General features: G+C 49.2%; 40 protein-coding genes (1 of these 40 only partly in view). 15 read left to right on the top strand and 25 right to left on the bottom strand.

Features of this window, described 5'->3' with window-relative positions; genetic code table 11:
- Positions 1-186 precede the first annotated feature (186 nt).
- The 6 genes from J3B89_RS17680 to J3B89_RS17655 form a co-directional block, all read right to left on the bottom strand.
- Complete coding sequence (locus J3B89_RS17680; RefSeq protein WP_215398811.1) at positions 187-957, bottom strand: hypothetical protein; 771 nt, start codon at positions 955-957, stop codon at positions 187-189.
- Between the two features lie 125 nt (positions 958-1082).
- A complete protein-coding gene (locus J3B89_RS17675) occupies positions 1083-3194 on the bottom strand; it encodes a tRNA(Met) cytidine acetyltransferase TmcA (protein ID WP_215398812.1) in 2112 nt (703 codons plus the stop codon).
- Entirely contained in the window at positions 3195-5366 is a 2172-nt protein-coding gene (gene uvrD / locus J3B89_RS17670; RefSeq protein ID WP_215398813.1) for a DNA helicase II, read from the bottom strand.
- 83 nt (positions 5367-5449) lie between these two features.
- Positions 5450-6685, bottom strand: coding sequence for a multidrug effflux MFS transporter (locus J3B89_RS17665; RefSeq protein WP_215398814.1), 1236 nt, complete (start codon positions 6683-6685; stop codon positions 5450-5452).
- A gap of 204 nt (positions 6686-6889) precedes the next feature.
- Positions 6890-7588: an HAD-IA family hydrolase gene (locus J3B89_RS17660; RefSeq protein ID WP_215398816.1), complete on the bottom strand. Its 699-nt coding sequence runs from the start codon at positions 7586-7588 to the stop codon at positions 6890-6892.
- 5 nt (positions 7589-7593) lie between these two features.
- Positions 7594-8508: a LysR family transcriptional regulator gene (locus tag J3B89_RS17655; protein ID WP_215398818.1), complete on the bottom strand. Its 915-nt coding sequence runs from the start codon at positions 8506-8508 to the stop codon at positions 7594-7596.
- 159 nt (positions 8509-8667) lie between these two features.
- On the opposite strand from J3B89_RS17655, the gene J3B89_RS17650 reads away from it, so the two are divergent.
- Positions 8668-9114: a DoxX family protein gene (locus J3B89_RS17650; RefSeq protein ID WP_215398820.1), complete on the top strand. Its 447-nt coding sequence runs from the start codon at positions 8668-8670 to the stop codon at positions 9112-9114.
- 265 nt (positions 9115-9379) lie between these two features.
- Here the strand turns inward: J3B89_RS17650 and xerC are convergent, their stop codons facing one another.
- Genes xerC through lptM form a run of 5 tightly spaced genes read right to left on the bottom strand, consistent with a single transcriptional unit; the run spans position 9380 to position 13232 of the window.
- Entirely contained in the window at positions 9380-10318 is a 939-nt protein-coding gene (gene xerC, locus J3B89_RS17645) for a tyrosine recombinase XerC (protein ID WP_215398822.1), read from the bottom strand.
- Positions 10305-10961 carry a DUF484 family protein gene (locus tag J3B89_RS17640; RefSeq protein ID WP_215398824.1) on the bottom strand — a complete coding sequence of 219 codons (657 nt, stop codon included), beginning with the start codon at positions 10959-10961 and terminating at the stop codon, positions 10305-10307. Before J3B89_RS17640 ends, xerC begins: the two co-directional genes overlap by 14 nt.
- Positions 10958-11788, bottom strand: coding sequence for a diaminopimelate epimerase (gene dapF, locus J3B89_RS17635; protein WP_215398826.1), 831 nt, complete (start codon positions 11786-11788; stop codon positions 10958-10960). Before dapF ends, J3B89_RS17640 begins: the two co-directional genes overlap by 4 nt.
- 12 nt (positions 11789-11800) lie before the next feature.
- Complete coding sequence (gene lysA / locus J3B89_RS17630) at positions 11801-13057, bottom strand: diaminopimelate decarboxylase (protein ID WP_215398828.1); 1257 nt, start codon at positions 13055-13057, stop codon at positions 11801-11803.
- A complete protein-coding gene (gene lptM / locus J3B89_RS17625; protein ID WP_215398829.1) occupies positions 13044-13232 on the bottom strand; it encodes an LPS translocon maturation chaperone LptM in 189 nt (62 codons plus the stop codon). Before lptM ends, lysA begins: the two co-directional genes overlap by 14 nt.
- Positions 13233-13303: 71 nt before the next feature.
- On the opposite strand from lptM, the gene cyaY reads away from it, so the two are divergent.
- From cyaY to J3B89_RS17585, 8 genes are all read left to right on the top strand, one after another.
- Positions 13304-13621 (top strand): iron donor protein CyaY, encoded by a 318-nt coding sequence (gene cyaY / locus J3B89_RS17620; RefSeq protein ID WP_215398830.1) that lies wholly within the window; start codon positions 13304-13306, stop codon positions 13619-13621.
- A gap of 26 nt (positions 13622-13647) precedes the next feature.
- Positions 13648-14328 carry an alpha/beta hydrolase gene (locus tag J3B89_RS17615; RefSeq protein ID WP_215398831.1) on the top strand — a complete coding sequence of 227 codons (681 nt, stop codon included), beginning with the start codon at positions 13648-13650 and terminating at the stop codon, positions 14326-14328.
- A gap of 1 nt (position 14329) precedes the next feature.
- Positions 14330-15259 (top strand): hydroxymethylbilane synthase, encoded by a 930-nt coding sequence (hemC, locus tag J3B89_RS17610; RefSeq protein WP_215398832.1) that lies wholly within the window; start codon positions 14330-14332, stop codon positions 15257-15259.
- Complete coding sequence (locus J3B89_RS17605) at positions 15256-16023, top strand: uroporphyrinogen-III synthase (protein ID WP_215398833.1); 768 nt, start codon at positions 15256-15258, stop codon at positions 16021-16023. The genes hemC and J3B89_RS17605 overlap by 4 nt, the downstream gene beginning before the upstream one ends.
- Positions 16020-17156, top strand: a complete 1137-nt coding sequence (locus tag J3B89_RS17600; RefSeq protein WP_215398835.1) for a uroporphyrinogen-III C-methyltransferase — start codon at positions 16020-16022, stop codon at positions 17154-17156. Before J3B89_RS17605 ends, J3B89_RS17600 begins: the two co-directional genes overlap by 4 nt.
- Positions 17153-18232: a heme biosynthesis HemY N-terminal domain-containing protein gene (locus tag J3B89_RS17595; RefSeq protein ID WP_215398837.1), complete on the top strand. Its 1080-nt coding sequence runs from the start codon at positions 17153-17155 to the stop codon at positions 18230-18232. The genes J3B89_RS17600 and J3B89_RS17595 overlap by 4 nt, the downstream gene beginning before the upstream one ends.
- Before the next feature lie 6 nt (positions 18233-18238).
- Positions 18239-18757, top strand: coding sequence for a DNA-deoxyinosine glycosylase (locus tag J3B89_RS17590; RefSeq protein WP_215398839.1), 519 nt, complete (start codon positions 18239-18241; stop codon positions 18755-18757).
- Between the two features lie 76 nt (positions 18758-18833).
- Positions 18834-19568, top strand: a complete 735-nt coding sequence (locus J3B89_RS17585) for a hypothetical protein (RefSeq protein WP_215398840.1) — start codon at positions 18834-18836, stop codon at positions 19566-19568.
- On the opposite strand, the gene J3B89_RS17580 is transcribed toward J3B89_RS17585, so the two are convergent.
- On the bottom strand, positions 19569-19979 hold the full coding sequence (locus tag J3B89_RS17580) for an acyl-CoA thioesterase (RefSeq protein ID WP_215398842.1): 411 nt from the start codon (positions 19977-19979) through the stop codon (positions 19569-19571).
- A 159-nt stretch (positions 19980-20138) separates the two neighbouring features.
- On the opposite strand from J3B89_RS17580, the gene J3B89_RS17575 reads away from it, so the two are divergent.
- Positions 20139-21458 (top strand): TonB family protein, encoded by a 1320-nt coding sequence (locus tag J3B89_RS17575; protein WP_215398843.1) that lies wholly within the window; start codon positions 20139-20141, stop codon positions 21456-21458.
- 50 nt (positions 21459-21508) lie between these two features.
- Here J3B89_RS17575 and fre read toward each other — a convergent pair whose 3' ends face one another.
- The 3 genes from fre to ubiD are packed head-to-tail and all read right to left on the bottom strand — an operon-like array spanning position 21509 to position 24008.
- Entirely contained in the window at positions 21509-22216 is a 708-nt protein-coding gene (fre, locus tag J3B89_RS17570; protein ID WP_215398845.1) for an NAD(P)H-flavin reductase, read from the bottom strand.
- Between the two features lie 26 nt (positions 22217-22242).
- Complete coding sequence (locus tag J3B89_RS17565) at positions 22243-22521, bottom strand: 2Fe-2S iron-sulfur cluster-binding protein (RefSeq protein WP_215398846.1); 279 nt, start codon at positions 22519-22521, stop codon at positions 22243-22245.
- Positions 22518-24008 carry a 4-hydroxy-3-polyprenylbenzoate decarboxylase gene (gene ubiD / locus J3B89_RS17560; protein WP_215398847.1) on the bottom strand — a complete coding sequence of 497 codons (1491 nt, stop codon included), beginning with the start codon at positions 24006-24008 and terminating at the stop codon, positions 22518-22520. Before ubiD ends, J3B89_RS17565 begins: the two co-directional genes overlap by 4 nt.
- A 229-nt stretch (positions 24009-24237) precedes the next feature.
- Between ubiD and J3B89_RS17555 the strand changes: the two genes are divergently transcribed.
- Positions 24238-25008, top strand: a complete 771-nt coding sequence (locus J3B89_RS17555; RefSeq protein WP_215398848.1) for an EAL domain-containing protein — start codon at positions 24238-24240, stop codon at positions 25006-25008.
- 56 nt (positions 25009-25064) lie between these two features.
- On the opposite strand, the gene J3B89_RS17550 is transcribed toward J3B89_RS17555, so the two are convergent.
- Positions 25065-27560 (bottom strand): TonB-dependent receptor plug domain-containing protein, encoded by a 2496-nt coding sequence (locus tag J3B89_RS17550; protein ID WP_215398850.1) that lies wholly within the window; start codon positions 27558-27560, stop codon positions 25065-25067.
- Positions 27561-27775: 215 nt separating this feature from the next.
- Here J3B89_RS17550 and J3B89_RS17545 point away from each other — a divergent pair, with 215 nt between their 5' ends.
- Complete coding sequence (locus tag J3B89_RS17545; RefSeq protein WP_215398851.1) at positions 27776-28948, top strand: cystathionine beta-lyase; 1173 nt, start codon at positions 27776-27778, stop codon at positions 28946-28948.
- 70 nt (positions 28949-29018) lie between these two features.
- On the opposite strand, the gene J3B89_RS17540 is transcribed toward J3B89_RS17545, so the two are convergent.
- The 4 genes from J3B89_RS17540 to J3B89_RS17525 form a co-directional block, all read right to left on the bottom strand.
- Positions 29019-29258, bottom strand: a complete 240-nt coding sequence (locus J3B89_RS17540; RefSeq protein WP_215398854.1) for a hypothetical protein — start codon at positions 29256-29258, stop codon at positions 29019-29021.
- Positions 29259-29266: 8 nt separating this feature from the next.
- Positions 29267-29569 carry a hypothetical protein gene (locus tag J3B89_RS17535; RefSeq protein ID WP_215398855.1) on the bottom strand — a complete coding sequence of 101 codons (303 nt, stop codon included), beginning with the start codon at positions 29567-29569 and terminating at the stop codon, positions 29267-29269.
- A gap of 549 nt (positions 29570-30118) precedes the next feature.
- Entirely contained in the window at positions 30119-31051 is a 933-nt protein-coding gene (locus J3B89_RS17530) for a hypothetical protein (protein WP_215768303.1), read from the bottom strand.
- A gap of 246 nt (positions 31052-31297) precedes the next feature.
- Positions 31298-32746 (bottom strand): pectate lyase family protein, encoded by a 1449-nt coding sequence (locus J3B89_RS17525; protein ID WP_215398859.1) that lies wholly within the window; start codon positions 32744-32746, stop codon positions 31298-31300.
- A gap of 292 nt (positions 32747-33038) precedes the next feature.
- On the opposite strand from J3B89_RS17525, the gene J3B89_RS17520 reads away from it, so the two are divergent.
- Entirely contained in the window at positions 33039-33875 is an 837-nt protein-coding gene (locus J3B89_RS17520) for an ion transporter (RefSeq protein ID WP_215398861.1), read from the top strand.
- Here the strand turns inward: J3B89_RS17520 and J3B89_RS17515 are convergent.
- Positions 33862-34575 (bottom strand): VC0807 family protein, encoded by a 714-nt coding sequence (locus J3B89_RS17515; protein WP_215398863.1) that lies wholly within the window; start codon positions 34573-34575, stop codon positions 33862-33864. The genes J3B89_RS17520 and J3B89_RS17515 overlap by 14 nt on opposite strands.
- Positions 34576-34599: 24 nt before the next feature.
- Positions 34600-35388 carry a LytR/AlgR family response regulator transcription factor gene (locus tag J3B89_RS17510; RefSeq protein ID WP_215398865.1) on the bottom strand — a complete coding sequence of 263 codons (789 nt, stop codon included), beginning with the start codon at positions 35386-35388 and terminating at the stop codon, positions 34600-34602.
- Positions 35389-35725: 337 nt separating this feature from the next.
- Between J3B89_RS17510 and J3B89_RS17505 the strand changes: the two genes are divergently transcribed.
- Complete coding sequence (locus J3B89_RS17505; protein ID WP_215398866.1) at positions 35726-38380, top strand: TonB-dependent receptor; 2655 nt, start codon at positions 35726-35728, stop codon at positions 38378-38380.
- Positions 38381-38492: 112 nt separating this feature from the next.
- On the opposite strand, the gene J3B89_RS17500 is transcribed toward J3B89_RS17505, so the two are convergent.
- The gene (locus tag J3B89_RS17500) at positions 38493-39236 is read right to left on the bottom strand and encodes a LytR/AlgR family response regulator transcription factor (protein ID WP_215398867.1); all 744 of its coding nucleotides are present in this window, start codon (positions 39234-39236) and stop codon (positions 38493-38495) included.
- A 332-nt stretch (positions 39237-39568) separates the two neighbouring features.
- Between J3B89_RS17500 and J3B89_RS17495 the strand changes: the two genes are divergently transcribed.
- Positions 39569-42079: a TonB-dependent receptor plug domain-containing protein gene (locus J3B89_RS17495; protein WP_215398868.1), complete on the top strand. Its 2511-nt coding sequence runs from the start codon at positions 39569-39571 to the stop codon at positions 42077-42079.
- A gap of 108 nt (positions 42080-42187) precedes the next feature.
- Here the strand turns inward: J3B89_RS17495 and J3B89_RS17490 are convergent, their stop codons facing one another.
- Positions 42188-42685 (bottom strand): CC0125/CC1285 family lipoprotein, encoded by a 498-nt coding sequence (locus J3B89_RS17490; protein WP_215398869.1) that lies wholly within the window; start codon positions 42683-42685, stop codon positions 42188-42190.
- A gap of 19 nt (positions 42686-42704) precedes the next feature.
- Positions 42705-43256: the 3' portion of an anti-sigma factor family protein gene (locus J3B89_RS17485; protein ID WP_215398870.1), read on the bottom strand. 189 nt of this gene lie beyond the right edge of the window; 552 of the gene's 741 nt are visible here — the last part of the coding sequence; its start codon lies beyond the right edge, outside the window — the gene reads right to left on this strand; it ends in the stop codon at positions 42705-42707.

Raw genomic sequence — 43256 nt, 5'->3', positions numbered from 1 at the left:
AAACGCAGCTGCGACGATGGTAGTGTGGCATTCGCCATGCGAGAGTAGTTCACCGCCAGGCTCCCAATTCAAGCAAAAGGCCTATCCTAACCGGTAGGCCTTTTGCTTTGCGCTTATTGGAGTCCAAGTCACAACAAATGACGGAAAAGATACAAAAAAAGCCCGCTCAGCGGGCTTGTTATGGCATCAATTACGGTGCAGATTACCATGCACGTCATAGCGCCAATCGGCATTCTCTAAGACTTCCAGATGGGCAGAAGCTTGTTCTGCCTCTAATGCATTAATAAAGCGGCCATTTTTGTCTAAAAAGATCAGCCACTGCTTGGCCGTTTTCTCAATATCAGCATCGCTGACAGAAATATGCATGCCCAGATAGTTAGCAATATTACCACGCCACCCGTGCTGGACTTTAAAAACATAGCGACCTTGATAGTCCGGGTGCAGGTAGTTAGCTTGCTGTACTGCGCTTAATTGCTGCCTGTCTGCAATATTGACCCAGGCGATGGCTTGGCTGCTTTCTATCAAGGCCAGGATTTGCTGTTGTGCCTGTTTGGCTTGCGAAGCGCTAACCGAGCTTTTGTCGCTAAGAGGTTTGCTTAATGGTGTGGCTATTTCAAGTGAAAATAAGGCTAAGTCATAGCTATCCTGCAGCGCTTGAAATGCTGCTGTGTCAGTGCAATCTTCCAGCTTTAATATATTTTGCCTGAGATCTGTTGTCAGCTTTGGGTCTGCATCAAGTAAATATTGAATATCTGTACTACGTACTTTTTGCTGCAGTAGCTGCTGTAATTTTGAGCGCTCATTATCCGGGTTTGATATCACAGCTGTTAGATCCGCTTCATCTTGCTGACACTGCTGGTAGAAACGGTTAATTTCTTTCAGATAAAGTGCGCTGTTGACAGCGGATTGTAGCGTTCTGCGCTCTGAACCAGAAAAGCCTGATGCAGTTACTGGCATCAATAAAACACCCAGCAGCGGAATAACAGAGATCATATAGAATAAGTACCCATTACAGAATGTCTGCACCTTAGCCTGATTAGCTGGAAAAAGAAAGTAATGGCAGGGTAGATTAGCTGCCGTGGTTAGATGGTCGTAGATATCAGTTTTGAGATATGTTGGCGAAACAATGTGAATACGGCATTTTTATTGCAAAAACCATACTTTGTAAGCAAATCAGGCCAGCTGATATGTTGCCAGTAAAGGCTGCAAAGTGGTGCAGCTAACTCCGGCGGCAATGCATGGTAATGCTTGCAAAACCAGCGTTGCAGAATAGGCTCAATCAATTCGTACGGCCGTTGGTTACGACAAAAAAGAGCTAACTGCAGCAATTCAGCCTCTGTTAGATCCGGGACATCCGGCAAGGGTGTCGCCAGCTGCAGCACAAGTTTGGCATTTAGCCGAGGATACTGGCCTGATAATGTCAGAAACAGGTTATGGCCAAACTGCCGGTTAAGCTGTTGTACGATTTCGTTACCTGCATCACCACCTGCATCGCTATCTGCGGTTACACGTTTCAGCATCAGTATGGAGTATTCTGCGCTGGCTTTATCTGAGCTGACCCCAAGACGAATGGCCTGATAGCTATTACGTTGCCAGAACTGTAATAGCTCGCTGCTAAGGCCGAAGCTGGTGCCAAGATAGCGGATGTTTTGCTGTTTGGCCTGCTGGCTAACACACTCCAATAGTTGTGTTCCGAGGCCTTGCTTTTGTAATGTGGGCTGCACAGCAATACGCATGATGCGCCATAAGCTTAAGCTGGCAAGTTCGGGCTGAGCGAGGTGAAACGCCAGGCTTTGTGCCAATAAATGGCCTTGTACGCGGCGTTCACCAAGGTATATCTGATGCGCCAGTTCTGCCGGAATATCGCCCTCACTGCTGATTAACACACAAGCCAGTACCTGACTATTTTGCTCCATTGTAACGACCCGCAGCCGGGGGTTATCCAGCAGCGCAGCCAGATCTTTAATCTGAGTCTGGTAATGCGCCAGGCTTAACAAGCCAAATACCTGTTGCAGCTTGTTGGCATTATTCAGCCAATCTTTCGCCTGATAAGTCAGCATGCTGATTTCATCATGCGGCGAATATGCCGTTTCATTAATATTTTGCCGGAGCAGAAAACAATTAAAGATTAACTGCTCCAGCGGATCTGCCGGTTGATAGCGGATTGGCTGTTGTATTTGTAGTTTGCGCCAGCCGGGGCATTGTTGATCAAGATATTGCTGAAAACGCAGCTGAAAGCCGCGGCCGGTGCCTTCGTAGCCATGCTCTGTAGTAGCAAATACTATGCGGCTAAAGCGCTGCAATAAGTGTTGTAACACCGGTGTGGGTATAGCGGCCGCTTCATCGACTAATAACAGGTCGGCGGTTTTAGTGTTGCGTAACAGCTCGTCAAATGGAACAAACTGCAGATTATTGTGCTGTGATGGCGGAGCAAGCTGTGAGAAATGCATTAAGGCTGTAGCCGCAGCTTGCGGTGACGGTGCTGTAATAAGCAACTGCTTGTCCTGTGCCGCCAGTTGTGTCGCGGCAATGCCCAGTGCTGCTGATTTTCCGCGGCCACGATCCGCAGTTAACACCAGTGGGCGGCGACGGTGGCCACTGACAACATGTAAAATTGCCTCAACAGCTTCCTGCTGCTCAGCAGTAACGTAAGGCGCTGCAGCCTGATAGGGTTGCGCTGTTAATGGCCAGCTTAGCAGCTTTGCGATATGCAGCTCATTAATAAAAAATGCATTTTGCTGCTGTAACTGAGTAAGCCAGAACGATAAAAAGCAGCCCTGATGCCTGGTGGCATCCAGCGGGTAAGGTAACAGACTTTTGTGTGCCGGATTAGCTTGTTGTTGCCATGCTGCAAAGGGCGGGCAAAGCAGCAGCCAGATACCGCCGGCTTTAACGCAGCCAGCTGAAGCGGCCACCAGATCAGCATTAAAACCGCTGAACGCGTTGATCACCAAAATATCGCATTCGCTGCCCAGCAACTGATAATTTTGCTTGCCGGTGAAGTTAACGGCATCGGCAGGTGCGTCTGCGCCCAGCCAATATAGCTTATCGTAACGAATAGTATTGAGTAGTGCTGCAGTGTGCGATAGCAGGGCTTCCTCCGCCCCCTGCCAGATAACCGGCAAACGGATGTGCAGCTGCGTGGCTTGTTGCTGCCATTGCTGTAGCTGAGTCAGCAGCGCAGTTAGCGGCATTTAGCCAACTGCCTGTAGCCGGGCATAAGCCGTTACCAGCCATTTGCTGCCCAAATCATCAAAGTTAACCTGAATGCGCGACTGGCTGCCGGTGCCTTCATAGTTAAGTACGGTGCCTTCGCCGAACTTATCATGCAGTACACGCTGGCCCAGTTTAAAACCGGTATTTTCAAAGGCGACGTGCGAGGCAGCACTGCCAAAGCGGTTAAACTGGGTTGGCCGGCTAACCTGGGTAGTCAGGCGGATTTCTTCTACGTATTCAGCCGGAATTTCACGGATAAAACGCGACGGTTTATGGTACTGCTCCTGACCATATAAACGGCGGCTTTCGGCATGAGTTAAATACAGTTTTTTCATTGCCCGTGTCATACCGACATAACACAGCCGGCGTTCTTCTTCTAACCGGGTTGGGTCGTCGCCACTTTGCTGGCTGGGGAACATGCCTTCTTCCAGGCCGCAAATAAATACCAGCGGAAACTCCAGCCCCTTGGCACTGTGCAGCGTCATTAACTGCACCGCGTCGGAATGCTCTTCTGCCTGATACTCACCGGCCTCCAGTGCCGCCTGGGATAAGAACGCCGCCAGCGGCGTCATATCTTCGGCGCGGCGCTCATCAAAATTCTGACAGGCGGTAATAAGCTCGTTTAAGTTTTCAATCCGCGTTTGCGCTTTTTCGCCTTTTTCTGCCTGGTACATGGCATACAAACCGGATTGCTTAATGGCATGTTCGGCTTGCTCATGCAGTGGTAACTCTGCTACCTGGGTATCTAACTGCTCAATTAACTGCATAAAGTTATCAATGGCAGAGGCGGCGCGGCCGGTAAGCTGTTTTTGTGCCAGCATCTGCTGCAGGCTTTGCCACAGCGTTTGTTGCTGGGCACGCGAATGTTCGCGCACTTTATTTAAGGTGGTATCGCCAATGCCACGCACCGGCGTATTAATCACGCGCTCCAGTGCGGCGTCATCCTGGCGGTTATGCAACAAGCGCAGATAGGCCAGCGCATCTTTAATTTCCTGGCGCTCATAGAAGCGTAAGCCGCCGTAGATGCGATAATGTAAGCCTTCCTGAATTAATGCTTCTTCCAGTACCCGTGACTGGGCGTTGTTACGGTATAAAATAGCTGCTTCACTTAAACGGTCGCCCTGTTTGTGCCAGTCACGAATACGGCCGACAATAAAGCGTGCTTCGTCCAGTTCGTTAAAAGCAGTGTACTGCGATATTACTTCGCCCTGAGCGCCGTCGGTCCATAAGTCTTTGCCCAGACGATCGGTGTTATTGGCAATTACCGCATTGGCGGCTTTTAAAATCGTTTCCGTAGAACGGTAGTTTTGCTCCAGCCGCACGGTTTCTACGTCTGGGAAGTCTTTTAAGAAGGTTTGGATATTCTCTACCCGGGCGCCGCGCCAGCCATAAATTGACTGGTCATCGTCACCCACAATCATGACTTTAGCTGTGCTGCCGGCTAACAGCCGCAGCCACTGGTATTGAATGGCGTTGGTATCCTGAAACTCGTCCACCAGGATATGGCGAAAACGCTGCTGATAATGGCCGCGTACTTCGTTGTTTTGTTTTAACAGCTCAAAGCTGCGTAACAGTATTTCGGCAAAGTCGACTAAACCGGCACGGTCGCACATATCCTGATAAGCAGCATAAATTTTAACCATCTGCTGCAGGCTGAAATCGCCGGCGGCGTCTATCATGCCAGGGCGTTGGCCATCGTCTTTACGGGCGTTAATAAACCACTGAATTTGTTTAGGCGGCCAGTGTTTTTCATCCAGGTTAAGTGCTTTTAATACCCGTTTTACCAGCCGGTATTGATCGTCGCTGTCGATGATCTGAAAACTCTGTGGCAAGCCTGCTTCCTGATAGTGCGCGCGTAGCATACGGTGCGACAAGCCATGAAAGGTGCCCATCCATAAGTTGTTTAAACTCACGCCTATGGTGCTTTCAATCCGGCCGCGCATTTCCTGTGAGGCTTTATTGGTAAAGGTTACCGCCAGCAAGCTGTAAGGTGCTACCCGTTCTACCTGCATTAACCAGGCTAAGCGATGCACCAGTACGCGGGTTTTGCCGCTACCGGCCCCGGCCAGTACCAGCATATGTTGCGGTGGTGCTGCCACCGCGTCGCGTTGTTTATCGTTTAGCCCGTCCAGCAGGTAAGATACATCCATCAGAAAGTCTCGCTAAGCACAATGGCGGCCATTATAGCAGCCCTGCCGCGCAGGCCAAGCGTAGTTAGTGGATATATAACCAGTTAGTCAGGCGAGGCCGTTGCGCGCTGTTCCTGATAGGTATTAGCAAAAGTTAGAATTGCCATACTGATACAGCCAAAAATAAAGAAACCTGCAGTTACCGGAATAACAGTGCCGTTATACATCTGGCCTATAACTGTGCCTATACACATCGACATAATGGAAGAGGTAGAGCCGATAATAGCGGCAGCTATGCCTGCCACATGACCCATTGGCTCCATCGCCATGGCATTGATATTGCCAAACACCAGACCAAAACAAAAAAACAGCACTGCTGCATAGATTAAAAACATCCACAGTTGTATTTCAACGCCCAGGTGCAGCACTAAAAACAGCGCTGAGCTGGCGATAATACCCCATACCGCGCTGCCGGATAAACGCTGCATTCCCCACTTTTGTACCAGGCGCGAGTTAACCAATGAGGCTGCGCCAAACACAATAGCCAGCAAGCCAAAGTACAAGGTGAATAGCTCGCCCGTTTTAAATAAATCCTGGAAGATTTGTTGTGACGAATTCAGATAGCCAATAAAACTGCCGAAAAATAAGCCCATACAAATCATGTAACAGACAGTGGGTACATTGCTAATAACTTCTTTAAAGCCCTCGGCAAAGCCTTTTTTGCTCATCGGAATACGATGCGGTTTCGGCAGGGTTTCTTCCAGGCGCCAAAAAATCCACAGCACTATTAACAGTGCATAAAATACATAAAGCAGAAAAATATCACGCCATGAGCCAACCCATAGTACTACCTGTCCCAGGCTTGGCGCTAAAGCTGGCACCATGACGAAAATCATCATCACCAGCGACATAATACGCGCCATATCATTGCCGGAATATTTGTCGCGAACGATAGAAATAGCCGAAACATAAGGACCGGAAACCCCTAAACCCTGAATAAAACGGCCGAATAGCAAGGTGTTAATATCATTGGCAAAATAACAAATTACAGTACCCACTAAAAACAGCGCTATACCGCCATTTAACACTTTCTTGCGGCCGGTAGCGTCTGACAAAGGGCCGCAAATCAGCTGGCCTATAGCCATACCAAAAAATAGCGCACTAACGACCAACTGCGCCTGATTCGGATTATTCATCACAATGTCAGCACGGATAGCATCCAGCGCGGGCAGTAAGGCATCAATAGAGATGGCAACAACAGACATCATAAGCGCAACCAGTAAGGAAAACTCACCGGTAGAAATGCGCGATTGTGGCGCGTGGGTAGAATAGTCAGACATTCACTGTATTCCTTGTTTAAGCCTGCCGGGGATAAGGCGAGGGGAGCCTGGTGTTTTGGCAAGGCCAATAACGTTGAGTAATATAAACAAATTTAACGGTAGTCGGCTGGCGTTGCGGTAAATCGACAGCCGCTCCCGATGTTGCGCTCTGTCATAGACGTCTGCATACTGCTAGGTATCTGCCGGGCCGTTAAGATTGTTAGATCACAACAACGCAGATAATTGCAACACCTGTGTCAGGCGAATATGCGGTAAAACTGTTACAGCGCTTTGATAATGATCCAGCCATGCTGCCTGGCAGCCAGCATTTAGCGCGCCCATTACATCGGCGCGGTGGCTGTCGCCAATATGCAGTATTTTCCCAGGCGCTACCTGCAGGCGTTCAGCGGCGGTGATAAATAAATCAGCATAGGGTTTCATCCGGCCATCAGGCCCGGCCTGCAGGCTGAATTCGAACAGCTCACCAATACCCATTTTGTGAATACAGGCATTACCATTGGTAATGGCGATTAAACGATACTGTTTTGCCAGCGCAGAGAGTAGCAGTGTTACGTCGGGTGACACGGTGATCCTGGTGCGGGCATCAAGAAAAGCTGCATAACCATATTCGGCAACACGCCGCGCCTCAGCGCGGGGTAAACCCAATTCAAGCAGGCCGGCTTCAATGCCAAGTAAGCGCCAGCGTCCAATATCATGCCGGATCTCAGGTTCAATACTGGCCAGCTTTAAGCGCTGTTGCCACCAAAACGCACTGTCGGTGATTTTACAGGCCGGAGCCTGTTGTACCAAAGCGCTCAGCATAGCCTGTTCGGCTGCTTCGATGACCGGTTTGTTATCATACAACGTATCGTCTAAATCAAACGACAATACATTAACCGGGCTTAACGCTTTAAATAATTGCATATTCGCTACCATATTGCTGGCTGAAACACCTGCTGCCAGTTCACAGCAACCAAATGCTGACTGAACCAATTTAAAGCCTGGCCCTGACTTTGCTTTTGCCAGGCCAGATACACCGGAACTTTGTCTCTGGGTATACTGCAGGCTTTGGCAATCAGTTCACCGCGCGCCAGCTCTTCAGTGATTAGATGGCGCGGCACAAAGCCAATACCCAGGCCTTGCTTTTGCGCATCTATTTTTGCCTGCATATTACTGACAATAACGCGCTGGCGGGTGTCGAATAAGCCGGACGAGCGCTTGGGCGCGTCCAGCGCGGAGTCAGCTACAACAATAGCGGCATATTGCTGCACATCTTCAATACTGACGATGCGATCCAGTGCCGCTAGCTGATGAAGTGGCGCCACTGCAAATACAAACTCTGCTTCGCCCAGTGGTAGCAGGTTAAACTGGCCTTTGGGTAAATCGCCGGATACTCCCACTGCAATATCAGCACGGCCGGTTTGCAATGCCTCCCAGCCGCCAGCCATTACCTCTTCTTTTACTGATACCTGAGTAATTTTACCCAGTTGCAAAAACTGACTAATCACATTCAGCAACGGAGCATTCGGAATAATGCTGTCTTTGGCAATCATTAGCTGGGTTTCCCAGCCGGTATCCAGCTGTTTTACCGCATTTTGCAACTGGTTAGCAGCGTGCAACAAGGTGCGGCCCTGCTCCAGCAGTAATTGCCCGGCCGGGGTCAACTGTGCCCGCTGTTTGCTACGATCAAACAAAGCCACGCCTAAATCAGACTCCAGTTTGGCAATGGTGTAACTCAGTGCTGAAGGCACTTTATACAGCGCTTCAGCTGCAGCGGCAAAACTGCCTTTGCGCTCTATGGCGTCCAGTGCTCTTAAAGCGTCTAAACTCAGTACGTTATGCATAGCAGGCTCATTTAAAACTAAATTCAAATATTTTGAATAGTGTAGTCAAAACATTACGCTTTTGCCGCAAAAATTATTTGGCTATAGTGACTACATCGACGCAAAGTATGCTGTCGAGAGGCAGTAAACTTAACTTTAAACAATTTGACAGGTGATATTATGGCTACTTCAATCGTACAGAAAATTTTAAGTTCAAACGCTGGTGTTGCAGCTCTGGCGCTGCGGGTTCCGGTGGGTATTATTTTTGCCGCACACGGTGCACAAAAACTGTTTGGCTGGTTTGGCGGCTACGGCCTGGCAGGCACCGGTGGCTGGATGGACAGCATAGGTTTATCGCCAGGTATTGTGATGGCGTTTTTAGCCGGTGCTGCAGAGTTTTTCGGCGGTATCGCGCTGGTGCTGGGCCTGTTAACCCGGCCGGCCGCACTGGTAACCAGCATTGCCATGGTAGTGGCGATTGTTGCTGTGCACCTGCCCAATGGCCTGTTTATGAGCAACAACGGCTACGAATTCGGTTTAGCCCTGTTAGCCGCCAGTGTATCACTGCTGTTTAGCGGCGCCGGTAAAGCCTCACTGGATAACGTACTGTCCAAGCGTTTTAACTAAGGCTAAGTAACAAATAAAAACGCCCGGCTCTGCCGGGCGTTTTCTTGTTCACGTCATGAGCCCGGATGCGTAAGCCGAACCGGTTTGCTCACACCAACACGCCGTAAATACATCCCTGTAGGCTCGATTATAAACTTCATCCGTGAAGTTTATCCGGTGGACCAGCTTCGCTGTTCAAATTCGCTCCTGGCGAATTTGTCTGCATCCTGGTCTGCAACGGTTGGTTTAGAGCAAATCGATTCTGCTTCTGGTTATCTCAGTCAGATCAGCTGGATTTCTTCTTTGCCCTTGGATGGGCGCTATCGTACACCTTAGCCAGGTGGGCGAAATCCAGATGGGTATAGACCTGAGTGGTGCTCAGGTTGGCGTGGCCGAGCAGTTCCTGCACGGCGCGTAAATCCTGGCTGGATTCCAGCATATGGCTGGCGAAGGAGTGGCGCAGCATATGCGGGTGTACATGCTGGTTTAAACCCTGTTGCTTGGCCCATAACTGTAACCGTTCGCGCACATGGCGGGTGCTGATGCGTTTATGCTGTTTGCTGATAAACAGCGCATTGGCATCTTCTTCTGGCAGCTTTGCCGTAAACGCCGGCCGCTGTTTTAACCAGTCTTTTAATGCTGCCAGCGCAATTTTACCCACAGGTACAATCCGCTGTTTGCTGCCTTTACCGGTTACCCGCAGTAGCTGCTGCTGCCAGTCAATATCGCTGATATCGGCATTAACCAACTCTTCCAGCCGTAAACCGGATGAGTAGAACAGCTCCAGCATGGCTTTATCGCGGTAGGCGAGAATATCGTCATTGCTGTCGAAACTCAGCAGGTGGTTTAGCTGATCTACATTAAGGTTTTTTGGCAGGCTGCGTGCGGCTTTGGGTACTGATAAATACTGCGCCGGGTTATCGCTGCGTTTAGCCTGCGCCTGCAGATAGCGGAAAAAGCTGCGCAGTGCCGCCACCTTTAACGCTATGGTGCGGGGTTTGGCACCGCTGCGGCGCAGAGCAATAATATGTTGTTTTAACTGATCTTCTGTCAGGTTAAGCCAGTGTGTGTCTGTATCAGCGATAGTAAGCGCCAGTTGCTGTAACTGGCGCTGATAGCTGTCCAGCGTTTTACTGCTGTAGCCGCGTTCAAACTGTAAATACTGTAAAAACGCCTGCAGCGGCTGTTGCCACTGCGGCGCTAGCGGGGTGTCAGGCTGCGTCATAACCCGGTAACAGCTGGGCTAAAATGCTGGCCAGATGGCTGATAAACAGTTTGTCCATTGATGGCTGGAAGTGATCGTCCTGCTCGCTGCCAAAGGCCAGCAAAGCCAGTGGTTGCTGCTGGCTACTGACCAGGATCAATGCTACCGAGTGGATATGTGGTGCAAATAAACCCTGTTGCTCTTCTTTGTTTAACCGGCCTAAATAAATACCGTGCTGGTTTAGCCGGCGTGACAGCAATAACTGAAACGGACTGCGGCTTTGCTCGTCACTAAAACGCAGCAAACGGCATTCGTGCACATAAGGCATAGCGGCAGTAAATTGTTGCAGGCTGGTTTCGGCATCCTGCAGGCTGGTTGCACGGTGCAGCTGCGCCTGTAGCTGGTTAAACGCCAGAAATATCTGCTCATTTTGCCGTGCTACTGACATTAACCGGGTAATGTCGTCTTCCAGCGCCTGGATTTTTTCGCGCTGTAGCTCCAGTTGCCGCTCTACCAGCGACACACTACCACGTTGCTGATGCGGTAGGCGTAAACTGGCCAGCAGTTGCGGGTATTGCTGAAAAAATTCCGGGTGATCCTGCAGGTAGTCATACACCACATGGGCGGCCAGCAGGTCTTTGTCCTTGGTAAGGCTATCTGTCATAGCTGTATTTGTCCGTCATAAACATGTTCTGCCGGGCCGGTCATTTTTACCGGTTGGCCCGGGCCGTTCCAGCGAATTTGCAGGCTGCCGCCGGGTAAATCTACCCGTACCTGCTGCTGTAATTTTTTTTGTAACTGGCCTACCACCACGGCAGCACAGGCGCCTGTACCACAAGCCAGTGTTTCGCCGGCACCACGCTCCCATACCCGCAGTTTAATATGGCCAGGGGCGACTATTTGCATAAACCCGATATTAGCGCGCTCGGGGAAGCGTTCGTGGTGTTCAAACAATGGCCCCTGCTGGTGCACCAACGCTGTGCCGACATCCTCTACTTCGACCACCGCATGTGGGTTACCCATTGATACTACGCCACAAAGAATAGTGTGTTCTTCTGCGCGCAGTATGTAGGTTATTTCCTGCTTTTGCGCTTTAAACGGCACCCGTACCGGGTCCAGCTGCGGCACGCCCATATTTACTGTAACCTGGCCATCGGCCTCAACATACAGCATTATTTTGCCGGATTTGGTGCTAACGCCAATTTTATGCTTATTGGTTAAACCGCGGGCCCGGACAAACTTAGCAAAACAACGTGCGCCATTACCGCATTGTTCTACTTCCGAGCCGTCGGCGTTGAAAATACGGTAGTGGAAATCCAGCTCCGGATCATAGGGTGGCTCAACCATTAACAGTTGATCAAAACCAATGCCGGTATTGCGGTTCGCCAAGGCTTTAATCTGCTCTTTGGTCAGAAATACATTTTGGCTTACCGCATCGACCATCATAAAGTCGTTACCCAGGCCGTGCATTTTGGTGAAATGTAGCAACATCAGCGCCCTTAATTAGTCGGTAATGATCTGTTCGCCACGCCATAAATCCTGCCATTGTTCACGGGCACGGATTAAATGCACTTTTTCGCCGTCTACCAGTACCTCGGCGGCACGTGGGCGGCTGTTATAATTAGAGCTCATGGTAAAGCCGTAGGCACCGGCTGAGCGTACCGCCAGCAAATCGCCCTGGGCTATCGCCAGTTCGCGGTCTTTACCAAGAAAATCACCGGTTTCGCACACCGGGCCGACAATGTCGTACAACGCAGGTTTTGCTGAGGTGTTTATTTCCAGCGGCACTATCGCCTGCCAGGCACTGTACAGCGCCGGGCGGATTAAATCATTCATAGCGGCATCAACAATGGCGAAGTTTTTTTCCTGCCCCGGTTTTAAAAATTCTACTTTGGTTAGCAACACACCGGCATTGGCCATAATGGCGCGTCCTGGCTCCATTATCAGTTCCAGTTGCGGGTAGCTTTTCAACCGTTCTACCACTTTACCCAGGTAATCGGCTGGCGAAGGCGGGGTTTCTTTGTCGTAAGTCACGCCAAGGCCACCGCCGATATCAATATGTTTTAACGCTATGCCATCAGTGGCTAAATCATCAATTAATGTCAGCAGTTTTTCCAGTGCGTCTAAAAACGGTTGGGTTTCGGTTAACTGCGAGCCAATGTGGCAATCTACACCTACTACTTCAAGGTGGCTGTAACTGGCAGCTTTACGGTAAATATCACGCGCCAGCAGTATATCGATACCAAATTTATTGGCTTTTAAACCGGTAGAAATATAGGGGTGGGTTTTCGCGTCGATGTCCGGGTTAACCCGGATAGAAATGGCTGCTTTTTTATCAAGGCGGCTGGCGACCAGTTGCAGGCGGTCCAGCTCAGCAATAGATTCCACATTAAAGCACTTAATACCCAGCTCCAGCGCAAAACGCATTTCGTCTTCTGTTTTGGCTACACCGGAAAACACCACCTTTTTCGCATCGCCACCGGCAGCAATAACCCGGCGCAACTCTCCGCCGGATACAATGTCAAAACCGCTGCCCAGTTTGGCCAGCAGGTTTAAAATAGCCAGGTTGCTGTTGGCTTTTACCGCGTAGCATACCAGGCTGTGCGGATGCTTTGATGCTGCACTGGCAAAAGCCTGATAATGTTGGGCAATGGTAGCGCGTGAGTATACATAGCAGGGCGTGCCAAATTCGGCGGCAATGCTGCTTAAAGGTTGGTGTTCCGCAAACAGGCGGTTTTGCTGATAATTAAAATGGTCCACGTTGTTCATCCGTTTGTTGGGTTGGATTAGCGTTGTTTTGCTGCGGTTCTGCCACTTCAGGTGCCGGTTGTGGTAAGGTAAGCGGGCCTTTTTGACCACAAGCACTCAGCATGCTACACAGCATAATAGCGGCAGCAACAGTTAACAGCGGACCTTTGGTTGTAAAAGCGTGCATGATGTTATTTTTTTATGGTGGTTGCGCTCTATAATCGCATCCTTAGCGATAAAAGCAAACAGGTGAAGCAGATGAATGACCTAGAATATGATGAATTGGCCGACAATACGCTGTTGGCAGTAGAGCAGGCGGTAGAAGATGCCGATGCTGATCTGGATTATGAATCGCATGGCGGCTTGCTTAGTATCAGCTTTGCTGACCACAGCAAAATTATTATCAATAAGCAGCCGCCGTTGCACCAGTTGTGGGTAGCAACTAAATTTAACGGCCATCACTTTGAATGGCATGGCGATAAGTGGATTGATAACCGTACCGGTGCTGAGTTCTGGCAACTGCTGAATGAAGCCGCTGCTAAGCAGGCGGGTAAGCCTCTTGATCTGGCGCCTTAAGCGCGCCGACGTTTTGGAATGGTGTAATGGCGTTACTTCCTTTTGTTGATGTTAAAGCGCAGGGCGATACCCGCTCTGCTGTAGTATGGCTGCATGGCCTGGGCGATTCCGGCCATGGTTTTTCGCCTATAGTACCCGAGTTGCGTTTACCGGCAGATGCCGGTGTACGGTTTTTGTTTCCGCATGCACCAGAGCGCCCGGTTACTGTTAACGGCGGCATGCGAATGCGTGCCTGGTACGATATTAAAACCATGGATTTAACCAACCGTGCTGACGAAGACGGTGTGCGTGAGTCTGCCGCTGCAGTACAGCAATTGCTGGATAAACTGATTAGTGATGGCATTAGCAGCGAGCGTATTATACTGGCCGGCTTTAGCCAGGGCGGCGTTATTGCACTGCATTTATTACCGCGTTTGCCGTACAAGCTGGCTGGCGTAATGGCGTTGTCCACCTATATGTGCGCACCGCAAAAGTTAAAAGAAGAAGCCAACAGCATCAATAAAGCTACTCCGGTTTTAATAGCGCATGGCAGCCAGGACCCTGTAGTGCCAATGGCCGCCGGCCAGCAGGCATTTCATACGCTGAAAAACGCCGGTTTTAACGTCAACTGGCACGAATACCGCATGCCGCACAGCGTATGTCCGCAGGAAGTAGCTGATATCAGCAGCTTTATTCAGCGGCGTTTACTGAACCCGATAGCAGGTTAATATGAACAACATTCGTATCGCAACGCGCAAAAGTGCGCTGGCGCTGTGGCAAGCCGAGTATGTTAAAGCTGAGCTGCTACGCCATCATCCGCAGTTGACAGTAGAGCTGGTGCCCATGTCGACGCAGGGCGACAAAATTCTTGATACACCGCTGGCCAAAATTGGTGGCAAAGGCTTATTTGTTAAAGAGCTGGAGCAAGCCATGCTGGAGGGGCGTGCTGATATTGCCGTACACAGTATGAAAGATGTGCCGGTGGAGTTTCCTCCCGGCTTGATGCTGCACACTATTTGCCCGCGGGAAAACCCGCAGGACGCTTTTGTTTCTAATCAGTTTAAGAGCTTAGAGCAGTTGCCACAGGGCGCTGTGGTAGGTACATCCAGCCTGCGCAGGCAGTGCCAGATAAAAGCCCTGCGGCCCGATTTAACCGTGCGCGACCTGCGCGGCAATGTGAATACCCGGCTGACGAAGCTGGATAACGGTGAGTTTGCCGCTATTATTCTGGCCGCAGCAGGTTTGATCCGGCTGGGTTTTGAGCAGCGGATAGCCAGCTTAATGCCGGTAGAAACCAGCCTGCCAGCCAATGGTCAGGGTGCTGTCGGTATTGAATGCCGCAGCGACGATATTGCCGTACAGCAACTGCTGGCACCGCTGGAACACGCGCCAACCCGTAGTTGCGTGCTAGCCGAGCGGGCCATGAACCGCAAACTGCAGGGCGGATGTCAGGTACCTATTGGCGCTTTTGCCGTGATAGAGGGCGATAGCCTGTGGCTGCGTGGCCTGGTAGGCGCCGTGGATGGCAGCGAAATTATCCGCCATCAGTTGCGTGGCCCGGTCGCACAGGGTGAGCAAATAGGTGCCGAACTGGCAGAATACCTGCTGTCACAAGGTGCAGACCGTATTTTACAGGCGGTATATCAGGCTGCGCCATGACAGAGCGTACCGCAACAGAGGCCATACCATTTTTAATTACCCGCCCGGCCGGTAAGGCAGATAACCTGCTGGCCACGCTGGATGAAAGCGGTATTGCCTATTTGTATCAGCCATTAATCACCACTACGCAGGTGGCGCTGAAACCGCAGGATCAACAGTTTTTGCAACACGCCGATATACTGATCTTTGTCAGTGTCAGTGCAGTAAGTTGTCTGCAAAACCAAATTGATACCGCTTTACTTAAAGCACCGTTATTTGCCGTAGGCCAAACTACTGCGTCGGCTTTACAGCGCTGGTTGGCGCGTGAAGTAATAATACCTGAAGATCAGCGCAGTGAAGGCTTACTGCAATTACCGCAGTTGCAGCAAGTGGCGGGTAAACAAGTCGTGGTTGTGCGCGGTAATGCCGGGCGCGAACTGATTAAACAAGGCCTGGTAGCCCGTGGTGCAACAGTACGTTATGTGCAAAGCTATAAGCGTGTGCCGCTGCCGCTGGACGGTGCTTTACTGTGCCAGCAGTGGCAGCTGGCTGGCATTCGTTGTATTGTGGCTACCAGCAATGAGATTTTACAGCAGTTATTCAGCCTTATCAGCGCTGTGCATCATCACTGGTTGCAACAGTGTGACTGGGTGCTGGTTAGCCCACGCATGCAAGACAGTGCTTTAGCGCTTGGTATCGCCGCTGAGCGTATTACGCTTGCCGATAATGCCAATGATAGTGCTTTACTGGCTGCAATAAGCCAGCTTAAGAGGGAATATCAATGAGTGACACCTTAGAGCGTGCAACAGAAGAGCGCGCAACAGAAATGGACGCGCCATTGCAGCAGTTAAAGCAACAAATAGAAACAGAACCTACAGCGCGCAGCAAGGGGAGCTTTACCGGTGGGGTAAGTTTATTGCTGGTACTGGCGCTGGGGGGCAGCTTAGCCGCAGGCGGTTACTACTGGGCATGGCCACAATGGCAAAATTTGCAGCAGCAAACTCATATGTTGCAACAAAGTCAGCAGCGTTTAACCGAGCAAAGCCAGCAACAACAAGATATCAGCAAGCAATGGCAACAGCAGTTACAAACAGAACAACAGCAGCGTTTGGCCCAACTTGAGCAAAATCTGACACAACAACAGCAACAACTGGCCGCGCAAAGCCAGGCACAAATTCAGGCGTTGCGCCAGTTAGTGCAAGAACGCGACAGTGCACCACCAAGGCACTGGTTATTGGCAGAGGTAGAATATTTGCTGCAACTGGCGTCACAAAAAGTCTGGTTAGAGCAGGATTTTGCCACTGCCCGTGCATTATTAGCCAGCGCCGATGAAAAGCTGGCTAATCTGGACGACCCATCGCTGCTGCCTGTACGCCAGGCTATAGCGGCAGACAACGAGCAACTAAGCCATATTACGTTGCCGGATTTAACCAAAGTACATATTCAGCTGCAGCAAATGCGTAAAGCAACCATGGTATTGCCGTTAAAACAGCAGGATAAAGCCGCCCAGCCTGAGCTTAAACCAGACACCGACATTCAGAACTGGCGCCAGACGCTGAGCTACTACTGGCAGCAAAGCTGGAGCAAATTAATTCAGGTACGCTCTGCGGTACCTGAGGATTACTTTAGTTTAACCACCGAACAACAGCTGATGCTGCGTGTAAGTTTAAATCAGCAATTACTGCTGGCAGAGCTGGCGGCAATGCAAAAGCAGCAGCAGGTCTACGCTGCAGCATTGCAGCAAGCCAGTGATCAACTGCAGCGTTATTTTAGCAGCGAAGACGAAGTTGTTGTGCAGTTAAGCCGGCAACTGGCCTTGCTGGCTGCTGTAGACGTTGCTGTGCCGCAGGCATCGCCGTTAACCAGCCTGGCACAGTTGCAGCAATATCAGCAACAACTAACGGAGAGCGGCTTATGATCCGCTGGCTATTGCTTATTTTGGTGCTGGCCGCCGCAATGTTGCTGGGACCTGCGTTGGTAAACAACCCTGGCTATATCAAAGTGATTCTGGCCGGGCGGGTATTTGAAATGACTGCGCTGGGTTTAATTGTTGCGTTGTTACTGGCTGGCATAGCCGTGTGGTTGCTAAGCATGCTGCTGCGCAAGATATTACGCTTGCAGCATCTGTCGTTTAATTTTTTGCGCTGGCGCCGCCAACGCAAAGCCCAACAGGCGTTTGAACTGGGGTTGCAGGCCTATGCCAAGCAGCAGTGGCAACTGGCCAGCCAGCATTTAGGCAAAGCCTGTGCCGATGATTTTATGCATAGTGAAAAGCGCCTGATGGCCGCTTATGCTGCGTTTTATGCCGGTAATGTCGCTTTGGCCAACAGCCATATCGAAACCATGGATGAAGACAACAGTAGTACGGCTTTTATTCAGGCCGATTTATTGTTGCAGCAAGGCCAGGCCGCACAGGCATGTGTGCTACTGGCCGAAAAAGTAACGGCAGATACCGAAGATAAAGGCCTGGGCCAGCTGTATTTATATGCACTGCAGCAAGCCGGGCAGTGGCAGCAATTATTGCAGATGGTACCGGCGGCAATTAATCAACAATGGTTTGACAAAGATAAATGGCAGCAGCAGCGCTTTAATATTTATCCGGCGGCAATAAGCCAGCTAAGCCAGCAACAGCGTTTTGATGAAAGCGCAGAATACTGGCAAAATTTACCGGCCAAAGAACGCAAGTCTACCGCCGCGAACATCGGCCGTGCCTGGGCCCTGGCACAAAGTGGCCAGAATGACGCGGCCGAAAAGCTGCTGCTCAGCCACTTACAACTGGCAGAGCTGCCGCAGCTGCTGCCATATATCCGGCAAATCCCGCTGGGTAAGTCGGTGCTGAAATTACGTAAACAAACTCAAAGCTGGTTGCGTGATCATGGTAGCAATGGCTATTTATATGCGCTGCTGGCTTATCTGGCACAGCAGGAAGGTGAGCTGGAGCAGGCCGAACTGGCGCTGCAAAAAGCCAGACAGTATGAGCCAAAGCTTGGTTGATAGGCAATGGCTGACGGAGCTATCACCGGGCTGGCCGCGCTCAGCCCGCCACAGGCCAGGGTATTGCTGCTAGGCAGTATGCCCGGCGCCGCCTCGCTGGCGCTACAACAATACTATGCCCATCCGCGCAACCTGTTTTGGCCAATAATGGCAGAGCTGGCCGGGTTTTCTGCTAATTTGCCGTATCAGGAAAAAGTGCGTGCACTTAACGCCAGCGGCATTGCATTATGGGATGTGATCGCCAGTTGCCAGCGTGCAGGCAGTCTCGACAGCGCTATCCGTGATGAGCAGGTAAATGACTTTGCCGGTTTTTTTGCTAACCAACCCAATTTAGCGGCTATTGGTTTTAATGGCGGCAAAGCCTGGCAAAGTTTTAAGCGTCATGTTTTACCGTTACAGATTGTACCCACCGGTATTAAACTACTTACCCTGCCTTCAACCAGCCCGGCCCATGCGGCGCTGGGTTTTACTGAAAAACTACAACAATGGCACCAGCTTAGCCCTTTTTTGCTTAATGCAAATTAACACTTTGGCCGCGGAATTAATTAATAGCTACCGGGTCTGATATTAACTTAACCACTGCTGCATGGATGGCTGATTTTTGTCAGGTGTTACTTCTGCTATAAAACGTTGGGCTGCCGATTATGCCGGCGCTACACTGTTGGCTTTGCTGCTGCATGCATTGCTGCTGATCTATTTGTTGCAGCTTAAATTTACTCAAATGCCGCCGCCAAAACCTGTTGCGCCTGTAGTGTCGTATTTATATCAGCCACCACCAGTACCCGCTATTGCAGCGCAAGCCGAAAGTAATACCAGCGCGCCAGTGCCGGCGCCTGCAGCCTTGCCCACCGAGCCATCAGCAGAAGCAGAGCCGGAAGTTACTGCGTTAGCTGGCGCAGCTAACCCGGCAACGGAGGCGGATGTAGTGAACGAAAAACAGCCGTTAACGGTTGTAGCACCTTCTGCGGCCGAGCCGGAGCAGCACAACAGTGCCGGACTGGCTCAGCGTGCATTAAGCAGTGCTGCAGCGCCGTCTGCCCGTGCTATGGAAGATGCTGCAGCGGCCAGTTACCAGCAGTTTTTACAGGCACAGCAACAGCCGAAAATGACAGTAGAAAAGCGGCATCAGGAGTTGAGCGCCGATCCGGCGCAGCAGGTGGTGGTGCAAATGAATGACGGCAGACAGATTATCCGTACCAGGGACGGCTGTCGCATCGCCGACCCGACTAAAGATGGTTTTGACGGCCTGATGGCCGCAAGGATGGTGCCATGCGGCGATGAAGCAAATACCAGCGAGCTGTTAAAACAGGCGCTGGAAAAACATCTGAAGCGCTGATTATTGCTCTGCGATATGCTGTTCTAAGCGGGTTTTCAGCTCGCCTTCGATGGCCACTGCTTTACCGGTTTTCTGATCCAGGCAAACAAAAGTGACCTGAGCATCAGCGGCAATAGCATCTTTACCGGCAATCCGCACTTCCTGTGTTACTACCGCACTTTTGCCGCCAACCTTGCTAAAACGGGTGAATACTTCCAACTGATCGCCCATAGTGGCCGCCACTCGGTAGTTAATATTAATGTTTACAATTACCCAGGCCAGGCCATGTTTGGCAAACCAGTCGATATCACCGCTATCTTCTAAATAGCTCCAGCGGGCTTCCTCTAAAAACTCCAGATAACGCGCATTGTTTACATGCTGGTAAATATCTAAATGGTAACCACGTACTTTAATCAGGGTTTTATGTGTCATATCAAATAAACCATAAGGGCTAGAGATCTGTGATTGTTACATAGAAAAACTGGCCTTACCAGTTGTCAGGTATCATGGATTTGATTCTGAACAAAAATTTTACAATTGAATGGTATTTAGGTAATTTAGATGAAGCTGATTAGACACAAGGATTGAGTTATGCGTTACATGTTAAGTTTGTTATTTATGTTAGGTACCACTGTGCAAGCCGACATGCTCAGTGCGTTAAAAGCCTATGAGGAAAAAAACTACATCGAAGCACAGTTGCAGTTTGCTGAGCTGTTACCGCTGGCTAATGAACAGGCAATTTTTAATTTGGGGGTGATGGCATATCAGGGTGAAGGGCAGGAAAAAGATCTTACCAAAGCATTGGCGTATTTTATGCTGGCAGCAGAATTGAAGTATGAGCAGGCATCAACGTTGCTGGTAACTTTATCTGCTAAAGCATCAGAGCAACAGTTAGAGCAGGTAACGCAGCAGTTTGAGCAGCTAAAGCGCAACTTAGTGATTACCGCAACAGATTTAGATAAACGTCGTGATGCCAGCCTGCCGCAACCTATTAAGCGAGTGCCTCCTGAGTATCCGATAAGTGCAGCAAAAAATGGCCTGTTTGGTTATGTGAAAATGCGGTTTCTGGTGAATGAAGCTGGCTTAGTTACGGCAATTGATACCCTGGATACTTTTCCGGAAAATACCTTTGAGAAATCAGCGGTAAAAGCAGTTAAAAAATGGCGCTATGAACCCAGCGGACAACAGCATTTAATGGAAGTCAGGCTTGATTATTCGTTGGGTAGAGGTGTGAAGGTTTCGGCAGTAGAGAAAATAGCTTTGGGTAATAAACTTTGGGATTATGCAGTATTAGGGGCACCACAACACCAGTTGGCTTTAGGTACTTTACTGTCTCTTGTTGAGATACAAAGTGGTAATAGCTTTTGGTATGACCCTGAATTGCCATTAGTGGCACAAGCAGATTTTTCGTCATTTGAAAGTCTTGCGACATTAAAGCCTGCCTTCGATGGTTTTTGGGGGAGTGCGTTAGTGCGTGTAGCTAAGGATGGCACTATTACCGAGCAGATTGATGCTACGTTTGAAGCCAAAAGCGAATTAACCAGTTTGGTTGGTTTAACGCTCAAAGGTAAAGTTGAAACCGATGTATACCGGATTGTGCGCAATTCAGATGTTGTAGGCTCAAGAAGTATTAATGTCACGCCATACTTAAGATTATCCCGTTCAATGTCTGGTATGTTCTGGTGGGAGCAAGCGGCGAAAAACGGCAATATTGATGCTCAGCGGATTATGGCCGCTTATGACAAACAATGGGAAGACTATTTGCTTAGCAAAGATGATGCGGAAGTTATGGCATGGACCGGCACCAGACTCATCTTAGAGGGCCAGCGTGCGCAAGGCATGCAGTTACTGGAACAGGCAGTCGCGAAGAACTATGAACCTGCAACTGAGCTAAAAAAGCAGTTGATGTAGTCTTTGTTTGAATTAAGCAGAAAAAACGCCCGTTCAGGGCGTTTTTTATATCAGATATAGGCAAAGGCATCGGCAAACATATGTTCGCGCTGGGCGCCTTGTTCAATAAAAGCACTGCGTACTACACCCGCCATGGCAAAAGGTCCGGCGACGTATATATCGTAAGCCTCCAGTGAGACAAAATCATTTAACACGGCTTCGTGTACCATACCGCTGCGGCCCTGCCAGCTGTCATCCGGGTTTTGTATTACCGGAATAAAGCGGTATTTGCTGTTTTGTGCAGCCCAGGCCTGCATAATATCGGCATGATATAAGGCGCTGTGCTCACGCACGCCCCAGTACATAAATACCGGCCGGTCCAGCCTGGCGGCGGCAATAGCTTGCGCAATGCTGTAGATATAAGAAAAGCCGGTACCACCGGCCAGCAAAATAAGCGGCCGCTCGCTGTCGGCTCGAAACTGTGCATTACCTAAACCAATTTCAGCCTGCACCGGTTGTTGCAGCTGATGTTGTTGCATCAGATGCGCCAGTGCCTGGCTGGCGTAAGGATCGGCCACTGCACCACCAATATGCAGTTCCAGCTGGCTTTGGCCCGGTATACTGGCGATGGAAAAAGGCCTTTTGTCGCTCTCGCTTAAGCACAACTGTAAATACTGGCCACTGGCAAAACTTACTGGCTGTGCCGGCGTTAACAACACCCGGTTTACGGTTGGGGTGAGGGCTTCAATTAAATCTACGTTACAGGAAATTGTTGTCATAGTGCTCTTCGCAATGGCCTTACGGCTTAGCCACGGATAAAAGGGTGGTGTAAAACCAGATCAGTTTTCGGGTAGGCTAAACAACAGTAAGTAAACTGCTGTTGTTTGTCCAGTTCGGTAAGCGGTTGTGGTTCGTTGTAGCGCACCTCACCACTTTTTAGCTTACAGACACAGCTTGTGCATACGCCCTGACGGCAGCGGTTAGGAAAATCTATTCCATTACGTAGCGCGGCAGCAAGGATGGTTTCACCTTGCTGCACGGCAAAGCTTAGTTGCGCCGGTGTGATGGTAACCAGATAACTCACGGTAATGTGTCCTTTAGCGGCAATGTAATACCCAGTGTGTGCCAGATATCATCTATGCGTTGTTTTACGGCCGGGTCCATTACTATGGGTTCGCCCCATTCGCGCGTAGTTTCGCCAGGCCATTTATTGGTGGCATCCATACCCATTTTTGAACCTAAGCCCGATACCGGTGAGGCAAAATCCAGGTAGTCAATCGGCGTGTTTTCAACCAAAGTGGTGTCGCGTGCCGGGTCCATCCGGGTGGTAATGGCCCAGATCACGTCCTGCCAGTCGCGGGCATTAATGTCGTCATCACAGACAATAACAAACTTGGTATACATAAACTGGCGTAGGAACGACCAAACCCCCATCATCACACGCTTGGCGTGGCCGGGATATTGCTTTTTCATCGTCACAACAGCCAGCCGGTACGAGCAGCCTTCGGGCGGCAGATAAAAATCGGTAATTTCCGGAAACTGCTTTTGCAGTATTGGCACAAAGACTTCATTTAGCGCAACGCCCAGAATAGCTGGCTCATCTGGTGGCCGGCCGGTGTAGGTGCTGTGATAAATAGGATCTTTGCGCCGGGTTATATGGGTAACGGTAAATACCGGAAAGTTATCTACTTCATTGTAGTAACCGGTATGGTCGCCGTAGGGGCCCTCTGGCGCCATTTCGCCCGGTTCTATGTAGCCTTCCAGCACAAACTCAGCGCTGGCCGGTACCTGCAAATCGTTGCTGATACATTTAACTACTTCAGTATTATCGCCGCGCAGCAGGCCGGCAAAGCCGTACTCTGATAAGGTATCCGGCACCGGTGTTACCGCGCCCAAAATGGTGGCAGGATCCGCACCCAGCGCCACTGCTACCGGAAAGCGCTGGCCGGGGTTGGCTTTTTGAAACTCGTAAAAATCCAGTGCGCCGCCGCGGTGCGACAGCCAACGCATAATCAGTTTATTTTTACCCAGTAATTGCTGGCGGTAAATACCAAGGTTTTGCCGCTCTTTATGCGGCCCTTTGGTAACGGTTAAACCCCAGGTAATTAACGGCGCGGCATCGCCGGGCCAGCAGGTCATAATAGGCAGTTGAGTTAAATCAACCTCGTCGCCGGTTAGTACAACGTCCTGACAGGGGGCTTTTTTTACCTGTTTGGGCGACATATTCAGCACCTGCTTAAAAATAGGCAGCTTGCTAAAGGCGTCTTTTAGGCCTTTTGGTGGCTCGGGCTCTTTTAAAAAAGCCAGTAATTTGCCTACTTCACGCAGTGCAGAAACCTCTTCCTGGCCCATGCCCAATGCCACCCGTTGCGGGGTACCAAACAGGTTAGCCAGCACCGGAATGCTACTGCCTTTGGGGTTTTCAAATAAAATGGCCGGGCCACCGGCGCGCAGGGTGCGATCGGCAATTTCGGTCATTTCCAACACCGGATCTACTTGTGCTGTTACCCGTACCAGTTCGCCACGTTGTTCCAGCTGTGCAATAAAATCACGTAAATCTTTATACTTCATAGCGGCCTTTTAACAGCAAAAGGGCATAGTTACGCCACAAATGCCACTTAGATCAGAATGATGACATTATACAGCTCTGTGCTGCTCATGCCAGTTTTAGCCTGCTATGCGGCTATGATGTTTAGGTGGCGGCATTTGTAAAAATGCAGATCGGTACAATATCAGTGGCAAGATAACAGCAACAGCGTTAAAGTCATTTCATCAACTGGCTAAAGTTAACCAATAGTTTATGCAGTTTCCCGACAGTATTAAGCAGCAAACCTGCCGTGATTGTTTAAGCGGCAACGCGCTTGGCTTTCAAATTCGTATGGCGTTTCAACCGATTATCGACTGGCAAACTAAAGCTGTATTTGGCCATGAGGCGCTGGTACGGGGGCCTCAGGGTGAAGGCGCTGGCTGGGTATTCCAGCATGTTAATGACAACAACAAATATTACTTTGATCAGGCTTGTCGGGTAAAAGCTATAGAAACAGCAGCCCGTTTGGGCTGTAACACTGTTTTGCATATCAATTTTTTGCCCAACGCAGTATATAACCCCGACACCTGTATTAAAGCTACCATCGAGGCGGCCGATTTATACGGCTTTGACCTGCGTCGCCTGGTTTTTGAAGTAACTGAAGGTGAGCAAATTCCCGACAAAGAACATTTAAACCGTATTTTTCGCAGTTACGCTAAGCGCGGCTTTCAAACAGCCATCGATGATTACGGTTCAGGTTTTGCCACGCTTGATTGGTTAGTTGAACTAAAACCACATATTTTGAAGCTGGACATGCAGCTTATACGCAATATAGAACAAAACCCGGCCAAGCAATTTATTGTTGAGCAAACCATTGCGCAGTGCGGGTTGCAGGGCACTAAAGTGTTGGCAGAAGGTATTGAAAGCAAAGCCGAACTGGATTACCTGACCTCAGTGGGTATTCGTTATCTACAGGGGTATTATTTTGCCAAACCTCAGCTTGAGACGCTGCTTGAAAGCTGGCAGATTGATAGCCTGCAGTAAAAAGGCGCCTTAGTTTTATCAAAAAAGGCGCCTTGGTTTTGTCAGAACGTGTGTGATCAGAAGTTGTAGCTGATTTTGGCGTAAATTAACCGGCCGGAGCGGCCATAGGGCGAATAGTTAGAGTACGGTGTATTACCGGTGCTATTCAGCGCCACCGGGAAGGCTTCAGGGTATTGATCAAAGATATTATCCATACCCACCGCCAGCCGCCAGCTGTCAGTTACATCAAGCCGGCCTTCAATATCTACCAGTGTTCTGGCACCCAGCGTAAAGTCGGTTGCGGCTGTAGTACCCGGTGTTAACACTTCACCATAACGGGTGGCCCTTAAGGTAGCGCCAACCCGCTCGAGGCTCCAGTTTACAATGGCACCGAGTTTGTCTTTCGGGTTGCCTTTTTCAAAGGTAAGTACGTTTACGCGGCCGAATAACTCCGGTGCCGGGTCCAGCGCGGCCAGCTCGTCGGTTTGCGGTGTACGGGTAACTTTGGTTTCGTTGTAGTTAGCTACGAAAGTTAAATCAAAATCGCCCAGCGCAGCGGTAGGTAATGCCCAGTTTACAACCAGATCAATACCTTTGGTTTCAGTGTCTACGCCGTTAATAAAGAAGCGGCCGCCACCTATGCCAATAAAACCCTGATCAGTAAGATAATCGCGCACATTAGCTGCGGTAAGGTTTTCTGACAGCACGATACGATCGTCAATATCAATCTGGTAACCATCAATAGTGACCGATACATCGCCAACACGGAACACGGTACCTAACGACAGGTTAACTGACTTTTCGGCGTCCAGCTCCCGGGCGCCTAATGCTACAGCAACCGGGTCATTAACCGGAAAAGTCGTGATATCAAACGGCACGCCGTTGATAAAGTTGGTTGAGGTACTGGTAAAATATTGCTGTTGCAGCGAAGGTGCGCGAAAGCCATTTTGCAATGAACCACGTAATGCAAAACTGTCGGTAATATCGTAGCGCAACGCCAGTTTGCCGGTAAGATTGCTGCCAAAATCTGAGTAATCTTCAGCCCGCACGGCAACCGAACCTAACACGTTGTCAGTAAGGTTGGCTTCCAGATCGACAAAAACGCCAACCGATTCGCGGCTTTCGTTTACCTGATTAGCCGGCCTGAACCCCGGAAACACCTGCGCACCCGACTGGGTAGGGTTGCCGTTGGGTAGTAATACACCGCCATTGATGTAAGAGCCCGGTTCGCCGGCAAAAATGGTGTAGCTTTCACGGCGCAGTTCTATACCAGTTGCCAGGTTAACCGGTGAAGCAAAGGCTGGTACATCGAATGAGGTTACGGCTGAAAAGTTACCGACAACCTGATCATAGTTAAAGCCACCGGCGTCAAATTCAGTTGCACTGGTGGGGCCAATAGAGCGGTTAACGGTGTTCTCAATGGTAAACTCCATTTCGTTAAAACCGTATACTACAGAAGCATCAAAGCTCCAGTCACCCATGTCCCACTCGTAACCAATGGCTGAACTGGTATCGGTGACATCGGGGGCAATAATCGGCAGAAAGCCGTCGGGGTGTACTTCAATAACATTGCGATCGTCCAGCGCCCGGCGAAAGAAGCCGCCGGATTTTGCCGCTCTGTCCTGGTAACTCAGCCAGCTGTACAGTTTGCCGGGGCCTACATTAATTCCGGCGTTAACAAACAGGGTAAACTGTTTTACTTCAGGTTCACCGTACCAGGCGTTAAAACGCTCTATTGTTTGTTCACGTGGGTCAAACTCACCATTTACCAGCGGATATTGCTGGCGATGATCGTAGCCCCCGCGCTCGGTGCGATCAGCATCTTTATATTCAACCGCTACTGTAACAAAACCCTGATCGGCCAGGTTAAAGCCTTTCCAGCCGGATAAATTCACCGTTTCGCCATCACTGACACCACGTTCTATCCGATCCGGTGCACTCCAGGTGGCACCAGCCGGTGGCGGGGTAGTCGGGGTGGTGTAGTTACTTTCACGGTAACCGTAAGATGCGGTAAAATTACCGCCTTCACTGGCTTCACGCAGGCGTACGTTTAATACCCCGGCAATAGCATCAGAGCCATATTGGGCTGAGGCACCATCGCGTAATACTTCAATAGCACTTACTGCACCCATCGGAATAGTATTCAGATCTACCGCCGATGAACCGCGGCCGACAGTACCGTTTACGTTAACCAAAGATGCCGAGTGGCGCCGCTTTGAGTTAACCAGCACCAGCGACTGATCCGGGCCAAGGCCGCGTAGTGTTGCCGGGCGGATAGTGTCAGTGCCATCAGCAAGGCCGGGGCGGGGAAAGTTAAATGAAGGTAAGGCTACCGACAGTGCCTGATTCAGCTCTGTAGTGCCGGAGCGCTCCAGTGTCACCGCGCTGACAATATCAATAGGTACGGCAGTATCGGACACTGAGCGGCCGGCTACACGGGTACCGGTTACCACAATTTGCTCTATTTTTTCGTCTTCTGCACCGGCAGAGCCGGTTTGCTGCGCAGATAACCCCGGGGTAATCAAAACTGCAGCAATAGCCAGTGTTAATGGTGTAAGGGTAAAGTTGCGCATCTGTTTTTCTCCTAGTTATTTTCAAAACCCTAGATGTCGTTGTAACCTTTGTCAAACAAGGCTTGGTGAATTCCAGAGTGGGCTACGCGCTTCAGCAATTACTGCAGCAGACGACAAGCGTTTAACCTTATGGCAATATAGCAGCTATATTGCAGACATCCAGAAGTCTTTATACCTGGCTTAAATTGAAATGGTTTACTGACAAGGGCAGAAAAATGAAAAAAGATACCCGGCTTATTCATGCCGGCCGCAGCAAAAGCTATACCGGCAGCGTAGTAAATCCGCCAGTGGTGCGGGCCTCCACTATAGTGTTTGATACCTTTGCACAGTTAAAACACGCCACGCAAAACCGCGGTAACCGGGTGCCGTTTTATGGCCGCCGTGGCACCGACACCCATTTTGCCTTGCAAGAAGCCATCTGCGAGCTGGAAGGCGGTGCCGGTTGTGCGCTGTATCCGTGTGGTGCCGCAGCCATTAGCGGGGCACTGCTGGCTTTTTTAAAAAACGGCGATCACCTGTTAATGGTTGACAGCGCCTACGAGCCAACACGAAGCCTGTGCGACAAGCTTTTGGCCGGGCTGGGAATTGACATAACCTATTACGATCCGCAAATAGGTGCGGCGATTAGTAGCTTAATTAAACCCAATACCAAAGTGATTTTTCTCGAATCGCCAGGCTCGCTAACTTTTGAAATGCAGGATATTCCGGCTATTACCGCTGTGGCGCGCCAGCACAATATCATCACTATTTTAGACAATACCTGGGCCTCGCCCATTTTATGCAAGCCATTTGAGTTGGGGGTAGATGTGTCGGTACAGTCGGCCACCAAATATATTGTTGGCCATTCCGATGTGATGCTGGGCACCGCCAGTGCCAATGAAAAACACTGGCCGCAACTGCGTGAACACAGCTATTTAATGGGTTACTGTGCCTCAGCCGACGACGCCTACACTGCGCTACGTGGTTTGCGCACTTTGTCGGTGCGGTTGAAGCAGCACGAGCAAAGTGCACTTAAAGTAGCTAACTGGCTGGCGCAAAGGCCGGAGGTTGAAACCGTGCTACACCCGGCCCTACCAACACACCCGGGCCATAGCATTTTTCGGCGTGATTTTAGCGGCAGCAACGGCTTGTTTTCCTTTGTGTTAAAGCAGGGCAGCCAGCAGCAGGTAGAAGCCTTTGTTGAAGGTATGGCACATTTTAAAATGGGCTTTTCCTGGGGTGGTTATGAAAGCTTAATTACCGCCACGATGAAAGTGCAAAACCTGCGCAGCGCCACCACCTGGCCATACAGCGGGCCGTTAATCCGCCTGCATATCGGCCTGGAAGATGTAGAAGATTTACTGGCAGATTTGGAAGCAGCTTTTGGGCGGTTTAATCAGGCAAGCTGAGGCAGTACAGCTAATTCAAGCAGCAGCGGTGAATTAAGAAACCGCTGCTTTTACTTCGCCACGTTCTAAGCTATTTCACGACTTTGAATTTTGACAATCGCTGTTCTTTGTCAATAGTGATATCTTCAGCCACCGTTTTTTCTGGCATTAAGTCACTGGCTTTTTTCGGGCCGACAGATCTTCCAACACCAACATCGTGACATTCTTCAGGAATATCAGCGTTAAAAAGCTCTTCAGCTCTTTTTCTTAATTTTTCCAGCAGCCATTCGTCAAATTCAGGCGTACCTGCAGGCGGTTTTTCGATATGCATCAATTACCTCACAAATTACGCCACAAATAGGTTGGCACGTTGCTAGCCTTGCCTTGTCGCAACGTAAAGCCAAAACTTTCGTAATACTTTACAACATTAGCATTCACAGGCCGCATTATGCGAATTTGTTCAGCACCAATAAGAGATGCATATGCTTCACATGCTAAAACGGTAATTTCAACAACCTTGCGTTTTAACGGATGATTTTCAGGAGCACCCTCTAAAACGTCAAGCCGTATTTTAGAACCGTTGTACGTTGGTTTGCCGACAGATAAACCGCATAGCTGTGTATTGGCATACCAAATTGCCAAGTCGAATCGCTAGGGGTGGCGATAAGCATATTTTCTAAAACCTGTGTCTCCGCTCCAACTCCACACGGCATCATCGCTCCGATCCAGGCTAGCCTCCCACCTTTCAGCATGAGCAAGTGATAAAGAGTCTATTTGCCTTAGCGAGACTCTGTCAGCGTAGGTTGGTGAAATTACTTTCTGAGCCATTTCCAGGCTCTTTGCTCTAAATTCATCATAGTGTTTTTCAGTAAGTGCATGCGAGGCTTGCATATGTATTTATCCTTTGATTTAAAATTTATATGGTTTTAGTTTACATTTAAATTTCAAAAAATAAACCAATAAACAACTTTTGACTTTGGTTTGAGCTTATAGCAACGGAATGGCTGTTTCTATTGCATAACCGCGAAGGTTACGGTTTGATACTCATCGAGCAGGTACAGCAGGTGAGCGTTTGATGAGGCAGGCGACAGGCAGATAAAGCAGTTGATCTTGCTGATGGACAACAGACTGGCCGCCAACGCGGCCAGAAGAGCGGTTTTAACCTATTGACTCCGGGAAGGCTCATATGTGTTATGTTTTGTTGATGCCGAGATTAAGTTCATACCCTTTCTTATACTCAAAATGCAAAGCGGTTGTAATACTCTTTAGATATGAATATATGCACATTGCTTTATTAACGATTCCTTTATCTGCTGAAACCAGTGCGTTGCAATAGGAAGCCATACCGATATGCTGACCGTCAGACATAATGTTCTTTATTTTTTCTCGCTTAGCTAATCCCTTGTCAGGACTTATACCAATCATATTTAGAACTATATGTGCACCTGATATGGCCCCATGTTGAGTGTGCTGTACACCCTCAATTCCAGGAATTGGCTCAAATCCAAAAAACTGATTTTTTGTGACATTAGGAATTGATGGAGAAATTAAACCCCAAACTTCATCTATTGCAGAACTAGATTTCTCGATATTTTTTCGAGCTTCACTTGTGACGCCGAAGGCTTTTCTTGTTTTGTCTATTGGCATGCTCTCTTTCAGATGTTCTTCGATCGAAGCTTTCAACTCGTCCGAAACAACAGACGCCTTTTCAATTATCTGTTGACGCCGCTCATCGTCGATAATGCTTGTGATTCTTTCTATTTCTTCCCGCATTTGGTCTGGCGTTTCACTAAGCTCTTTGAAGTTATCCGCCCCAAAAGATCGAATAAGATGCTCTACCATATGGTCTGCAACATCCTCATACCCCGCTATAGCATCTAAGTGCTGCTCATACCTCGTATAAGGGTCGATGTAGTCGCGAAGAACGATATTGCCTACAGACTGGAACTCTTCATTCAGAACATCACTAATCTCTACAGCTCTCAGTAATCGCATACCCTCAAGAGCGTCAGTATTCCCATTCCTATGTATTTCATCTAAATGAACGTGGGAATAAACCCAAATAAACCGCTCCGGTTCACGAATAGAGATATCTCCGCATGCCAAGTATCTGTAGACGTTCATGTCAGCGTATATTATCGGAGTGTCCGACACCAAATACGAATTCATCCTAGTTCACTCACTCAATTTGCCGGAAACATAACAGCTTAATAGTTTGGACCACACACGCTTTCACGCAATGAAGGTTCCCTTCTATCTTTTGTAAATAAAATCAAGCTAACCAATAACACCCCATTAATCAACAGGATTTTAACGGCTAAGGTTGGAGTGGCGGTGATAAGCAGGCGGCATTGCCGCCTGCTGCTTTGGTTAGAAACTACATTTATTTACGCCGGCGTTGGCCAGTACGTGGGCTTTTACCTGGTTGGTGGGTAACAGGTTAAAGCTGTAGGGTAGGTTTAGCACCGCTGTGGGTTGTACATTTGGCCCGGCGATAATGCCGTCGCTGGGGTATTCCTGCCAGGTAATATTACTAAAGCTATTACCGCGGGTGTCCCAGTAGCCGTAGCCGCTGGAATAAAACGACACTATCGGGTTTTTCGCGTTTTCAAACACATTGTTTTCAATACGAATTACCGCACCCATCCGGCTGTTAATACCGGTGTCCTGAATGTCGTTGTAATAGTTATTGTAAATATGGCCCTGGCCAAAACGGAACAGCGGCAGGCGTGAATTTACCTTATGCCAGTGGTTATGGTGAAAGGTAATACGGCGGTTGTAGTTGTCGGAATCACTGCTGCCCCACAGCGAGGTTTTCCAGCTGTCGTGCAGGTAGTTGTAAGAGATAGTTACGTTATCCACGTCTTTTTTACCGCTTATAAGCTCGTCGTAAAAATCTTTACCCACATTCAGGCTGTTGTATATCTCGTTGTGGTCAATCCAGATATTACGCGCCGGGCCTTCAATGGTAATGGCGTCTTTATCGCCGGTGTTAACATAACGCATTGTAAGGTTACGGATAATAACGTTATTGGCCCGCCAGATTTTAATACCGATACCGTCAAACAACGCATTGTTGCCTACACCAATAATGCTGACATTATCCATATCTTTAATGTCAAACTTACTGACACCGCCAGAATTACCCGGTGTGATAGTGCCATTAACCCGGATAGTGAGCGGCCGGTTTAGATCGCGGTTTTGTAGCGCCGATACCATTTGAGCGCCGGTGCTTACTGTCACCGTTACCGCGTTGCTGCCACTGCCGCCGGTAGTGCCACCGTTAAGCGAAGCATAGCCCTGTGGTGAAGCGGCGCAAGAAGTTACCGGGCCTGGTTCCGGGTCAGTAGGATCTGGCGGGTTGCCGCCATTGGTATTTAAATAAACTTCAAACTCAGCAATGCGCGGCGCACCGCTGGCAGTCAGTATTTCCAGATTGAGTTTTTTCGTGCTTACAGTGCTGAAGTTAACCGTTCTGTTGCTGCCAATGCTGGTACCGGTTGCCAATACTGCGCCGTTGTCATTATTTACCAGCCGCCAGCTGGTTACATTACTACCCTGTTCACGCAATATCACCTGATTAACGCTGATAGCGCTGCTCCACTTAACCGACACCCTTTGGCCGTTATTAGCAGACGGTTGCCAGTAGCTTTGCAGATCGGCGTCTTTTACATCGCCGTAGCTGCTGCCACTGGCTTTGCTGGAGCCATCAGCCCCGGCTCCGGGGCCTGTAATTGCCAGGTTATTTGCCTGTGCCAGGGCGCTGAATGCCAGCGCTGTGGTCAGTGCCGACAAGCGTATTAATTTGCCATATTGCATTTGCCTTATCCTCTGTTGATTTGTTTTTGTAGCACTGCTGTTATCGCCAGTGCGGGTTAAGCCTGCAACAGGGGGGTAATACTGGCTATTCCATATCTGGAAGCTGTGGCCGATATCAGAATTTTTTTGCACTGATATAACCAAAGCCTTGATCATAAAAGGTAAATTAAAAGTAATTTTTGGCATGTAATAAATTTATCAGACAAGTTTTTCTGCTGATACAGGCTACTGGGTAATTGATCTGCCTGTTGGCTGACATACAATGGCGCAGCGATTAAATTTGAGGTGCAACATGAGCAGTGAAGTAGTAACAACAGCGCCGTCGGTACGCCAGCGGTGTAAGCATTTTATTGAAAACAATACCGTGCAGCGGTTGTTGCTGGCATTGATCCTGATCAACGCTGCTACATTGGGGCTGGAAACTATGCCGGGCGTAATGGCTGTGGCGGGGCCGGTAATTTACCTGCTGGATACCGCCATTCTGAGCATCTTTGTGCTGGAAATTGCGCTGCGGCTGTATGTGCACCGGCTGGCTTTCTTTAAAGATGCCTGGAGTCTGTTCGACTTTATCGTGGTGTCTATTGCGTTGCTGCCTGCCAGCGGGCCGTTTTCGGTATTGCGGGCACTGCGTGTGCTGCGGGTACTGAGGGTGTTAACTTTTGTGCCGTCGATGCGCAAAATTGTCGGCGCTTTGGTGCAGTCACTTAATGGCATGCTGTCAATTGCTATGGTGCTGGGGCTGGTGTACTACGTAGCAGCAGTTATGGTTACCAAGCTGTTTGGTGAGGCATTTCCTGACTGGTTCGGCAGTTTAGGGGCGTCACTTTATACGCTGTTTCAGATCATGACACTGGAAAGCTGGTCTATGGGAATTGCCCGGCCGGTGATGGAGCAATTCCCTTATGCCTGGCTGTTTTTTGTACCCTTTATTCTTATTGCTACTTTTACCATGCTTAATTTGTTTATCGCGGTAATTGTTAACGCTGTACAAAGCATGCATGACGAAGAACATAAAGCCGAACACGATGCCGATAAAGCGACCCAGCAGCAACTGCTGTTACAGATGCAACAGTTACAACAGGAACTGAGCGCACTGCGGTCGCAGTTAAAAGCGCCTACTGCAGAATAAAATCTTCCAGCGACTGGCCGGTTAATTTGCCGATTTGCCGGAAAATATACCAGATGGAGCCCAGCAGCATAATCATGCTGGGCACCACTATTACCGGGTAGCTAAGCCAGGTCATCCGGCCCAGCTCTTCAGCATAGGCTGTGGTGCCGGGCTGGCTTACTACTATGGCTTTGGCCAGCACATAATTCAGTAGCGATGACATAAAGAACGACGCCGCAACAATATAACCGGCCCGCGCCATACGACGGTCAAACTCTGTGCTGTTATTCTGCGCTGCCAAAGCCTGCTGTAGCTTGTCGGTGTCCAGCAGTTCGGGGTTGATCAGCAGTTTCTTCACTAAAGGGTAGGGTGTGTATTGGCTTATCAGTACAATAACGCCAATTAAGCCGGGGATCAGTGCTTCTTTAATAGCGATATAAGCAGGGTCGAGTTGCAGTAAACTAATGCCGCCGGTAAGTAATACGCTGACAATACCCAATACCGAAAAAAAGTTAACTTTGCCGGATTGCTTTAATTCCCACACACCAAACAGCAGCGGAAAGGCCAGCGCGACCACCACTGCCCATACCGGCCCCAGTGTATCTTCACCGCTAAAGCGGCTTAAAATTACCGCCGGGATCACAACGTTAATTAATAAATTGCTAAGAAAGCCAGATTTTTTCTGCTTAGCTGGTGCGTTTGTTTGTTGTTGTGCTGTCATAGTACTGCAGGCCCGGAGTAGTTTTCAGGCAGTATAGCAGGAATGGCTGTTGCCGATAACAGGCTTGGGTGTGGTACTGCCGAACAGCTCGCTTAAGTTATCGCGATAACGGCGGGACATTAGTATGACGGTGCCGCATTTTAGCATAATACTGCCATCTCCTTTATCACCTGTTCTTATTTCAAGAATGTCACTTTTACGGACAATGTGGGAGCGGTGCACGCGGGCAAAATGGTTAGGGTTTAATTTTTGCTGCAACGAAATCATGGTATCACGTAGCAGTAAGCTTTTGCTTTGGGAGTACAGGTGTATCTCAACATAGTTTCCGGCACTTTCAATCCAACTGATATCTTCAATGGCTACGATCCGGAATCGACCAGGCTCCCGAATTGTCAGGTGACTGGGGCAAAGTAAAGGGGCCGCCATTGTTGCCAGCGACTGCGAGGCTAATTTGTCTATAACATGGGCACAGGCTTTTAACAAAGCTTGTTGAAAACGATCTGCCCGCAGAGGTTTTAATAAAAAATCTGCCGCATTCAGCTCAAAAGCAGTAAATGCATCGTCAGCAGATCTGCTGCACAAAATTAGCGTAGGTTTGTATTCCAGTTGCTGCAACAGATTGATACCGGCAGGCATTGGTAGTTGTATATCCAGAAAAATAATATCCGGTTGATGTAGCCTGGCTAATGTTAAAGCATCTGCAGTATTGTCTGCTTCTGCGATCACGCCAAATTGGGCTTGTTGTTGCAGCAACAACCGGATATCCGCCCTGGTCAGAGGTTCTTCATCTACGATTAAACAGCCGAGTTCCATAATCGATCCAGTTAAAACCTAAAGGTGAAGTTCAGACCTTAGGGCTGAAAAGACAGTTCCTGATGACAGAGCTGAAAACGCGTAAAGTTCAGTAAATGTAGATTAATAAATGTATATATCAGGTCTGGTTATGTTACTGAAAACATTGTTAATTTTTGTTAAATCTACTTTTGTTTTTCAATAAGTCCCGCTTGTAACACCGCCGTATGCCTTGGTGTCTTTGTGCTGGAGCCGCCAGGCTAAAGACAGTAGCTTTGCCTGGGTTGGTACCAATAACTCAAAAATAAAATTTCTAACAACCAGGCTGCTACTGTGGCTGCGATCCAGAGGGAATATCATGCAAAAATCATTTTTAAGCAAAGCTGTGCGCTTTGCATTATTAACTGCGCCTGTGGTGTTATCTGGCTTAAGCGCAAACATCGCTGCGCAAGAGCAGAGCAAAAGTGACGAGGTTGAGCGCATAGAGCGAATTGATGTTACCGGCTCACGTATTAAGCAAGTTGATATGGAAACCTCATCACCGGTTACGGTAATTACCGCCGCCGATATTCAGCTTTCAGGTGAGGTAACAGTCGCTGATGTGCTTAATAACAGCTCAGTAAACAGCTTTGGCTCATGGCGCGGTATGTCAGGTTATGGCTCGGGTGCCAGTGCCACCAGTACAGTACAAATGCGCGGTCTTGAATCATATTATACGCTGGTGCTGCTGGATGGCCGCAGAATGCCGGGTACCAGTTCCAGTGGTGGTGTTTCTGCAGATACCTCACGTATTCCGATGGCAATTGTAGAGCGGATTGAAATCCTGCGCGATGGAGCATCTGCGGTGTATGGTTCTGATGCAGTGGCTGGTGTAATAAACATTATTACCAAAAAGAACTTTGACGGTGTTAGCCTGAGTTATGACACCGAACGGCCAAAAGGTGATGGTGGTGACAGTAACCGCTTTTCTGTGACGTCAGGTTTTTCCGGTTCCAAAGGCAATATGGTGCTGACTTTTGAGCATTATAAAGCTGATGCGGTAATGGATCGTGATATCTGGCAAATGGATGATGCCACCTATGGCGATTACTCTGGTTATAGCTCAGTACCCAACGGTGTGCGCCCGGATGGTAGCTGGTACTTTAACGAAGATATGTGCGGTGAGGTTGAAAACACTGTTGTGTTAGGTGGTGGTGCACAGTGTGGCTACAATTACGGTATGGTCACCAAGTTGTTTAGTGATGTTGAACAAAATTCTTTATTAGGTAACTTCAACTATAACTTAATGGATAACCTGCAATTTCGTGGCCGGGCCAGTGCGTCGTTTGCTAAAACAGATTCACGCTATGCCGGTACCCCGGTGTCTACCAATGTACCAACCATGAGTGCTGATAACCCCTTTAACCCTGTGGGGGAAGATTTAAGCCTGCGGATGCGTTCGGTACAAATTGGTGAGCGCGACACCCGCACTGAAATTAACACTATCGACTTTTTGGGCGGTTTAGTAGGCTACCTGGAGGTAGGACATGGTATTGACTGGGAAGTGAATGCGCAGTTGAGCCGGTCTAAAACTAACTCATTTAATTCAAACCTGATCAACGATGATATTGTGCAATCCCTGGTTGATAGCGGGCAGTATGATATTTTCAACATTTCCGGCATGAGTACAGATGACTGGAATACTATGATGACTGAGTTTTATTCTCAGGCAGCGCATACCGGTGTTTATACTGCTGAATATGAAAGCAAACAATTTGATGCGGTTGCTTCCAGCTTACTGTTTGAAAACAACTTTTTTTCAATAGCCGGGGTGATAGGCGCTGAATTTGAAACCGTCGATTTTACCCAACAAAGTGATCCACAATCGGCTTCCGGCCGTGTTTCCGGCGGCTCTGGCGGTGATGATGTTTTTGCCACCCGGGACCGTAAATCGATTTACACCGAAGTGCATGTAGCTTTGCCCAAAAATGTTGATATCAATGCTGCGCTGCGTTATGACGAATATGATCAATCCGGCGATGTTGGTGTAAATTATGTAAGTGGTACTTTTGACAATGCCACACCACAAGTTGGCATTACCTGGCGGCCGCTGGATGCATTGTTGCTGCGTGCCAGCTGGGGGGAATCATTCCGCGCGCCAAGTATGGCAGAGATGTTTTCCACCCAGTCACTAAGTTTTGAACGGGCATACGATACGATGTGGTGTGATACCCTGGGTAACGCCAGTAGTGATGCAGTGTACTGCAATGCTAACGGATCTCAGCAGCATCGCACCTGGTTTGGTGGTAACCCGGATCTGAAACCTGAAAAAGGTGAATCTTTAACGCTGGGGGCTGTATGGAATATTACTCATGATTGGTCAGCCGAGGTGTCTTATTACAAAATTAAACTGAATGATAAAATAGGCTCAATCAGTGTTTCCCGTTTACTGCTGGAAGAGCAGGAGCTGGGGGCTGGTAACCATCCGGCGATAGTGCGTGATTCCCTTGGTAAAATTGAAACCATCTATAGTTATGATCAAAACATCGCCGGGCTGACAACCTCTGGCTTTGACTTTAAAACAGCTTACCGTTTGGCAACAGGTTATGGCGATTTTGCTTTTAAAGGTGAGTTAAGTTACGTCAAAGAGTATTTATCACAGTCTGCACCAGATGCAGAGATTATTGATTATGCTGGCTTACAAGATTATCCGGATCTGCGCGGTAATGTGCAGGTTAGCTGGGCTCGTGATAAATGGGGTGCAGCCTGGACCAGCTACTACATTGGCGCTCAGGATTCCGGTAATGATGTATGGGGTACTACTTATCTGGTAGATATTCCAAGCTACGTGAAACACAATGCCCAAATTTCATATAACCACAACTGGAATGGCCGTATTACGTTTGGTATAAATAATCTTTTTGATAAACAAGCGCCTAACCAATATACCACTGCAGGTTACCGCGACAGTTACACTGGTTTATATGACGTTATGGGGCGCTCTTTATCTTTGCGTGTTGAGCAGAACTTCTAACCGTCATGTGCTTAGATTAATGCCCTAATCCGAAAAACGAGCACTTTGCAGCAAAACCGGCGTATTTATCAGAGCGCCGGTTTTTTTATATCAATGCTGTTCTCCAAAACTGTCAGGCTATCTGACCAAACAGCTCGGCCAGTGCTGCCCGGTGGCGGCGAGACATAGTAAGCAAAGTACCACACTTTAACACAACTTCGGCATCGCCTTTATCACCTGGACGCAATTCAATAATATCACTTTTGCGCACGATAGATGAGCGGTGAATACGAGCGAAAATGGCCGGATCGAGCTTGCTTTCTATCGCGGCCATAGTATCACGCAGCAGGTAGCTTTTTCGCTGTGAATACACATGAATATCAACATAGTTACCGGCACTTTCAATCCAGCTGATATCGTCAACTTCAACAATACGCAACCTGCCCGGATCGCGGATAGTGATACGCTCTATATAGTTGCTGCTGTGTTCTGTTTGCTCGCTGTTGCGGCTAAGCGTATCAATAATTTTGCCACAGGCTTTAAACAACGCCTGCTGAAACCGCTCGGCACTAAAGGGTTTCAGCAGGTAATCCACGGCGCTTAGATCAAAGGCGGTAACGGCGTGCTCGGCATAGGCGCTGCAAAAAATAACGGCTGGTTTATTCGCCAGCTGTTTAAAGACATTCAGGCCATCGAGCCCCGGCATTTGTATATCCAGAAAAATAATATCCGGCTGATGCAGCTCTGCCAGGCGCAGTGCGTCGGTGCCGTTGTCTGCTTCAGCAGCAACTTCAAATTGCTGCTGCTGACTTAAAAGGTGTCTTATGCCAGCCCTGGCTAAAGGTTCGTCGTCCACTATTAAACAGCTTAGTTTCATATCCGACTCGGGAAAATTAACGGCGTGGAACAGCTCTGACCAGGTTAATGAGCGTCAGTTCCCTGTCCCATGGGGCTTAAAGGGCGCGCAGTGTAGCAGAGCCCGTTAAGTTACCAAATAGCGTTGGCCTTAATTTCAGTGGCTTTGGCGGCAATTTTTACAAATTTACACAGCACAGAGCGTGATGCCGTATTTCCTTCTGTTTATCACAGTAAACCCCGTATTGGTGTATTTGTGCTGGTATTGGCAACAGAAGCACAGTAGCGTCAGCGCCGGAAAAACCACCACTTATAACAACGGCAGCCTCATTGAAGGCTTCCAGGGGGAATAACATGCAAAAATCTATTATCGGCAAAGCAGTGCGCTTTGCTTTGCTGGCTGCGCCAGTATCTGCCGTAGGCTTTAGTTCTGTTGCCGTAGCACAGGAAGAAACTGCCAAGGTTGAACGTATTGAAGTAACAGGTTCGCGCATTCAGCGTCAGGACATGGAAACTGCATCACCTGTTACAGTAATTGACGCTGCCGCTATCCGTATGGAAGGCTTTACGTCGGTGGATCAGCTGTTACAGGCGCAAACCTCTATGGCTGGCGCTGCAGTAGGTTCAACCACGAACAACGGTGCTGACGGTGTTGCTCAGGTAGACTTACGCGGTATGGGCTCACAGCGTACTCTGGTATTACTGAACGGCCGCCGTATGGTTAACTCAGGCTCCGGCGCTGACAGCGCAGTAGACTTAAACTCTATTCCGGTTGCGATGATTGCGCGGGTAGAAATTTTAAAAGACGGCGCTTCTGCAGTATATGGCTCTGACGCCATTGCCGGTGTGGTAAACATTATTACCAAAAAAGATTTTGAAGGCTTTCAGGTAGATTTAAACGGTAGCAGCACAGACAAAGGCGACGGTGAAACCGGTGAGCTAAGTGCGCTATATGGTTTTAGCACCGACCGCGGTAACTATACCTTTGGTGCGGCGTATTCAGATCGTAAAGGTGTTATTCAGGCAGACCGTGACTGGACTGAAGCGGGTAATAGTTCTTACATCCCTACAGGCACTTTAGGCGGCAAAGTACAAAATGCCCAGGGCCAGTGGGTAGATCGCAGCACCGGTTATGATTTTACTCAGGACAGCTGGTACCAAACACCAAGCAAACGTTACAGCTTGTTTGCTAATGCGACACAAGAGCTGGGTAACGACCTGGTGTTTACTGCCGATGCGCTTTATACCAAACGTAAATCAGATCAGCAAATGGCTGCCCAGCCTGGTGATATCATGCTGGATGTGTGTGGTGCGCCGGGTGCTGATTTGGTTAAATGCATTACACTGACGCCTGCAATGACTGCAGGTGGTCTGGCAGCAGACGAAACCGGCCGTATTAATTACCGCCGCCGCACTAACGACGTTGGCCCACGTGTATATGAGCAAGATACAGACACACTGCGTTTATCTGCCGGTTTAGCCGGTACGCTGGACGTACATACCGGCATGAACTGGGACCTGTCTTACACCTTCGGTAAAAACAAAGCTGATACTTCGGTAGCCAATTCAATTAACGCTGTAAATATGGCTGATTCTGTGTATGCGAATCAGGCAGCCTGGTTTAGCGGTGCGCCATTAACGCCGGCTATTATTGACGAAATTGGTTATCTGGAACAGGCCAACGGTGGTAATAAACAGCATATCGTTGCTGGCGTATTAAGCGGCGATTTATTTGATTTAAGTGCTGGCGCTGTGGGTTTTGCTATTGGTGCAGAGTACCGCCGTGACAGCGGCTACTACAACCCGGACCCGGTAATTGTAGCTGGTGAAGGTACTGCCGCTCAGCAAGACCCTACCAATGGTAGCTACGATGTTGTGTCGTTCTATCAGGAAGTGAGTGTACCGTTCACTGAAAAATTAACCGGTGAATTTGCGCTGCGTTTTGATGATTACTCTACCTTCGGTAAAGCCAGCACCTGGAAAGTGGGTTTAACCTATGAGTTGTCTGACGAGGTGATGTTCCGTGGTGTAGCTGCTACCGGTTTCCGCGCACCTAATGTTAGTGAGTTGTTTGGTGGTAACACAGGTTCTTATGATTACCTGGATGACCCATGGGGCAATGAGCAAGACCCGCAAATTCTGGTGAACTACACCTCAGATGCCAACATTGAACCGGAAGAGTCAGAATCTTTCACTGCCGGTGTGGTGTTATCACCTGCACAAATTGAAGGCCTGTCAATGACAGTAGATTACTGGCGCTTTAAAGTATCAAACGCTATTACGCGTTTAGATGCACAAGCTGGTTTAAATAACTGTTTTGCCGGTGATGTTACTGCCTGTGAAACCTTCAAGATTACGCCGGAAGGTGATTTGTCTAACTTCACCAACCCGTTAACTAACGTAGGTGATCAGGATACCAGCGGTATTGACTTAAATATTGCCTATCGCTTTGAAGGTTTAGGTTTAACCTGGAATATCAATAACGACACCACCTGGTTACTGAAGTTTAAACAAGATGGCCTGGATTACACCAACACCATCGACGGTAACTTCGGTGGCTATGCTGAATTGCGTAACAACTTCAGCATTCAGGCAGGTCAGGGTGACTGGAGCGTAACCTACTTTAACCGTTATATCGGTAAAACAGAGTACTTAGCTGACGGTTCACGTATTGACGCCGTGCTGTATCACAATATTGCTGCCAGTTACTTTATTACTGACGGCCTGAGTGTGTCGCTGGGTGTGAAAAACCTGACCGACGAAGAGCCATCACGTGTTGCTAATGGCAGCGACGGTGGCACAGTGCCGGAAGTATTCGACACTATCGGCCGTCAGATTTACGGTGGCGTAAGTTACAAGTTCTAAACGTTTACTTTTGGAGTGTAAAACCCGCCACAATGGCGGGTTTTTTTTCGCCAGTGTTACAGCATCGTTTAGGCCGGTGCTTGTGACGCAGTGGAGCAGTATTGTCTGTTACAGCCCACTACCGGCCGGGTACACCCTGCTGCTGTCGGGCATTACGCCTTTACCCATGCGGATCTCCAGTACCGCCTCTACCTGATTGCGGCCACCACTGCTTATACCGATCTCATACTGTGGTCGCGTTACGGTTCGGCTACGACAACCTGGCAGTGAACAATCTTGTACTGTGGTGTGTTGGTAACCGGCGCCAACATGATTGCTGTTATCTTGCTGGCGTTCAACCAGCGTTTCTTTCTCCACTACGGCAAACCAGTCATAGCCTTGCGCTTCTGCAAGTTCTGCCGCCCGGCGCAGGGCGTAGGCTTTGGCTTTACCGCTGTCGGCACCGGCAGATTTAAATGTAACCCGGTAATAGTTATTGCTTATTTGCTGCTCGCTGTAGCCATAGCCTCTGCCATTGGCAGCCCGGTAATCAGGCTGGCTGCTGCAGCTGCTTAGTAATACTAGGCCTAACAGAATAAGGGTTGGTATAAATTTCTGCTGTGTCATTGCATACCTCCGGCTTTGATCAGCGGTTAGTTTTGTTCAGGTACTGTTGTTCGGCGGTGGCGGTAAGCGCCGGACCTGCCATCATGTTGTCCAGGATGTTGTCTAACATACTGCCGCCACTGGCAGTCTGGTATTGCCCCTCATTAACAACGCCTGACAGAGCAAGAATTACGCTGGCACTCTGTCGCCATTGGCCGTTGCGCCGGCAGGCAATGTTTTCGCTTAGCTCAGCCAGGCTTTGCAGGCTGTACTGGCGGCAAAAATCACCTTGTTGGTTAATAAAGCTCAGCCGTGGCGTTAGCTGCTGCTTGGCCAACTGGTAGTCCTGGCCACTGGTGGCACTGTTGAGCAGCTGAACCACATCCTTACTTAATCCCGCAAGCGCAGGCTGGGCCGGCCCGTTAAGTTGTGATGCGCCATAACCAGCGAATAAAGCGATACAGGCTACAGCGGCAGCATGGCGCTGTAATTGTTGCTGGGCCCGGCGCCACAGCGGAAACGGGATCACTGCAGCACTGCGTGGTGTTTCCGCTTGGTTTAGTTCATTGGTGTAGCCTAGCAACTTTAAAAT

It is taken from the genome of Rheinheimera oceanensis, from assembly GCF_018831085.1.
In the GTDB taxonomy this organism is placed as follows: Bacteria; Pseudomonadota; Gammaproteobacteria; order Enterobacterales; family Alteromonadaceae; genus Alishewanella; species Alishewanella oceanensis.
The sequence above is the reverse complement of the archived record's forward strand: the minus strand, read 5'-3'. Positions and strand labels throughout refer to the sequence as shown.

Bases quoted from the DNA above. Each gene is read 5' to 3' on its own strand.
- dapF (WP_215398826.1), bottom strand. From the start codon at position 11,788: ATGTTGCTACATTTCACCAAAATGCACGGCCTGGGTAACGACTTTATG.
- J3B89_RS17525 (WP_215398859.1), bottom strand. From the start codon at position 32,746: ATGCAATATGGCAAATTAATACGCTTGTCGGCACTGACCACAGCGCTG.
- J3B89_RS17505 (WP_215398866.1), top strand. From the start codon at position 35,726: ATGCAAAAATCATTTTTAAGCAAAGCTGTGCGCTTTGCATTATTAACT.
- J3B89_RS17510 (WP_215398865.1), bottom strand. From the start codon at position 35,388: ATGGAACTCGGCTGTTTAATCGTAGATGAAGAACCTCTGACCAGGGCG.
- J3B89_RS17575 (WP_215398843.1), top strand. From the start codon at position 20,139: ATGCGTTACATGTTAAGTTTGTTATTTATGTTAGGTACCACTGTGCAA.
- J3B89_RS17520 (WP_215398861.1), top strand. From the start codon at position 33,039: ATGAGCAGTGAAGTAGTAACAACAGCGCCGTCGGTACGCCAGCGGTGT.
- J3B89_RS17640 (WP_215398824.1), bottom strand. From the start codon at position 10,961: ATGACAGATAGCCTTACCAAGGACAAAGACCTGCTGGCCGCCCATGTG.
- J3B89_RS17490 (WP_215398869.1), bottom strand. From the start codon at position 42,685: ATGACACAGCAGAAATTTATACCAACCCTTATTCTGTTAGGCCTAGTA.
- J3B89_RS17595 (WP_215398837.1), top strand. From the start codon at position 17,153: ATGATCCGCTGGCTATTGCTTATTTTGGTGCTGGCCGCCGCAATGTTG.
- xerC (WP_215398822.1), bottom strand. From the start codon at position 10,318: ATGACGCAGCCTGACACCCCGCTAGCGCCGCAGTGGCAACAGCCGCTG.
- cyaY (WP_215398830.1), top strand. From the start codon at position 13,304: ATGAATGACCTAGAATATGATGAATTGGCCGACAATACGCTGTTGGCA.
- hemC (WP_215398832.1), top strand. From the start codon at position 14,330: ATGAACAACATTCGTATCGCAACGCGCAAAAGTGCGCTGGCGCTGTGG.
- J3B89_RS17675 (WP_215398812.1), bottom strand. From the start codon at position 3,194: ATGCCGCTAACTGCGCTGCTGACTCAGCTACAGCAATGGCAGCAACAA.
- uvrD (WP_215398813.1), bottom strand. From the start codon at position 5,366: ATGGATGTATCTTACCTGCTGGACGGGCTAAACGATAAACAACGCGAC.
- J3B89_RS17500 (WP_215398867.1), bottom strand. From the start codon at position 39,236: ATGAAACTAAGCTGTTTAATAGTGGACGACGAACCTTTAGCCAGGGCT.
- J3B89_RS17655 (WP_215398818.1), bottom strand. From the start codon at position 8,508: ATGCATAACGTACTGAGTTTAGACGCTTTAAGAGCACTGGACGCCATA.
- J3B89_RS17580 (WP_215398842.1), bottom strand. From the start codon at position 19,979: ATGACACATAAAACCCTGATTAAAGTACGTGGTTACCATTTAGATATT.
- J3B89_RS17600 (WP_215398835.1), top strand. From the start codon at position 16,020: ATGAGTGACACCTTAGAGCGTGCAACAGAAGAGCGCGCAACAGAAATG.
- J3B89_RS17550 (WP_215398850.1), bottom strand. From the start codon at position 27,560: ATGCGCAACTTTACCCTTACACCATTAACACTGGCTATTGCTGCAGTT.
- J3B89_RS17650 (WP_215398820.1), top strand. From the start codon at position 8,668: ATGGCTACTTCAATCGTACAGAAAATTTTAAGTTCAAACGCTGGTGTT.
- J3B89_RS17540 (WP_215398854.1), bottom strand. From the start codon at position 29,258: ATGCATATCGAAAAACCGCCTGCAGGTACGCCTGAATTTGACGAATGG.
- J3B89_RS17665 (WP_215398814.1), bottom strand. From the start codon at position 6,685: ATGTCTGACTATTCTACCCACGCGCCACAATCGCGCATTTCTACCGGT.
- lptM (WP_215398829.1), bottom strand. From the start codon at position 13,232: ATGCACGCTTTTACAACCAAAGGTCCGCTGTTAACTGTTGCTGCCGCT.
- J3B89_RS17545 (WP_215398851.1), top strand. From the start codon at position 27,776: ATGAAAAAAGATACCCGGCTTATTCATGCCGGCCGCAGCAAAAGCTAT.
- J3B89_RS17615 (WP_215398831.1), top strand. From the start codon at position 13,648: ATGGCGTTACTTCCTTTTGTTGATGTTAAAGCGCAGGGCGATACCCGC.
- J3B89_RS17495 (WP_215398868.1), top strand. From the start codon at position 39,569: ATGCAAAAATCTATTATCGGCAAAGCAGTGCGCTTTGCTTTGCTGGCT.
- J3B89_RS17515 (WP_215398863.1), bottom strand. From the start codon at position 34,575: ATGACAGCACAACAACAAACAAACGCACCAGCTAAGCAGAAAAAATCT.
- J3B89_RS17530 (WP_215768303.1), bottom strand. From the start codon at position 31,051: ATGAACGTCTACAGATACTTGGCATGCGGAGATATCTCTATTCGTGAA.
- J3B89_RS17680 (WP_215398811.1), bottom strand. From the start codon at position 957: ATGCCAGTAACTGCATCAGGCTTTTCTGGTTCAGAGCGCAGAACGCTA.
- fre (WP_215398845.1), bottom strand. From the start codon at position 22,216: ATGACAACAATTTCCTGTAACGTAGATTTAATTGAAGCCCTCACCCCA.
- J3B89_RS17590 (WP_215398839.1), top strand. From the start codon at position 18,239: ATGGCTGACGGAGCTATCACCGGGCTGGCCGCGCTCAGCCCGCCACAG.
- J3B89_RS17660 (WP_215398816.1), bottom strand. From the start codon at position 7,588: ATGCAATTATTTAAAGCGTTAAGCCCGGTTAATGTATTGTCGTTTGAT.
- ubiD (WP_215398847.1), bottom strand. From the start codon at position 24,008: ATGAAGTATAAAGATTTACGTGATTTTATTGCACAGCTGGAACAACGT.
- J3B89_RS17555 (WP_215398848.1), top strand. From the start codon at position 24,238: ATGCAGTTTCCCGACAGTATTAAGCAGCAAACCTGCCGTGATTGTTTA.
- J3B89_RS17605 (WP_215398833.1), top strand. From the start codon at position 15,256: ATGACAGAGCGTACCGCAACAGAGGCCATACCATTTTTAATTACCCGC.